This is a genomic window from Halalkalibacter alkalisediminis (genome assembly GCF_028610705.1).
Classification (GTDB): domain Bacteria; phylum Bacillota; class Bacilli; order Bacillales; family Bacillaceae_D; genus Halalkalibacter; species Halalkalibacter alkalisediminis.
Window position 1 is genome coordinate 1 of the sequence record NZ_JAQQWT010000002.1, and the last position, 57,671, is coordinate 57,671.

At 35.7% G+C, this 57,671-nt stretch carries 56 protein-coding genes, 1 other RNA gene and 4 pseudogenes (1 of these 61 running past the window's edge); 48 read left to right on the forward strand and 13 right to left on the reverse strand.

What is annotated here, in order from left to right:
- The first annotated feature begins 149 nt into the window (after positions 1-149).
- Positions 150-920 carry a class I SAM-dependent methyltransferase gene (locus PQ474_RS02505; RefSeq protein WP_273840317.1) on the forward strand — a complete coding sequence of 257 codons (771 nt, stop codon included), beginning with the start codon at positions 150-152 and terminating at the stop codon, positions 918-920.
- A gap of 277 nt (positions 921-1,197) precedes the next feature.
- Here the strand turns inward: PQ474_RS02505 and PQ474_RS02510 are convergent, their stop codons facing one another.
- From PQ474_RS02510 to PQ474_RS02520, 3 genes and pseudogenes are all read right to left on the reverse strand, one after another.
- The gene (locus tag PQ474_RS02510) at positions 1,198-2,433 is read right to left on the reverse strand and encodes an IS110 family RNA-guided transposase (RefSeq protein ID WP_273840318.1); all 1,236 of its coding nucleotides are present in this window, start codon (positions 2,431-2,433) and stop codon (positions 1,198-1,200) included.
- 946 nt (positions 2,434-3,379) lie between these two features.
- Positions 3,380-3,796, reverse strand: a pseudogene (locus tag PQ474_RS02515) (DUF1284 domain-containing protein).
- 169 nt (positions 3,797-3,965) lie between these two features.
- Positions 3,966-4,148, reverse strand: a complete 183-nt coding sequence (locus tag PQ474_RS02520; RefSeq protein WP_273840319.1) for a hypothetical protein — start codon at positions 4,146-4,148, stop codon at positions 3,966-3,968.
- A 215-nt stretch (positions 4,149-4,363) separates the two neighbouring features.
- On the opposite strand from PQ474_RS02520, the gene PQ474_RS02525 reads away from it, so the two are divergent.
- The 4 genes from PQ474_RS02525 (at position 4,364) to PQ474_RS02540 (ending at position 11,108) form a co-directional block, all read left to right on the forward strand.
- Complete coding sequence (locus tag PQ474_RS02525; protein WP_273840322.1) at positions 4,364-5,062, forward strand: response regulator transcription factor; 699 nt, start codon at positions 4,364-4,366, stop codon at positions 5,060-5,062.
- Entirely contained in the window at positions 5,055-6,458 is a 1,404-nt protein-coding gene (locus PQ474_RS02530; RefSeq protein ID WP_273840323.1) for a sensor histidine kinase, read from the forward strand. Before PQ474_RS02525 ends, PQ474_RS02530 begins: the two co-directional genes overlap by 8 nt.
- Before the next feature lie 152 nt (positions 6,459-6,610).
- Positions 6,611-7,975, forward strand: coding sequence for an efflux RND transporter periplasmic adaptor subunit (locus PQ474_RS02535; RefSeq protein WP_273840324.1), 1,365 nt, complete (start codon positions 6,611-6,613; stop codon positions 7,973-7,975).
- Positions 7,976-8,000: 25 nt separating this feature from the next.
- Positions 8,001-11,108, forward strand: coding sequence for an efflux RND transporter permease subunit (locus PQ474_RS02540; RefSeq protein ID WP_273840326.1), 3,108 nt, complete (start codon positions 8,001-8,003; stop codon positions 11,106-11,108).
- A 249-nt stretch (positions 11,109-11,357) separates the two neighbouring features.
- Here PQ474_RS02540 and PQ474_RS02545 read toward each other — a convergent pair whose 3' ends face one another.
- Positions 11,358-12,434: an SDR family oxidoreductase gene (locus PQ474_RS02545; RefSeq protein ID WP_273840328.1), complete on the reverse strand. Its 1,077-nt coding sequence runs from the start codon at positions 12,432-12,434 to the stop codon at positions 11,358-11,360.
- Positions 12,435-12,449: 15 nt separating this feature from the next.
- Positions 12,450-13,247 (reverse strand): alpha/beta fold hydrolase, encoded by a 798-nt coding sequence (locus tag PQ474_RS02550; RefSeq protein WP_273840330.1) that lies wholly within the window; start codon positions 13,245-13,247, stop codon positions 12,450-12,452.
- 269 nt (positions 13,248-13,516) lie between these two features.
- Here PQ474_RS02550 and PQ474_RS02555 point away from each other — a divergent pair, with 269 nt between their 5' ends.
- The 3 genes from PQ474_RS02555 (at position 13,517) to map (ending at position 15,787) form a co-directional block, all read left to right on the forward strand.
- A complete protein-coding gene (locus PQ474_RS02555; protein WP_273840331.1) occupies positions 13,517-14,296 on the forward strand; it encodes an SDR family oxidoreductase in 780 nt (259 codons plus the stop codon).
- A 66-nt stretch (positions 14,297-14,362) separates the two neighbouring features.
- Positions 14,363-14,989, forward strand: coding sequence for a DNA-3-methyladenine glycosylase I (locus PQ474_RS02560; protein ID WP_337956305.1), 627 nt, complete (start codon positions 14,363-14,365; stop codon positions 14,987-14,989).
- Positions 14,990-15,040: 51 nt separating this feature from the next.
- A complete protein-coding gene (gene map / locus PQ474_RS02565; RefSeq protein WP_273840332.1) occupies positions 15,041-15,787 on the forward strand; it encodes a type I methionyl aminopeptidase in 747 nt (248 codons plus the stop codon).
- Between the two features lie 389 nt (positions 15,788-16,176).
- Here map and PQ474_RS02570 read toward each other — a convergent pair whose 3' ends face one another.
- The gene (locus PQ474_RS02570) at positions 16,177-16,926 is read right to left on the reverse strand and encodes an Mrp/NBP35 family ATP-binding protein (RefSeq protein WP_273840334.1); all 750 of its coding nucleotides are present in this window, start codon (positions 16,924-16,926) and stop codon (positions 16,177-16,179) included.
- Between the two features lie 167 nt (positions 16,927-17,093).
- Positions 17,094-17,810 carry a Crp/Fnr family transcriptional regulator gene (locus PQ474_RS02575; RefSeq protein ID WP_273840336.1) on the reverse strand — a complete coding sequence of 239 codons (717 nt, stop codon included), beginning with the start codon at positions 17,808-17,810 and terminating at the stop codon, positions 17,094-17,096.
- Positions 17,811-17,986: 176 nt separating this feature from the next.
- On the opposite strand from PQ474_RS02575, the gene mobA reads away from it, so the two are divergent.
- The 5 genes from mobA to PQ474_RS02600 all read left to right on the forward strand — a co-directional run bounded on the left by mobA (position 17,987) and on the right by PQ474_RS02600 (position 22,134).
- Positions 17,987-18,586: a molybdenum cofactor guanylyltransferase gene (gene mobA / locus PQ474_RS02580; protein ID WP_273840337.1), complete on the forward strand. Its 600-nt coding sequence runs from the start codon at positions 17,987-17,989 to the stop codon at positions 18,584-18,586.
- 396 nt (positions 18,587-18,982) lie between these two features.
- The gene (locus PQ474_RS02585) at positions 18,983-19,189 is read left to right on the forward strand and encodes a hypothetical protein (protein WP_273840339.1); all 207 of its coding nucleotides are present in this window, start codon (positions 18,983-18,985) and stop codon (positions 19,187-19,189) included.
- A gap of 124 nt (positions 19,190-19,313) precedes the next feature.
- Positions 19,314-20,024 (forward strand): Crp/Fnr family transcriptional regulator, encoded by a 711-nt coding sequence (locus PQ474_RS02590; protein ID WP_273840340.1) that lies wholly within the window; start codon positions 19,314-19,316, stop codon positions 20,022-20,024.
- Between the two features lie 475 nt (positions 20,025-20,499).
- A complete protein-coding gene (locus PQ474_RS02595; protein ID WP_273840341.1) occupies positions 20,500-21,690 on the forward strand; it encodes an MFS transporter in 1,191 nt (396 codons plus the stop codon).
- 150 nt (positions 21,691-21,840) lie between these two features.
- A complete protein-coding gene (locus PQ474_RS02600; protein WP_273840342.1) occupies positions 21,841-22,134 on the forward strand; it encodes a Dabb family protein in 294 nt (97 codons plus the stop codon).
- Positions 22,135-22,192: 58 nt separating this feature from the next.
- On the opposite strand, the pseudogene PQ474_RS02605 reads toward PQ474_RS02600, so the two are convergent.
- Positions 22,193-22,405, reverse strand: a pseudogene (locus PQ474_RS02605) (metallophosphoesterase family protein); the annotation flags it as partial.
- Positions 22,406-22,623: 218 nt separating this feature from the next.
- Between PQ474_RS02605 and PQ474_RS02610 the strand changes: the two are divergent.
- From PQ474_RS02610 to PQ474_RS02620, 3 genes are all read left to right on the forward strand, one after another.
- The gene (locus tag PQ474_RS02610; RefSeq protein WP_337956306.1) at positions 22,624-22,860 is read left to right on the forward strand and encodes a hypothetical protein; all 237 of its coding nucleotides are present in this window, start codon (positions 22,624-22,626) and stop codon (positions 22,858-22,860) included.
- 153 nt (positions 22,861-23,013) lie between these two features.
- Positions 23,014-23,598 (forward strand): histidine phosphatase family protein, encoded by a 585-nt coding sequence (locus tag PQ474_RS02615; protein WP_273840344.1) that lies wholly within the window; start codon positions 23,014-23,016, stop codon positions 23,596-23,598.
- Positions 23,599-24,217: 619 nt separating this feature from the next.
- Complete coding sequence (locus tag PQ474_RS02620; RefSeq protein WP_390186666.1) at positions 24,218-24,778, forward strand: GNAT family N-acetyltransferase; 561 nt, start codon at positions 24,218-24,220, stop codon at positions 24,776-24,778.
- Between the two features lie 176 nt (positions 24,779-24,954).
- On the opposite strand, the gene PQ474_RS02625 is transcribed toward PQ474_RS02620, so the two are convergent.
- Entirely contained in the window at positions 24,955-25,938 is a 984-nt protein-coding gene (locus PQ474_RS02625) for a DMT family transporter (RefSeq protein ID WP_273840348.1), read from the reverse strand.
- A gap of 113 nt (positions 25,939-26,051) precedes the next feature.
- On the opposite strand from PQ474_RS02625, the gene PQ474_RS02630 reads away from it, so the two are divergent.
- From PQ474_RS02630 to PQ474_RS02655, 6 genes and pseudogenes are all read left to right on the forward strand, one after another.
- Positions 26,052-26,633 carry a helix-turn-helix domain-containing protein gene (locus PQ474_RS02630; RefSeq protein WP_273840349.1) on the forward strand — a complete coding sequence of 194 codons (582 nt, stop codon included), beginning with the start codon at positions 26,052-26,054 and terminating at the stop codon, positions 26,631-26,633.
- 86 nt (positions 26,634-26,719) lie between these two features.
- Positions 26,720-26,983 carry a flavin reductase family protein gene (locus PQ474_RS02635; protein ID WP_273840351.1) on the forward strand — a complete coding sequence of 88 codons (264 nt, stop codon included), beginning with the start codon at positions 26,720-26,722 and terminating at the stop codon, positions 26,981-26,983.
- Positions 26,984-27,554: 571 nt separating this feature from the next.
- The gene (locus tag PQ474_RS02640) at positions 27,555-27,731 is read left to right on the forward strand and encodes a hypothetical protein (RefSeq protein ID WP_273840353.1); all 177 of its coding nucleotides are present in this window, start codon (positions 27,555-27,557) and stop codon (positions 27,729-27,731) included.
- A gap of 285 nt (positions 27,732-28,016) precedes the next feature.
- Positions 28,017-28,447, forward strand: a pseudogene (locus PQ474_RS02645) (VOC family protein).
- A gap of 208 nt (positions 28,448-28,655) precedes the next feature.
- Entirely contained in the window at positions 28,656-29,045 is a 390-nt protein-coding gene (locus tag PQ474_RS02650; protein WP_273840355.1) for a VOC family protein, read from the forward strand.
- Between the two features lie 59 nt (positions 29,046-29,104).
- The gene (locus PQ474_RS02655) at positions 29,105-29,587 is read left to right on the forward strand and encodes an SRPBCC family protein (protein ID WP_273840357.1); all 483 of its coding nucleotides are present in this window, start codon (positions 29,105-29,107) and stop codon (positions 29,585-29,587) included.
- Positions 29,588-29,792: 205 nt separating this feature from the next.
- On the opposite strand, the gene PQ474_RS02660 is transcribed toward PQ474_RS02655, so the two are convergent.
- Both PQ474_RS02660 and guaC read right to left on the reverse strand, forming a co-directional pair.
- On the reverse strand, positions 29,793-29,948 hold the full coding sequence (locus PQ474_RS02660; protein ID WP_273840359.1) for a hypothetical protein: 156 nt from the start codon (positions 29,946-29,948) through the stop codon (positions 29,793-29,795).
- A gap of 261 nt (positions 29,949-30,209) precedes the next feature.
- Positions 30,210-31,193: a GMP reductase gene (guaC, locus tag PQ474_RS02665; protein WP_273840361.1), complete on the reverse strand. Its 984-nt coding sequence runs from the start codon at positions 31,191-31,193 to the stop codon at positions 30,210-30,212.
- 760 nt (positions 31,194-31,953) lie between these two features.
- Between guaC and PQ474_RS02670 the strand changes: the two genes are divergently transcribed.
- The 8 genes from PQ474_RS02670 (at position 31,954) to PQ474_RS02700 (ending at position 39,146) form a co-directional block, all read left to right on the forward strand.
- Positions 31,954-33,447 (forward strand): flotillin family protein, encoded by a 1,494-nt coding sequence (locus PQ474_RS02670; protein WP_390186701.1) that lies wholly within the window; start codon positions 31,954-31,956, stop codon positions 33,445-33,447.
- 392 nt (positions 33,448-33,839) lie between these two features.
- The gene (locus PQ474_RS26515; protein ID WP_390186661.1) at positions 33,840-34,046 is read left to right on the forward strand and encodes a cysteine-rich CWC family protein; all 207 of its coding nucleotides are present in this window, start codon (positions 33,840-33,842) and stop codon (positions 34,044-34,046) included.
- A 412-nt stretch (positions 34,047-34,458) separates the two neighbouring features.
- Positions 34,459-34,797, forward strand: coding sequence for a hypothetical protein (locus PQ474_RS02675; protein ID WP_273840365.1), 339 nt, complete (start codon positions 34,459-34,461; stop codon positions 34,795-34,797).
- Positions 34,798-34,846: 49 nt separating this feature from the next.
- Positions 34,847-36,157, forward strand: coding sequence for a spore germination protein (locus PQ474_RS02680; protein WP_337956317.1), 1,311 nt, complete (start codon positions 34,847-34,849; stop codon positions 36,155-36,157).
- Positions 36,102-37,328: a Ger(x)C family spore germination protein gene (locus tag PQ474_RS02685; RefSeq protein ID WP_273840368.1), complete on the forward strand. Its 1,227-nt coding sequence runs from the start codon at positions 36,102-36,104 to the stop codon at positions 37,326-37,328. The genes PQ474_RS02680 and PQ474_RS02685 overlap by 56 nt, the downstream gene beginning before the upstream one ends.
- 17 nt (positions 37,329-37,345) lie before the next feature.
- Entirely contained in the window at positions 37,346-37,549 is a 204-nt protein-coding gene (locus tag PQ474_RS02690; protein WP_273840372.1) for a CLC_0170 family protein, read from the forward strand.
- 141 nt (positions 37,550-37,690) lie between these two features.
- A non-coding RNA gene (ssrS, locus tag PQ474_RS02695) (6S RNA) lies at positions 37,691-37,875 on the forward strand.
- Between the two features lie 125 nt (positions 37,876-38,000).
- Positions 38,001-39,146 (forward strand): LL-diaminopimelate aminotransferase, encoded by a 1,146-nt coding sequence (locus tag PQ474_RS02700; RefSeq protein WP_273840904.1) that lies wholly within the window; start codon positions 38,001-38,003, stop codon positions 39,144-39,146.
- Between the two features lie 56 nt (positions 39,147-39,202).
- Here the strand turns inward: PQ474_RS02700 and PQ474_RS02705 are convergent, their stop codons facing one another.
- The gene (locus PQ474_RS02705) at positions 39,203-40,294 is read right to left on the reverse strand and encodes a glycoside hydrolase family 15 protein (protein ID WP_273840374.1); all 1,092 of its coding nucleotides are present in this window, start codon (positions 40,292-40,294) and stop codon (positions 39,203-39,205) included.
- Positions 40,295-40,486: 192 nt separating this feature from the next.
- Here PQ474_RS02705 and PQ474_RS02710 point away from each other — a divergent pair, with 192 nt between their 5' ends.
- Positions 40,487-41,110, forward strand: a complete 624-nt coding sequence (locus tag PQ474_RS02710; protein ID WP_273840376.1) for an NUDIX hydrolase — start codon at positions 40,487-40,489, stop codon at positions 41,108-41,110.
- A gap of 107 nt (positions 41,111-41,217) precedes the next feature.
- Here the strand turns inward: PQ474_RS02710 and PQ474_RS02715 are convergent, their stop codons facing one another.
- The gene (locus tag PQ474_RS02715; RefSeq protein ID WP_273840377.1) at positions 41,218-42,234 is read right to left on the reverse strand and encodes a DUF3231 family protein; all 1,017 of its coding nucleotides are present in this window, start codon (positions 42,232-42,234) and stop codon (positions 41,218-41,220) included.
- Positions 42,235-42,418: 184 nt separating this feature from the next.
- On the opposite strand from PQ474_RS02715, the gene PQ474_RS02720 reads away from it, so the two are divergent.
- From PQ474_RS02720 to PQ474_RS02800, 17 genes and pseudogenes are all read left to right on the forward strand, one after another.
- Complete coding sequence (locus PQ474_RS02720; protein ID WP_273840379.1) at positions 42,419-42,619, forward strand: cold-shock protein; 201 nt, start codon at positions 42,419-42,421, stop codon at positions 42,617-42,619.
- Between the two features lie 141 nt (positions 42,620-42,760).
- On the forward strand, positions 42,761-43,408 hold the full coding sequence (locus PQ474_RS02725) for a pentapeptide repeat-containing protein (protein ID WP_273840380.1): 648 nt from the start codon (positions 42,761-42,763) through the stop codon (positions 43,406-43,408).
- Between the two features lie 206 nt (positions 43,409-43,614).
- Positions 43,615-44,145, forward strand: a complete 531-nt coding sequence (locus PQ474_RS02730; protein ID WP_273840382.1) for an autoinducer — start codon at positions 43,615-43,617, stop codon at positions 44,143-44,145.
- A gap of 247 nt (positions 44,146-44,392) precedes the next feature.
- A complete protein-coding gene (locus PQ474_RS02735) occupies positions 44,393-44,944 on the forward strand; it encodes a hypothetical protein (protein WP_273840384.1) in 552 nt (183 codons plus the stop codon).
- Between the two features lie 132 nt (positions 44,945-45,076).
- A pseudogene (locus tag PQ474_RS02740) lies at positions 45,077-45,404 on the forward strand (tryptophan 2,3-dioxygenase family protein); the annotation flags it as partial.
- A 132-nt stretch (positions 45,405-45,536) separates the two neighbouring features.
- Positions 45,537-46,115 (forward strand): hypothetical protein, encoded by a 579-nt coding sequence (locus tag PQ474_RS02745; protein WP_273840385.1) that lies wholly within the window; start codon positions 45,537-45,539, stop codon positions 46,113-46,115.
- A gap of 90 nt (positions 46,116-46,205) precedes the next feature.
- Positions 46,206-46,604, forward strand: coding sequence for a DUF2203 domain-containing protein (locus tag PQ474_RS02750; RefSeq protein WP_273840387.1), 399 nt, complete (start codon positions 46,206-46,208; stop codon positions 46,602-46,604).
- Positions 46,605-46,953: 349 nt separating this feature from the next.
- A complete protein-coding gene (locus tag PQ474_RS02755) occupies positions 46,954-47,160 on the forward strand; it encodes a KOW domain-containing RNA-binding protein (protein ID WP_273840388.1) in 207 nt (68 codons plus the stop codon).
- Between the two features lie 287 nt (positions 47,161-47,447).
- A complete protein-coding gene (locus PQ474_RS02760; RefSeq protein WP_273840390.1) occupies positions 47,448-49,283 on the forward strand; it encodes an assimilatory sulfite reductase (NADPH) flavoprotein subunit in 1,836 nt (611 codons plus the stop codon).
- 27 nt (positions 49,284-49,310) lie between these two features.
- Entirely contained in the window at positions 49,311-51,029 is a 1,719-nt protein-coding gene (cysI, locus tag PQ474_RS02765; RefSeq protein ID WP_273840392.1) for an assimilatory sulfite reductase (NADPH) hemoprotein subunit, read from the forward strand.
- A 187-nt stretch (positions 51,030-51,216) separates the two neighbouring features.
- A complete protein-coding gene (locus PQ474_RS02770) occupies positions 51,217-51,378 on the forward strand; it encodes a hypothetical protein (RefSeq protein ID WP_273840395.1) in 162 nt (53 codons plus the stop codon).
- Between the two features lie 266 nt (positions 51,379-51,644).
- The gene (locus tag PQ474_RS02775; protein ID WP_273840397.1) at positions 51,645-52,622 is read left to right on the forward strand and encodes a ring-cleaving dioxygenase; all 978 of its coding nucleotides are present in this window, start codon (positions 51,645-51,647) and stop codon (positions 52,620-52,622) included.
- Between the two features lie 253 nt (positions 52,623-52,875).
- On the forward strand, positions 52,876-53,610 hold the full coding sequence (locus tag PQ474_RS02780; RefSeq protein WP_273840399.1) for a sulfite exporter TauE/SafE family protein: 735 nt from the start codon (positions 52,876-52,878) through the stop codon (positions 53,608-53,610).
- A gap of 215 nt (positions 53,611-53,825) precedes the next feature.
- Positions 53,826-54,341, forward strand: coding sequence for a DUF2243 domain-containing protein (locus PQ474_RS02785; protein WP_273840401.1), 516 nt, complete (start codon positions 53,826-53,828; stop codon positions 54,339-54,341).
- Entirely contained in the window at positions 54,334-55,140 is an 807-nt protein-coding gene (locus PQ474_RS02790) for a cytochrome c oxidase assembly protein (protein ID WP_273840905.1), read from the forward strand. The genes PQ474_RS02785 and PQ474_RS02790 overlap by 8 nt, the downstream gene beginning before the upstream one ends.
- Before the next feature lie 1,944 nt (positions 55,141-57,084).
- Complete coding sequence (locus PQ474_RS02795) at positions 57,085-57,360, forward strand: hypothetical protein (protein WP_273840402.1); 276 nt, start codon at positions 57,085-57,087, stop codon at positions 57,358-57,360.
- A gap of 128 nt (positions 57,361-57,488) precedes the next feature.
- Positions 57,489-57,671 carry the start of a DUF3221 domain-containing protein gene (locus tag PQ474_RS02800; protein WP_273840404.1) on the forward strand. The gene runs 312 nt beyond the window's last position, so only the first 183 of its 495 coding nucleotides appear in the window; the start codon lies at positions 57,489-57,491; its stop codon lies beyond the right edge, outside the window.

The following is a 57,671-nucleotide window of genomic DNA, read 5'->3' on the forward strand; positions in this document are numbered from 1 at the left end:
AGGTATTTACTTTTTTGGCTCTAAACAGGAAGAACTTTAAAACTGAAAATTCAGTTAGTTTTTATGCAACACTAGTGATCTTAGTTGAATAAATTTTTATAGATTATTATGAAAATAACAATATTTCAAAATTAGGGGAGTGTTATTATATGAGTTCTGTGAATGTTTGGAATGCAGATTTGTACGATGATAAATTAAGCTTTGTATCTAGTTATGGCAAAGGAGTAGTTGAGCTACTTCAACCACAAAAGGGAGAAAAAATACTTGATTTGGGTTGTGGAACGGGAGATCTTACCTACGAAATTTTCAAGTCAGGTGCGATTGTGACAGGCAGTGATTTCTCAGGAGAAATGATTGAGAAGGCACGTAAAAAGTATCCTCAAATCCCATTCATTGTTGCAAATGGAGAAACATTTAGAACAAATGAAAAGTATGATGCTGTTTTTTCGAATGCAGCCCTTCATTGGATGAAACAAGCTACCAAAGTGGTCGAATCGGTTGAGCTAGCATTACATCCAGGGGGTCGCTTTGTAGCTGAATTTGGTGGCCAAGGAAATGTTCAAACTGTTATTCGGGGAATAACAGAGGTACTCTCTCAAGAATATGGAATGAATGTAGCAGAAAGAAACCCTTGGTATTTTCCAAGTATAGGGGAATATAGTACTATACTTGAACAGTACGGATTTAGAGTATCATATGCTCATCATTTTGATAGACCTACCCCATTAACTGATGGAGAAATGGGGTTGAATCATTGGTTAGATAGTTTTGCGGATGACTTTTTCCCAGAGTTCTCTAAGGAAGAAAAAATAGTTATTTACGAAAAAATAAAAAATAAGATACAATCAACTTTATATAAAGATGGTATATGGGAAGCTGATTATAAACGAATTAGAATTGTTGCGATTAAGAAAAGATAGTTACTGTTACAGTATGGTATATTTAACAGCCTTGGAATTATAAGATCTAAGGCTGTTTTAATTTTCACTAACGAATTTTATGTTAACTAAGCAAGAGTTAGATAAGTACGAGCCAGCTTTAACAGCCTTTGATCTTCAACAAAACCAGCTAATAGTTTGTCAACATTTTTCACTAAAAAACATAAATTACCCATGTTATACTAAAAATGCGCATGCCAAATAACCTTCCGTTAGACTGTTCATGGAAGATTTTTCTGCATTTGGTTAGATATAGTTTCTAAGCAACATCTTGGAAAGTGGTTTTATTTTTTAATATCGCATAGATCCAATGTAAGAGCTTATTAACACAAGCAATAACGGCGACTTTATACAATTTACCTTCACTGCGTTTCTTATCGTAAAATTCTCTTAATCTCTTATTTCTAGGGATTATCTCATCACTTGTTTTCTTTTTACGAGCCTCACGTATTCCAGCACGAACAGCCATATACAAGACATGCCGTAGTCTACTAGAACCACGTTTTGTAATTCGCACGAGGGTGGCTTTAAATTTACCAGATTCAAATACCTCTGGATCAACCCCAGCGAATGCGACAAGCTTTTTAGGGTGATTAAACCGGTCTATCTCACCAATCTCGGAAATAATCGTTGCCGCGATTTTTTCACCAATGCCAGGGATAGATTGGATAATCTTATATTCTTCAATTTCTTTAGCGAGAGTATCTATCTCTGCCTCTAACGTTGATAGATGCTCTTTGTATTGAAGAAGCATATGAATATACATTTTCATACTCAACAAATGACTTTGGTACAAGGTCTTTTGAAATGGGTTGCGAGCTGCCGCAATCTTAAGTTTTTGTACCTTTTCTTTTACCCATTTTTTTGATCCATGCTTATATAACTCTTTTATCCCATTAGCCAAATCATCCTCACTAGCAGCTAAGATATCATCTGATGTAGGATATTTTTGCAAAGTAAGCAAAGATACTACAGAGTATAACTCACCAAAAACTCCTTTATATTCAGGAAATACTTGATCTAACACTGCTTGAAATTGTAACTTGGTTTGTACATATATCTCGGTTATACTCATATGTTGCCTTGTGAGATTACGGAGGTTTAAAAGTCGTATTCCACGTTTTTTATAGGGTTCTAACTCCTCTTTATAGTAAAGCTCACAGAGGCGATAAGCATCAATGGCATCTGTTTTCACTTTTCGTAAACTTGAACTTTTGGCCCTATGAGAAATCAATGGATTGACGATTATTAATAAATAATTCCGTTCCTCCAAATACTGAACAACTGGAGTATGATAATGCCCTGTAGATTCCAATACAACCGGAGGTTGCTGACCGGTCCTATTCTTTATTTCCTTAAGAAACTCAAGTAATAATCCTAAACCTTCAAGATCATGCCGAATACTAAAGCTTTTACGATAAGGTTTTCCTTTATCTAAAAATGCTTGAACTTCACTTTCTCCTTTTGAAACATCCAGACCTACGACTGGATTCATTCTAAATTCCACCTCAAAATAATAGATTACCGGTTTCCCCTAGTTCTCTTGTAGTATCATAGCTTCGCTTGTTATGCGAGATCATAGTCCCAACCAGCCTCAAACATGTTTCTACAAGTAGGGGGCGAACTGTTTTGCGGACGGGGTCTAAGCCCCACGGGCGCGAACGTTCTACCCCGGATACCGTAATCATATATCGATATAAAAAAAGGTCAACCAGAAATAACTGGCTGACCTTATAATACGATCGGGCGCGATTGTTGAACAAGAAGTAAAAGGGTGATACATATTAGTCATGTATAATATGTATCACCCTTTGTTTTTTATGACTTTTTACGAAATAGGTCTTGATAAATTCTAAAGCAACACTAATAACCTTAGAGAGAGAAGTTTTTATAGTCGATCCTCTTGTTTCACCCTAAAAAAACCTATGCATCTCAGATTAAGTATTTTCGTTACAAGAAATAAGATATCAATTAGCCGCCCAAATCGTATAGTGATTTGGGTTTTACTATCCTTGTTAGATCAATGATTATTTATTTTTAACATGAGATCGCATTGCAATGTCATAATTACAAGTTAAAAGGAAGCCTATTTGATTTGTTAATACTATTAACTTCAAAAGGAATTGTAATATTATGTTCAGATACAAGATATTAGTTCCAAATCGAATGCCAAGGTATATATCATATAGAGTAAGTTACGATAAATAAGTGATAGAAACTGAACTTAAAATAGAATTTTTTAGCTGCTTATTAAACTAAGGGGGCCATTCAGAAGGGTATGATTTCTTTTATTGAAGTAACGACGCAAAAAAGTTTAAAACAAAGATCTTTTTTAAAAGGTTTTCCCCAAGACAATTAAAATGCAACATTTTTCAATCTGTCATTAAAGCAATTTTTTAATTGCCATTCAAAAAACAAAACCTTTACAAAAGCAGAAGGACTTAATTAATTTTCCTTAAGCCCTTCCCTTCAAGAATCTCTTGGATACCTTCTTCACAAACCCCATAAGAACGCCAGGAACAAGTCTCACAGACGATTTGAATATCGGAGGTGGTGACATGTTTTCGGATGCGGGATTCAATGTCCTCTCAATACAGAATTTGTCCGATCTTAAGCTCCAATATCTCTAAAATAGCAGCATCTTTTTCATAGATATTGTCGTTTTGGCAGTGGTAAATACCCGAGTTTGGGTATTTTTCACACAACTGATCAGGGCCTTTTACAATTTGAATCCACGTTTGGGGGTTGTCTCTCAAGTTTTGGTGCAAACGCGTCATATTTTCCACGTATTCTTGGGAATAGCCCATTCCCCGATAGCCCAGAAGGCAAAAAAGATGATGACCTCGTAGATTATACATAATTCGCCCCCAGTACGAAAGTTTCAATTGGACATATATGTCAACTAAATATAATGATTAGTTAACATGTATAAATTCATCATAACACATCACACCAATAGGTTTCTTTATTGGATAATGAATGATTCTCCCTCCTTTCTATCTTTACGGACGATAAGCCATCCAAGTTCTACACTGTTAATGTGTTTTCATTCTCTATATACGACTCTATTGAAAAAGCATATTCAGATATGTCATCCATAGCTTCAATGGATTGAGTTATAACTTCTTCAGCCGTTAGTTTAGTTTCTACACAGCCACTAAGAAAAACAATGAATCCTATACATGTAAATAGATATCTTAGTAAAGTCACTGAAACCTCCTGGAAAGTTTCGATTCGTCTTAATGTTAAAAGCTATTTCATATTGTTTCAATTAGTATTATTCAAGTAGGCCATATCATTAATTCTTGCAGAGGTGAAAATAGGTGGGGCCGACTGTCATATGTATTTAACTTGCAGATGATTATGTAAAGAGATACGATTTATGCAAAACGTTAATAGATTAAATGTACGGGAAGGAAGCGAACATGAATAAAAATTTAAAGGTATTAATCATTGAAGATGATCCTAATATAGCAGATCTTATTAAGCTATACACAGAGAAAGCTGGTTTTAAAGTCATTTTAACGAGTAACGGAGATGCTGGTTTATCTGAGTATTTTGATAAAAAACCAGATTTTGTTCTATTAGATATCATGTTACCTGAAACAGATGGATGGGAAGTTTGTCGGGAAATTAGAAAGGATAACCGTTTGATCCCTATAATTATGTTAACGGGAAAAGGGGAAAATTACGACAAAATTAAAGGACTCGATCTAGGGGCAGATGATTATATTGTAAAACCTTTCGATCCGAATGAGTTAATAGCACGTATGAAAGCTGTTATTCGAAGAGCTTACCCGACTCAAGTCTCCAAAGCGAATATTAAGTTGAATTTTTTAACCATCGATATCATACAGTACAAAATTTATCGAAATGATGTTGAGGTGATGATGCCGCCAAAAGAATTAGAGTTATTGTACTTTCTCGCTTTATATCCCAATCAAGTTTTTACAAGGCAGCAGCTACTAGAGAAAATCTGGGGAATGGACTACGAAGGTGATCCTAGAACCATTGATGTACACATCAAGAGAGTCCGCGAAAAAATTGGGGAGCAACCTCCCTTTTGGACATTAAAAACGATAAGAGGAGTCGGTTACAAGTTTGAGGTGAATGGGAGTGCTTAAGAGAAAAAGCATTTTTATTAAATTGTTTTTAACGACGTTATTAATTCTACTTTCGTCGCTAATCTTTTTCGGTGTCGTCTTTAATTATCTCGTTCACAATGTTTTCTTGAATTCTGCAAAAGAAAGTTTAAAACATCAACGCGAGCAGCTAGCTTATCATATTAACCTTGCTAATGAAGAGAACTGGGATGAAAAAATCGTCCAAGCCTCTCTAGAATTAACGTTAAATCAAGAAGATAAGGCTACATTTGTGTTTGATCATCAAGCCAATTTAACCTACCAATCGGAACAAACAGATATAGAAGATTTAATTATTGACAGAGCGCTTATTCAAAAAGCTTTGAATGGGGAAGAGGTTACAAAAAGGATACGTGCGAATAACCATTATATGTTTGTTGTGGCAGCACCTATGCAGATTGAGTCAGCTGATCAACATAATCATGTGATTGTCTCTATTTTACATGGATTCGACAGAGAGGCGAGTCAAATTAAAATCATTAACTTGGTCGCTTTGCTTATAACAGTTGTATTTACGGGAATGATCATTTTCTTCGTTTCAAGAAAAATCACATCACCACTTCGTGAATTGAACCATGCTGTTTTAAAATTTGCAAAAGGTGATTTTTCTAATAAAGTGAAAATCACGACAAATGATGAGATTGGCCAATTAGGAAACAGTGTTAATTACATGGCAAAAGAATTGTCGAGCATAGATCAGATGAGAAAAGATTTTGTTGCGAATGTTTCGCACGATTTACGATCTCCTCTCACTTCCATTAAAGGCTTTTTAGTTGCCCTGTTAGATGGTACAATCCCAGACCAAAGACGAAGTCATTATTTGACCATCATGAAAAGTGAAACAGAAAGACTGATTAAACTAGTCAATGATTTATTAGATATGACCAAACTAGAATCTAATGAATTACAAATACATCGTAAATCCTATAATATATCCGAGCAAGTACGGCAAGTGATTGCAAAAATGGAACCAGAACTTTCAAAACATCTAATAGAAGTAGAGATGCCAGATGAAAAAGATTATTATGTTTTTGCAGACACCGACAGAATTGAACAAGTATTGATTAATTTACTTCAAAATGCCATCCATTTTTCGAAACAACAGGAGATGATTTACGTGAGAATGAACCATAAAAATGAAGATGCGATCATTACCATTGAAGATCATGGAAAAGGAATTAGCGAAGATGAGTTAGAGAGGATATGGGAAAGGTTTTATAAAGTTGATAAATCACGTACAAACAACCTCGGCACGGGAATCGGGTTATCGATCGTCAAGCAAATCATTGATTTGCATGATTCTTCGATCCATGTAGAGAGTGAGGTGGGAATAGGAACGAAATTCACTTTCACACTTCCTTTATCGGGTAAAGAATGAATAAACGAAGTCTGGACTTTCAATATACAGGAAGTTCGGTCTTTTTTTAATGGAGGGGATTTACCTTACGTTATTCTTGTTTGTTCATATTCTGTTCATTTTAACATGTTAAAATGATGGATATTGTGATTTTAAATTTGGGGGTTAATGGAATGATTCGTAATAAAAACGTATGGGCTGCTTTTCTATTAGTATGTATGTTCGTATTAATAGGGTGTAATTCGCAAACTAGTGAAACCGTATCAGGAAATGAAGAAGAAGCAGAGGCGCCTACTCATCCTGTTGAAATAAGTGAAGTCACTCGAGGAGTATTATCAAATGAGCTGAAACTATCAGGAAATGTAATGGCAGGTAAGCATATGCCCGTACTTCCAATGCTCTCAGGTGAAGTGAAAAAGGTACTTGTGAAAAACGGTGACACGGTGAAACGTGGGGATGTTTTAATAGAAATAGATGCTACAGATGTGGATTTAAATATTGCTCAAGCTCGTGCTGGGTTAGAAGCTGCAAGAGCCAACTTAAATAGTTCTAAAAGTATAAGAGAACAAAGCATTAAGCAAGCGGAGTTACAGTTGAATCAAGCAAGAGAAGTTCATGATATGGTTGTAAATGCAGAGAGTAGTTCAGATGTTTTACTCGACGAAGTGCCAGAAGAATTACAAGCCGTTTTCGGTAGCTTGTTAGGCAGTAACATGCCAACACAACAAGATGTCAATCAAGCAAAATCAGCTGTGAAGCAAGCAGAAATGGGTCTAGAACAAGCGAAATCAACTGGGCAAATTGAAGCGGCAGAAGCTTCTGTTAAACAAGCGGAAATTTCTGTTCAAATGGCTGAGCAACAAAAGACACATGCTGTCGTGATGGCACCTATTTCAGGCCAAATTACCGGATTTAATACGGTAGTAGGAGAATTGGTTTCTCCGCAAGCCCCTCTTATGCAATTAGTACAAATGGACGAGCCGATCGTTCAGATTAATGTAACGGAATCGATGTTACCTAATATTAAAATGGATCAAAGTGTAGTCGTTTATATTAACTCTTTTAATCAAAGATATGAAGGGAAAATAAAATATATTAGTTTATTACCTGGTGAGCAAACGCGCTCTTATCCAGTTGAAATTGAGCTAACTGATCCAGAAGACAACCTTAGAGTAGGCATGCTTGCAGAAGTTATCATTGATACAGCTATTGCGAATGAGCAAGTACTCGTTTCAGTTGCAGCGGTATTGGAAGAGAATGATGAATCGTTTATATTTGTGACGAGTGATGGAGAAAAAGTTGAAAGACGTACGGTGGAAATATCGAGTGAAACAACAGAATGGTTTGCCATTGAAAGTGGTGTCAGTGAAGGAGAATTTATGGTTGTCAGAGGCATTCATCAACTATATGACGGAGCACTTATTAATATTCGCAACGATATAAATCCATCTTTTAATGAAGCTGAAGTAGATGAGACAATGCGTGATGAAATAGAAACAGAAGAACTTGAGGAAGAAAATGAAGATACGGATAAGTAACATCTTGATATCGGGGGTACTTTAGTTGAATTTAATCAATGAATCTGTCAAACGACCTGTTGGGGTGATCATACTTGCTCTTGTTATGATCATACTTGGAGGGGTTTCCTTATCTGGCTTGAAAGTAGATTTAATGCCAGATTTGAACCTTCCTATTGCAGTCGTAACAACACCTTATAATGGTGCAGCACCTCAAGAGGTTGAAAACTTAGTGACCCGTCCTTTAGAAGGGGCATTAAGTGCGACCGAAGGATTAGAAACGATGCAATCCATGTCTGCACAAAACCAATCACTTATTTTTATGATGTACGACTTTGATACAAATTTAGATGTTGTCATGCTAGACCTGAGGGAACGAGTCGATATGGTTCGTCAATCTTTACCTGAGGGAGCGGGGACACCAAGCGTGTTGCGTTTTGATCCAAATCAGATGCCTATTATGCAGCTCGGTATTTCGGGAGATATGGATCTAACTAGATTGACCTATATTGCAGAGGATACCTTAGTTCCAAGGTTGGAACGAATTCCTGGAGTCGCTCAAGTCAATTTAACAGGTGGACAAGAAAGAGAAATTATTGTTGAACCAAATTTAACGATCTTACAAGGGTACGGATTAACGATCTCTCAGCTTGCTCAAATTATTGGTGGAGAGAGTATGAGTGCTTCTGCTGGTGAAGTCGAACGGGGGGGACAAGATGTCCCTTTACGAATTATTGGCGATTTTCGCTCTGTTCGTGATATAGAAAAGATTAATATTCCACTAAGAACAGGTGAAACGATAAAACTAACTGAAGTTGCGGAAGTGAAGGATACGTTTAAAGAGATGTCCACGCTTGCCTATTTAAATGGTGAACCAACGTTAAGTTTGGATATTTTAAAGCAATCTGATTCAAATACTGTAGAAGTGTCAAAAGCTGTCAAAAAAGAAATGGAAGTCATTCAAGCAGAACTTACCCAAGGCGTAACGTTAACAACCGTTATGGACACTGCTTTATTTATTAACGATTCCATTAAAAGTGTAGTTTTGAATATGATACTCGGTGGATCAATGGCTGTTTTAGTTTTATTAGTATTTTTAAGAAGTTTCAGAAGTACGTTAATTATTGGTTTATCGATTCCAATTGCCTTAATCTCCGCTTTTACTTTGCTTTATTTTGCGGGAGAAACGCTAAACATTATTACTTTAGGTGGACTAGCTTTAGGGATTGGACTGCTTGTTGATAGTTCGATCGTCATCTTAGAAAATATTTATAAATATAGAGAAAGAGGCTATAGTCGAATTGAATCAGCAAAAAAAGGTGCCTCTGAAGTTTCATCAGCTGTTATTGCTTCTACGTTAACCAGTCTAGTCGTTTTTATTCCGATTGTGTTCACAGGAGGAATTGCGGCAGAGCTATTTATGCCATTAGCTTTAACTGTTGGATTCACGTTACTTGCGTCATTAGTAGTGGCTTTAACGTTTGTTCCGATGTTATCAGGAATTCTCCTTCCAGAACTGAAGGTTGATGAGGATCCTAAAGGTTTAAAGAAATTAAGTGCAAGTATTGGACGATTTTTTGATCTAGTAGACCAAGTGTATCGAAAAATTTTAGGGTGGGCACTTAAACGAAAAAAAACCATTGTTTTTGGAACCTTGCTCTTATTAATAGCTAGTCTTGGAGGAGTGAAATTAGTTGGTGTAGAACTCATGCCTGGATTTGATCAAGGAGAGATTTCTGCAAGCTTTGAAGTACCTCCGGGAACTCCAACTGAAGAAACAAGGAATATAGTAAGTGAATTAGAGCAATTTATATTTGATTCTGGTGTGACTGAAGTCGTTCAAACGTCGATTGGCGGTGGCGGTTTCATGGCTGGTGGCTCTAACGAAGGAGAATTATATATTCGTTTAGTACCTCCAAGTGAAAGAGAACGTACAACAAATGAATTAATAACCGATTTTAGTGCTTTTGCGGAAACTCTACCTGACATAGATGTAAATGTCCGTGCTTTGGAAAGTGAGGGCATGGGTGGTAACCCAATAGAAATTGAACTCCGGGGAGAGGACTTTGATACTCTTAAACTTATTGCCGATGACATTCAGGAAATCATTCGGGACATACCTGGTACAACAAATGTGACACATTCTATGGGTGAAACGAGAACCGAAACTCAAATTCATATTGACCGGGATATTGCTTCACAATATGGATTGAATTACGCTGAAATTATGCAGACCATTACATCAAGTGTAAATGGTCAAATTGCGACATTGATGCGGACGGAAGGACAGGAAATCAATGTCACAGTTGTATTACCTGAAGAACAAAGAAACCATTATAATAGTTTGAAACAACTTCCTTTATTAACACCTGCTGGTGACACGATTCCTCTTTCGGCAGTAGCTGATTTTGTGCAAGCAGATGGTCCGAACGTCATTAACCGACAGAATCAAACTCGTGGTGTCTCGATAACGGGAGATCTTATGGATCGTGACTTAGGAGCCGTCATTACTGATATTGAAAATGAATTAGATCAATATATTTTCCCTGAGGGCTATGATTATCAGACTGGTGGAGACTATGAAATGATGATGGATGCTTTCTTTGACCTTACGCTTGCCTTAGGTCTAGCTATCTTTCTTGTTTATGCTGTAATGGCATTCCAGTTTGAGAAAGTGATCTATCCATTTATTGTTATGTTTAGTTTGCCTGCCACTTTTATTGGAATTATGGCCGGTTTCATCCTAACGGGAAGACCATTAAGTGCTCCAGCGTTTATCGGTGTGATTATGCTAGCAGGTATTGTGGTGAACAATGCGATAGTTTTAGTCGATTATATTAATATTTTAAGAAAACGTGGGTTAACAACTGAAGAAGCGATTTTAGAAGCAGGCCCTACTAGACTACGCCCGATTCTAATGACGATGCTAACAACGGTACTAGCTATGGTTCCACTTGCCCTTGGAATTGGTGAAGGTGCGGAGTTACAGGCGCCGATGGCTACGGTTATTGTGTTTGGGTTATCGTTCTCTACGTTTATAACACTTGTACTCGTACCGGTAATGTACATTTACACAGACCGCTTTACAAATTGGTGGAAAGGCTTATTTTCTCGTCAAAAAAGAATGAATGATGATGAGGTAACCGTTGATTAGTAGCTTGTTTCCTTTGAAGTAGTAACTCATGTAAAATGACTAGCAAATCGTAAATGGATTTGTTAGTCATTTTTTTATAACTGATCTATATTTTGCAAGTGTTATTCATAGAATACAAGGTTACGTTAAAATAATTAAAAATGATGCATAAGCAAATATTGCAGTAAAAACTTTAAGGACATAAAAAAGAGCAACCCTCTACTTTTCTTTAGAGAGTTGCCCTTCATGCTTTCTCATTTAGTCTAATTATTATACCTTCTCTAATTGAGTTGAAAAATATGCATTCATAATCATTTGGATCATTTCTGGAGTTAGCTGTAAATGATTTACACTCGTGCCACTAAGTAATTTTTGAGTATGATCATCATCGAATTGAATCGCGCCTGAAAGATAAACTTGGAAAATGTCAACCATTCCGTTCAGTTTTTCTTCCTCTTTATTCAAATTCAGCTGTTCTGTGTCTTCAGTCACCGCTAGTTGATCAAATGCAAGCGCCTTTTTTAACATAGAAAGCAGTTCAATGTTTTTAGGAGGATTCGGATTCGTAATGTTGTAGATTTTATTTTTTTCAGCATTTAATGTGGCTATGCTTAACACGTCAGCTACATAATCAACAGGGACCAGGTTAGATGTACCGTTCTTATTGGCAACTAAGCGATATGTAGCATTTTTCATGTTGGGTCTCCTTGACACTTTTCTTTTGAAAAGATCGAGAGCCCTCATAAATCCGTATAAGGTGAATTCCGAGTCTGCTTCTCCTGTTTTGGAATCACCGACGATAATAGAAGGTCTAAAGATGGAAACATCCATCTCTTCTGCGTAGGAAAAGACTAAATGCTCGGACTTCACTTTACTCTCTTCATAAGGATTGTGGTAGTCGTCCGTTGGTGAATATAAAGCTTCCACACCTTTTTGTTTTTTACCAACAGTGTAGGCGGTACTCACATAAAGGAATTTGTTGACTTGAATTCTTTTTGCTAATTCCAGGGCATGATAGGTACCGTTATAATTTACCGAAAACAAGTCATCTCTTAAATCAAGGTCAAATTTAACTAACGCTGCTAGGTGATAGAAAACATCAACACTATAATGCAATTGGATCAATTCGACTTCCGTTATACCACAATAAGGAAGCGTGATATCTCCTTTGATAAAATGAATTCTCTGCTGTTCCTCAAGATCGAATTGATCTCTTAATTTCTCGGCTTTTTCAAGATTTCTGACTAGAATAAATAACTCATTATTTGTTCCACTAATTAAATTGTTTATTAATTTTCCACCTAAAAAGCCTGTAGAACCTGTTAAAAATATATTCAAAATAGACACTCCTGTTAGTTTGTCTTAGTTAGCTTGTTTCATTGGCTCTTGTTGTTCAAGTAAAAAAGTTAGAGATAGATCATTAAATTCTTTCGCTCTTTCTAGATTACAAACGTGCCCACATTTTTCAATCACGACTAAGGTTGCATTGGGATCGTTTTCAATATCTTCTTTTAAAGGCCCTATAAATAGATGGTCTTCACTTCCCGATACGTAGAGTTTAGGTATGCCGGATGCGATACGTTGAACATCTTTATAGCTTTCTTCAACCGAATAGCAGGTGTCATACCAACCTAGAAAATTACTTCTTTTCATTTTTATCGCTTCTTTTATAAAAATTATTCTTGATTGTTTATGGTTTGATTTCGGCATCATAATACGTGCGAATAGGCGATATATCCATATATATGGTGTGAAATCTTTGATCGCCTTACCTAACAAAAGTAAGCCTTTTGAAAAGGGGGTGAACCTCGTGACAGTCCCTGCTAATACGGCACTTTTCACACGTTCAGGTGCATCCTGTAAGAGGTAATGAATAATAATAGTGCCAAGGGAAACTCCAACAAAATGGGCTTGTTTTATTCCTAATGAGTTTAAGGTTGTTAAGACTTCCCTTGCTGCGACTTGGTAAGAAAACTCTTCCATATAGGTATGTAAATCTGGGGATTTTCCATGTCCAGGTAATTCAATCGTAATGACATTAAATTCTTTTTTGTAATGCTTGAACTGCTTGTAAAAGATACTAGAGTTGCCACCGAGGCCATGAATTAGAACTAAGTCCTCTTGGTCTTTTTCTCTATTATGAATCTTGTAATCTAACATGCATTCCCCACCTTGTTGTTATAGATCTTTTTATTATAGGCATAGGAAAAGAAGCCTGTCATTGCTTAAATGCTGACGTTTTTTGGAAGGGATTTCTTATAATCGTACCGACCCTTAGTATGAAGCCGTTAAGCGCCAATTAAATTAATGTGTCTAAATCTTGACATTAAAAAAATATCTGTACCAACGGTAAGGGGGCAAACAGAATAGAATATTTTTATCTTATTTGGGTAGATTATGAAAATATTTTTTGGTTAGGAGTGTGTTCAATGACGAAAACAAACAAGGTCGCTCTTTTAACTGGTGGTTCATCTGGCATTGGGAGGGCAAGCGCTATTAAACTTGCACAGAGTGGAGTAAAAGTAGCTCTTGTTGAACTTAAAGAAAAAAATGCTGAAAAAGTCAAACTGGAAATCGAAAAATTTGGTGGAGAAGCAATCGTAACAGATACAGATGTTTCTGATCCTTTAAGAATGGAAGAAAGTCTCCCGCAGGTAATGGAACACTTGGGGCAACTTGATATTGTGTTTGCGAATGCAGGAATCAATGGAAAAGTTGAACCGATTGAAGACTTAACAGCAAAAGAGTGGAATCAGACCATGAGCACAAACTTAAGAAGTACATTTCTATCGGTAAAATTGGCCATCCCTCATATGAAGGAAAATGGAGGCAGCATTATAATTACAAGCTCTATTAACGGAACAAGAACCTTTCGTCATTTGGGAATGTCTGCTTATAGTACTTCAAAAGCTGGACAAGTTGCATTTGGGAAAATGGCAGCTCTCGAGTTAGCTAGATATAAGATACGGGTTAATATGATTTGCCCAGGGGAAATAGAAACTAATATTGGAGAGAATACATTTCGAGGTGAGAATGCTCTAAAAAAAATCAACATTCCTATTGAATTTCCAGAAGGTTCACAACCGTTAGAGCATCAAGCAGGAAAACCAGAGCAAGTAGCGGATCTCGTCGCCTTTTTAGCATCTGAAGCGTCAAACCATATTACAGGAAGCCAAATTTTTATTAATGGTGCTGAATCCTTGTTATAATATAATTAAATTCAGGGTGAAATCTTTTTCTTCTTATCGTGTTTTTGATGGTTTAAACTAAATGGAGTGAATAAATATATCAAAACAGGAAATATAGTTAAAATCATTTCATGTAGGAAAGAGGCAGCCATGATAAAAAGGTGTAAGTGGGCTGAGGAACACGAATTATTAAAAAAGTACCATGATCAAGATTGGGGTGTACCTATTTATTGTGATCAAAAATTATTTGAATATCTGACACTTGAAGGGGCACAAGCTGGTTTAAGTTGGTTAACTGTATTAAAAAAAAGAGAGCATTATCAAAAGGCTTTTCACAACTTTTCTATAGAAAGAGTCGCAGCTTTCACAACAAAAGAATTAGAGGAATTGCTTAAAAATCAACATCTGATTCAGCATCAATTAAAGTTGAAATCTGTCATACATAATGCGAATTGTGTATTGAAAATTCAAGAAGAATTTGGTACTTTCTCTTATTTTCTTTGGTCCTTTGTTGATCATACGACTATTGTGAATCAATGGACATCACATTTAGATGTTCCTTCATACAATACTTTGTCAGAAACTTTAAGTAAGTCTTTAAAATCACATGGTTTTAAATTTATAGGTCCAACTATTTGCTATTCTTTCATGCAGGCTGCCGGTATGATACATGATCATACCGCAGAGTGCTTTAAGTTTGGAACATTAAAATAGGGTGTTTAAGAGTTTTTGAGTTTTAAGTGACGTTAAGTAGGAGTGATTGATATGGTGAACTTAAAAAGCGAAAGAGAAATAAAATTAATGCAGCAAGCGGGTAGTATTTTGGCAGATTGTCACAAAAAAATAGCCAAAATGATCAAGCCTGGGATCACAACGATGGAGATCGATCAATTTGTTGAGCAATTCTTACTAAGTAATGGAGCAACACCCGAGCAAAAGGGTTACAAAGGTTATAACTTTGCGACATGCGCGTCCATTAACGATGAGATTTGTCATGGTTTTCCGAGAACTCAGGCACTTGAGGCTGGAGATATTGTGACCATAGATATGGTCGTAAACTACAAAGGGGGATTAGCCGATTCAGCTTGGACTTATGCAGTTGGAGATATCTCAAAGGATGCTCAAAAGTTGATGGAGGTCACTGAGGAATCTCTTTACAAGGGAATTGAGCAGGCGGTTGCAGGCAATCGACTTGGTGATATTGGTCATGCGATCCAATCTTTTGTGGAGACTGAAGGCTTTTCTGTTGTGAGAGACTTTACAGGTCACGGTATTGGTCCGACTCTTCACGAAGCACCACAAATCCTGCATTTTGGATCTCCTGGCAGAGGGCTAAGGCTAAAAGAAGGTATGGTCATCACAATTGAACCGATGGTAAATCAAGGGACTTGGGGGAGTAAGCTAGATTCAAATGGGTGGACTGCACGGACGGTTGATGGTAAATTGTCTGCTCAATATGAACATACAATTGCTATCACCAACGCTGGTCCTGTTATATTAACACAGCAATAATTTTTAATGGAGAGAAGTGAGGGGACAAAGCGAACATTCCTTTAAATTTCTTAATCTAAAAATGATGATGAATGAAAAGTAATGCCAAATTACAGGTACCAAAATTAAAACTCGGACACCAGATCCGGTATTTTCAAGGAATCTTTATAATTACGTGTTCTCATGGACATAGGGTACGTTATGTAACTATGAAGAATGAATATGGGAGTTTTTAATAGAATAGCCGATCCTATGTCCGAACATTGACTAAAATAAAGCTAATGGAGCTACATAATGGAACCAGTGTCCCAGGTAGAGGAGCGGTTCTTTTCATACTAGATTTTTTATTCATGTAAAAAGAGAACATCTTAAAAAATAAGATGTTCTCAATCGATATATTGAAATTATATTTATTGAATTGTCTCTGGTGTAAGTTTGTTAATTAAATCTTTAGCCAATGATTGATAGATGTTTTTCAGTTCTGGTTCATCGGTTATTAAGACAGAAGGTTCTCCGTTTTCCTGTGGAGATGCTAGCGGGATAGAAGCAAGTACGTCAGTCCCTAGATTAGTAGCCAGTTTTTTTCCGCCACCCTGACCAAATATAAAATATTTTTCCATTCCATCAGGCGTGAAATACGACATGTTCTCAATGACACCTAATATCGTATGATTTGTTTGCTTTGCCATGATGCCGGTTCGCTCCGCTACGTGGACCGCATTTGGATGCGGAGTGGTCACAATGATTTCTTGGCACTGTGGTAATTTTTGATGGAGATCCAATGCCATATCACCAGTACCGGGCGGCAAATCAAGAATCACAAAGTCTTGTTTTCCCCAAATGACCTCATCAAAAAAGTGACCGACCATTTTCCCAATCATTGGACCACGCCAGACGACAGGCTCATTTCCTTTTAGTAGAAACCCCATTGACATAACGGTGATATTTTCGTGCCCAACTGGGATAATCTTATTATTCATTGTTTTTGGTTTAGATTCGATGTTTAAAATCTTTGGAATGCTATATCCATAAATATCTAGATCTATAAGGGCAACTTTCTTGCCAAGATCAGCTAATGATAAGGCTAAATTGACAGCAACGGTCGACTTTCCTACTCCACCTTTACCACTCGTAATTGCGATGATATTTCCATTTAACAAGTTGCTCACTCCTTTGTTCTTACATTATAAGATAAACCGGAAAAATACTGTGATGAACATCACTTTTTAAAGGTTAAGTTGATAATGAAGAGGAGATTTTTAAAAAAATACATGGTCCTATACAAAAAAAGGAGGACGATCTCGGAGTATCATCCTCAATTAATCTATTACATTCTACAAATTTCCAAAGGGCAATTTTCACAATGGCAGATCTCTTTTAATCGATTCAGATCATAGACAACAAGATGACCATTTTCTTGACCTATGATTTCTCTTGAACGTAAATCGGATAGCATGCGATTTACGCTTTCTCTTGTGGCACCAATGTATTCTCCTAGTTCACCGTTTTTAACCTTTTTAGTAATACGAATACCGCTATCCAATTCTTCTCCATAAGAATTAGCCATTCGGATAATAGTAGAACAAAGGGCCCCTAGTTTGCCGTGAAACGTTAAGTCACGTAATTTTGACTGTGTTATTTGATTCAATAAAGAAGTCCATTTTAAAAATTCGACTGCAATTTCTCCTTGTTGCCAAAGGACGATTTCCAAGTCTTTTTGCTGAATCACCCCAATCACACTATCCTTCATGACTTGTGCGTTATAGCTATATTTAATATCCATGAAACTACTTAATTCTCCGAATAAATCCCCATTACTAAACATATTAAGGATGTAATCTTTACCATCGGATGTTGATTTGGTCATTTTAACGTGACCTTCTTTTATATAAAACAATTTATCCGCTTGGTCACCTTCCCAAAATAAGTAAGTACCAGCCTTTACTGTTTGTTCGTACATAATATCTGTTAATGCCGTTAATGTTTTATCTGATAGATGGAATGTATTTTGTTGGATGTTACGCTCAAGTGTTAATTTTGTCATTGTAACTCCTCCTGACGTATGAATATCTTTATTATATAGGAGAGTTTTTTAAAAAAATGTGATAAAAATCACACCTTACTAAAATGGGCTTTTATTCAATTAGGTGAAAACTGTGACTAACTTAACAGATGTTTGGACGATTTGGATATAAAGTATAGCTAAGGAGGTGTGGCTAAATGAATTTAACTGGTGTAATAATTGATGGAGGATATACAACTGGTCTAGATTTTGTCCCAGGTTTACTAAAGATTGGAGAGGAAACAGTAATCGAAAGACAAGTTCGAGAAATGAAAAAAGTATGTCAGGAGATTATATTAGTAACGAATCAACCTCATTCGTACTTACCTATCCTTGGCGGGTCGATCCGGATGATTACTGATTATTATAAAGGGTCAGGAACATTGAGTGGGATGTATGCAGCATTATCACTAGCAAAAAATGATACACTTTGGGTTGTTACTCCAGATATGCCTTTTATCTCAATGGATGCGATGACTCAAATGTTGGCTGAAAAAGATCAATCCGATGTCCAATTAGTTGTACCAGAGTGGGAAGGGAATCTGCAATTATATCATGCTATCTATGATCGTTCTTGTTTAGAAGCGACTCAAAAATTAGTAGAGCAAGACCAATTAGGAATAATGAATTTACTAGAACATATTTCTTTCAAAGTAATCCGCTGTATGGATAATACTTCATTTACTCTACGTATAAAAAATGTAGAAGATTATCAAAGAGTATTAGATCACGATCAACACTTCAAAGTGACGCCTTAAAGGTTGAGTGGAAACGAATCATCATGGATGAGGAGTTTCTTTTTTTTGTTTTAATTCTTGCTTGTGACACAGAAAAAAGTAGTAGTGTGAGGAACGTCACAGTTTGTAATGGGCTTATATTTTTTACTATGAGCTTATTCGAAATATGATATTGCTCCAATGTGCGCATATGTTTGTCCTAGTGAAGCTATTCGCTTTAATGACTTTGAAAAAATGTAATCATTAAGAAGAAGACGCACACAGATGAATGTAATTGAAGGAAAAAAACAAGTGAGTAAGATAAATGGAAATACGTACTGGAATTCTTTGGTGTTTATTCAGATTAGAGAGGAGGATCAAACATGCCAGATGAACTGAAAAGGCAAGCGAAGTAAACAAAAAAGTAAAGATGATATGGTGAACTTATCAGACAAGCTAAATCATGATTTTAAATTCTTTGTAACATGGGCGTTTAACGTTGTAATGCTTCAATGGACGATTGAGGCCTATTTAGGATTAGAATTTCACCTTGTATATCGCTACACAGCAATCGCAATGGTATCGGTCGTTTTTGCATTAATCACGTTTTTTGTCTGGAGAAAAATAGAATATAGGAAAACGTAGTCTGCTCACTGAGCAGACTTTTTACTTTATTGCATATACTATATAGGACATACAACTTATTTTACTTCTATCTGGATAGATGTTAGGATGAATGAAAATTAAGAATTGGAAGGAGACTGTTTTATTGAAACAAAATGAAGGTAAAGTTAGTCGTTTCTTTGATCAACTCTCCGATATGAATAAGCAATTAATGTCATCAAAAGGGACAAATATAAGTGTTCAATCAGGTGCAGTACTCTTCTCTGAAGGTGATTCACCAAAGTACATTTATTTAATCTGTTCTGGTCTTGTCAGATTAAGTAAATTAACGGCCGATGGTAAAGAATTTGCTGTTAATCTCAATCAAAAAGGAGATCTTGTTGGTGAAACAGGTTTGTTTAATGGTTTATCGTATAGTGTGACGGCTACAGTGGTTGAGGATGCCGAGTTAATCCGATATGAAAGACACGTAATAGAACAATTGTTCCAAGAAAATGGAGAAATTGCAGTAGCGTTTATGAAGTGGTCGTCCATTCATAACCAGTCAACACAGTCAAAGTTTAGAGATCTGATTTTGTGTGGGAAAAAGGGTGGTCTATACTCGACTCTGATCCGTTTTAGTAACTCGTACGGGGAAGAGCACAAAGACGGGATTCTCATTAACATAGCTTTAACCAATAATGAGATTGCTAATTATATTGGCACTACTCGCGAAGGTGTTAATCGACTAATGAGTGAGCTAAAAAAAGATAAAATCATTGCCTATGAAAACAATAAGATTGTCATTCATGATTTGCAATACTTAAGAGAATATTTAAAATGTGGAGATTGCCCTGTGGAAATATGTACGATCTAGTAACAAGCTATTAAGGATCATCCTTAGTAGCTTGTTTTTTATTTTCAAGTTAGTTATTGGAAAAAGACCACGAATGTTAACACTAATAAAGATAGAATTCCTGGATTTTTAAGTTTACTATTTTTCATTTTTTCATTCCTCCTAGTGTTTTCTCTTCATTGACCTCATCATAGCATCCTCTAAAAAAACATGTCTATTTCTGAAAGATAATATGACAAACAAAAACACGTATGTAAAATACTTCTTTTAAGAGCAACAAATTTCTCCTTCTCTTGTAAACTTTTTTCTTGTTTCCTATTTTGAGCTGAAATTAATTCTATTGAATTTCCTTGTGAACAGATCTAACAAGGTGATAGATATAATAAGGTAGTTTCTTTACACTTTACCCTGTACTTCTTATAAAACATAAAATAAGGGACGGAAGCACTTGTATACAGTTCTTATTTTAAAACGATATCTATGAGGGGGAAAGGGAATGAAAAAGAAAGAACAAATATCAGCATTACTTTTATCAACATTAGCAATGATCATTTCTTTTGCTGTTTGGTCGGTGTTTTCTCCGATAGCATCAACCTTACAAGAGCAATTTCAACTAAGCGAGACACAAAAGAGCTTTATTATTGTCACACCTATTATTTTGGGTTCGATCATGCGTATTCCAATTGGGATCATTGCAGACAAATTCGGGGCACGAAAAGTATATACACTAACAATGCTTTTTACGATATTTCCTATGATTGCAGCTGGGTTTGCTAATTCTTTTAGTGTACTTTTATTCTGCGCTTTCTTAATTGGAATGGCTGGAACAACGTTTACAATTGCTGTGACTTATGTAACGAAGTGGTTTCCAACTCAAAAACAAGGTTTAGTACTTGGAATAATAGGTATTGGTAACCTCGGTACAGCTGTTGCTTCATTAAGTCTCCCTTCAATTGTGCAAAGTTTTGGATTACAATGGGCCTTTTGGAGTTTAGCTATTGCGATTAGTGTAATGGCTTTTCTTTTCTGGGTAGGAACAAAGGAATTGCCGAAGCCGAAAAAAGTAAACACGTTAAAAGATGCGTTGTCTGTTACAAGGGTTAAGGCTACTTGGGTGCTTTCCCTTTATTACTTTTTAACTTTTGGTGGATTTGTTGCTTTTGGCTTTTATTTACCTACTCTATTACAAGAGGAATTTCATTTAAATGCTGTTAATGCTGGATTTACAGTAGCTGGGTTTGTTATCATCGCTACTTTTATCAGACCACTAGGTGGGTATATTGCCGATAAGTTTGGTGCAAATCAAGTACTGATCCTTTTATTTAGCGGTATTACATTGTGTGCAACGTTCATGGCTTTATTGGTTACTGATTTCAACCTTTTTAGTATTTGTTGTGTTGTAATGGCGATGTTATTAGGAGCAGGGAATGGGGCGGTGTTTAAGCTTGTACCATCAGTGTCACCAACGAATACTGGAGCTATTACTGGTATTATTAGTGCAATAGGTGGGATTGGCGGTTTTTTTCCACCTCTAGTTATGGGTGTTTTAAAAAGCGTCACCGGTCATTATAGTGCGGGCTTTATTTTATTAGCATGTTTTGCTTTAGGTTGTCTTGTTGTTACTATTTCTTCGCTCTATGCAGAAAGTCGAGAAATTCGTGTTAATGATACGAAACAAACATACTGAAATTACTAGTAGATTCCATTTTAGCGTATTGAAGAAGAGAATCTAATGAAGCTATTAAATTATAAGATTGAATTCATTGCATCTAACTACATGGTTGAGATAAAATAAACGTTGCTAGAAAAGTCTTGGAAATAGAAAGAAGGTAATTATATGATACAACGTACCGTATTAGTGAAATTTGGAGAAACGACAACACAAGAGCAGTTAAATGATGTCGTAACACGATTTAAAGCACTTGAAAACCAGCTTAAAGGAATTGTAGATTTGCAAGCAGGACTTAACTTTGCGGAGAAGAGCAAGGAGTATCAAGTCATGTTAATGGTTCGTTTTCAAGATAAAGCGGCCTTAGACGCATATGTGGACAATGCAGAACATCAAGCTGTTGCTGCGTACATAAGAGAAGTTGGAAGAGTCGACAGCATTGGTGTCGATATTGAAATTTAATTATCAAAAAGAGAGTGAATCATCATTGATTCACTCTCTTTTTTCTATGATCGCATTCTTAAGTACAATACTCAATTATTAGTTTTTCAAGAAAACGTTCCTGTATGTTTGGACCATCGACATTTCCTATGACACCTTGAACCTCACCATAGCGAGCCAACTCGTGATAAACCTCTTCAGTTTGCCAATCTCCAGCATGAATAATGAGATCGGCTTGTTTTAAATCCTCTTTTAGTTGTTCAGGAAGTTTTTTAGCTCGGTTCGGCATGTGGGTATCAGAAAGTGATCGCTCCTTAAATAAGTACGATAGATCATAGTACTGGACTTACAACCTATAGTTTATTGATCTTTTCTTGTTGATTGAAAAATTCTGAAATCAACTGTTCGATCTTCTCTAATTGTTTTTTAGAAGATAAGCCTTCTTTTAGATATGAATAATACGTTAAAGCAGATATCTGGAGCGATTGGGACAGCGTTGTTAGTACAGTGATGTCTACTCGAACGGAAACAAGTGCAACTGCATTATCTAATGAGGTAGGATCAACACCTGAAATGCAGCAACAAATGATGATTCAAGCAATGTTAGAAGGCATTAATTTTTCTTTCTATATCTCCTCTTTCATAGCTGTCCTAGCACTTATTCTCGCCTTTTTCATTAAGAGAGCCAAACAAGAGGAAGACCCAATTGAGAAAGAGTCTTCTGAGGAAAATATGTACCTAAATTGATGGGAAATTAGTTTCTAAAAAATCGAAAGGTAGTTGATTTAACGGAATCAGCTAGCTTAATACTGTGGGCCAAACACCCTTTTTAGACGAATGACATATAGTATAATGGAGAAGACCACATGAATAGACATACAGGGGTAAGGAGAGATACTTTTGTTTAATCCGTTACCTTGGGGAATACCTCAGGCCTCAACTCAGCCATCGTTACTCGATTTACTTCAAGGCGGAGGATACATTCTTTACGCAAGACACGCGCAAGCAAACGTTGGAGTCGATCAACCGAATCTCAGCTACGACCATTGTTTGTGCCAAAGAAATCTTTCCCAATATGGCAGGAATCAAGCTGTCGCGTACGGTCAGACGATTCGTCGTTTACGGATACCAGTTATGTATCCTGTTATGTCGAGTCCGTTTTGCCGAGTGAGTGAAACGGCCGCATTGGCTTTTGGAGCAGATTATGTTCAAGTAGATCCATTTTGGGTTAATATTTATAACTTGAGCCGTAATGTAAGTGCAGCAGAACAAGCAAACATATTATACAATCTTCATTCCGTACTAGAAACTCAACCAGCACCGGGGAGTAACAAAGTTATTATTGCTCACAGTTTTCCGCCATGGATTGGTCTAGGTTCGATTCCAGACATGGGAACAGTCGTTGTGAGACCTCGTGGTCAAGGAAATGGATATGAAGTTGTTGCCTACCTTTCTTTAGAGGATTTGACTAGGGTAGGTGTATAGAAGGACAATAAAACTTAAAAAAGAAAAAAAGACTTTGACAGAGAAAAACTCCTTCAATCCTATTGCGTTCATGTAAAGAAGGAGTTTTTTTAAAACACTTTTGTTAAAACTCCCTAATTTTTATTTAACGTCTTGAACTGTTGTGGTAGCTCTTTGGTTATAGAATAAAAGAATGAGACATTCACTCATACCCATAGCTATATCCAAACCTAAAGGTAAAGGTTGAGATTTATTTGAAAAGTGGCAATGAAGAAATTGCTATATATTTCAAGAATCTAGTTACCGGGTTATACCTGCCCAAATAATTAAATAAGTTGGCGGATAGATTACCTTCAATGTGACTTGTTAAACTAAGAAGTCGCTGCTTTAATAAGTGAATAGCGACTTTCGTTATTGTCTTCTTTAGGGGAGAATACCTTGATTCGCAAATGGGAATTTATGATATATTTATTTAAAGGTTCACGAGTTTGCATTAAAGAAGTATGAGATCATTTAACACCTAGAGAAGTAGACGACATACATATGTTCTCCAAAGGTGGGAGTTTGTATTTAAGTAAGCTGTAAATTATACAACATTGTTAACCTTTTAATTGATGACGTTTACGAATACGTAGCGTCAATGGAGGTGGCTGTCTTGGTGACTGAAATAAAAATTGAACAATTATTTTCAATTGAGAACCATATTGATGAACTTTCGGAATTAATTATACAGATAGTAGAAGAAGGAGCTTCAATAGGATTTTTACCACCAATGAAGCAATTAGACGCAAATAAATACTGGGAATCAGTTTTAAACCCAGATGTAATTCTTCTCGTAGCCAAATCAAACAATCAAATAGTTGGAAGTGTGCAGTTGCATCTATCAGGGAAACAGAATGGAAGTCATAGAGCTGAGATAGGAAAGTTAATGACACATCCCAATTTTCGTCGTAACGGAATTGGCCGTTTACTTATGCAAGAAGCAGAAGTAAACGCAATTCAAGAGAATAAGTCATTATTAATTTTAGATACAAGAGAAGGTGACCCATCTAATAAACTATACACTTCATTAGGTTATATACAGGCTGGAAGAATCCCTACCTATGCGAAATCAGCGAATGGAGAATTAGCTGCAACTATCTTTTATTATAAAGAGCTTAATCAGAGTGATTATAATAACCAGAGGTTTCAGAATGAATGATAACTAAAGTATTCCTAATTTTATCGGATATAGGGTCAATAAAAGGTTATTGAAGGAGATTACAAGTTTTGATTTAACGAAGGCCATTTTCTTAGTGGGGAAGGTTGTTGGGTAATTATAGATAGCATAACCAATCGAGTATGCTAAGGGTTATGCTACCTTTATTATTATGAGAATTACAGGTTCTGTTCTTTCCTTAACCGTTCTATTTTTGGGTTTAATTTTATCTTCCTCGTATAGAAACTGTGAATGAGCATACCAAATGTAATAATAAATAGTCCACCTAAAGCTAAGCCATTTGGTAATGGGGTTGAAAGAAGCAATACCTCACCAATGATTACAAATAACACTTGCGTTGATTGTGTAGCTTCGACAGCAGCTAATTTTCCCTGGTGCTCTCTAACCCTGTCAGTAGCTATAAAAAATAAAGTTGTTGCAATCACTCCTGAGCAAATGGCAACAATAAAAGATTGGAGAAGTTGATCGGAAGAAGGTGCTCCGACTTTTATGAAACCGAAAGTACTAATGATTATCCAAAATGGAAGACTTGCCAATGTCATTCCAAACACTCTTTGAAACGTATCTAATCTTCCTCCACACAACTCCATCATTTTACGATTTCCTAGTGGATACGCAAACGCAGCAAGGACAACAGGTAAGACACCGACGATAATCATATGTACCGTTAGAACATTAGCTTGTTGCCATTGAATAAGTAAGACTCCAAACAAGATTAGTAGTGAAATGATTAAAGCCTTCATCGGTACGGTTTGTCTAACCTGGATTGGACCGTTTTTCGAATGAATCGTTTTGAAAAAAAATGGTCCTAATAACACACCTGCTACAATAGTAAGTTGCCAGGTTCCTGCAACTAACCAACCTGGTCCATATGCAGCCGCAAACGTTAAGGGAGCGTAAAATAAAACAAAACCAACAAAACTCCACCATAGCCAATGCAAGGGTTGTCTGACAATTTCATCAATAACTTGTTTTAAATTGCTTCTTGCCAGTACAATTAAGAATAAAAATGGGAGCATAAAAAGGAATCTTAAAGAAGAACTCCACATCCAACTTCCTCCTGCCAGTTCCATGGAGCGATTCAAAATAAATGTGACAGCAAAGAACATTGAGGCCAATATGCCAATGAACATTTCTTTCATAAGATACACACCCTTCATTAAATGGCCAATCGGTACAATATATTATACTTTAGATTAATTATACTATACTATGTAGGTGGTTAGGAGTATATATTACAAAAGGAGGGGTTTTTATGAATAGCAAAGATAATGGCAATCAAGTAGAAAAATTAGCTAAGCAAGTTGGAGAAACTCTTAGAAGAATAAGGCAAGAAAGAGGAATGAGCCTACAAGAACTAGCTACTATAACAGAGGTAAGCAAATTAACCTTAGGTAATATAGAGAGAGGAGAAGCAAACCCTTCCCTAAGTGTTATTTGGAAAATAGCAAACGGTTTAAGGTTCCCTATTTCAGCACTGCTAAATGAAAAGCAAGAAGTAGTAGTCTCTCGGAAAAACAGAGGGAATAAAGTAGTAAGTGCCAATGAATCTTGTACTTTAGAACCGATATTTGATTCTACTAATTATGGTTCTTTAGAAATACATAGAGCTTTTCTAAAACCTAACAGTGAATATTCGCCAGGTGCTCATCAGGCAGGAGTCATCGAATATGTTACTGTAATGAAGGGTGAGTTAAAAATAAAAATACAGGATGACTATTATCATCTATATGAGTACGACTCGATCAAATTTAATGGTGATAGAGTGCATGCTTACATGAACCCAACTGATTTTGAAACAGTATTACATTTTGTTATGACCTATTCGAATTCTTGAACTTTTCTATATCATTATTTGATGTATTTGTAGTTTCACACAACTTGAAAATTAAAAATTAATTAGGGAATAAGGGTATCCATTATATGGGCTTAAAGATTAGAATGGTCTTTGTCACACTTGAATCAAACATAGGAACATTCGCTATCAACTTCCTCGCATTTGAACAGGCCAATTTTATTCAACAAGCTGGAGTATTTCCGGGTTCAAACGTAAATAAGTTTAAACAAGGTAAAGTGGACTTTGATAAAAGCAGAACGACGAATGCACCTATATTACATGATGAGTACATAGCTTATGAATGTAAGGTCATGAATCGAATACTTATGGCGATTATAATTGGTTTATAGGTGATATTTTACAATTCTATCGTAACAAGAAATGTTTTTAGAAAATGGCTTGCCCAACTTTGAAAAGCTTACAATTCCTCCATATTTATGAAGATCTACGTACACTTGTGTTGATAAAAATAATAAACTCGTTACTCATCCTGTAACAGAATAGTTAATCACATGAATCAAGGTGTTAGATATTATTAGCTAAAGGTATCGAACGTTTCAGAGTTAAAGGCGTTCAACAAGATCAAGGAAGCGCTTGCTCTACATGAGAAATCGCTTCCTTGCGTTTATCCGTTGACACTTGTGTGAATATTTGGATATTTGTGATAAAATTAGATGGTTAGGAGAATAACATTAGAATATGGTATAGCGCTTATGAATACGAAAGAAATTCAAAATCGGAAGAACAAGATCAGATGAAAATTGAAGTTTTAGATAAAGATAAGAAAGTTTTGTGGGAAGTAGTTTTTGAGGCGAACTTAGGTTATTGATTGATTTTGAAGAACTGTTAGTTTAACTCAAGGGTCTATGCCTCAAGAGGTTTTGTTGGTATTATACTAGAAATTTAATAGGAGATGTTTAGATGAGCGATACAATCTTTTGGATTTCTACACTTGGTAGTTTAGTTACTTTAGGTTGCTTTGTTTGGCTATTCGCTTCAATTGGAAAGAGAATTTTAAAAGAGGAAAAAGAAGCTGGAAGAGATTTGACTTATGAAGCGAGCCCATTTACAGGGTCAGCAAAAACAAATAAAAAGTAGCTTCATTAGAGGTGCAGGTGCTTAAAGAGGTAACTTATTACCGAACAATTATTTCTTAAAGCATAATACAGTTAATCAACTTTGCCAATGAAAATAAGAAGGTTGTTTTAGTTGGACATGATTTTTTTTATGTTAATAGCTAAGGAATTGCAGTAGAATGGGTGGAATGGTAAACGAAAAACAAGTGCAAAACATTGGGATTGTATGACATATTTTTCAATTAATTCATAGATGATACCGTGAAAATTAAAAAAAGATTTCTAATTCAAAGAGGGAGGTGTAAGGATGAATAGAATAAATCTTATTACTCTAGGTGTAAAAAACATTAGTCATTCTTTGGAATTTTATAGAGACGGTTTAGGTTTTAAAACAACAGTTAGCGAAGACCAACCAGCTATTGTTTTTTTAACAATGGTGGAACTAAATTAGCGTTATATCCTTTAGAGGAACTGGCGAAGGATATAAATGAACAGGACCCTCCTATCGGTAAAGGCTTCTCTGGAATTACACTTGCATTTAACGCCAAATCAGTGGAAGAAGTCGATCACATGATTAAAAGAGCGGAACGAGCAGGTGGGAAAATTGTAAAAAAACCTCAACGTGTTTTTTGGGGAGGGTATAGTGGTTACTTTACAGACCCTGATGGCTTTTATTGGGAGGTAGCTTATGGCGAAAATTGGGAGTTTGATGATAACGAAATGTTAATCATTAAATAAAAAATTAGTAGGATTGTCTTTTTAACAAATGCTGGTTGTACGGAATTTTATGAAGTTTTTTCAATGGTAGTTAAGCTGAATCGCAATTGGCTACTAGCTAAAAAAATTCCATTCATAATCATGCTAATGATCTAAAATGATAAGTTGGAATAATACCTTAGAAAATTGTGGAGTAAATATGAACATACAAAAATAGGAGGTATGTTTTATGGATCTACCGATTAATAAATCGCCAATTAAAAATCGTATTGGTGGAGTTTTTATTCCAGTACGTGACATCGAGAAAGCCAAAAAATGGTATAGTAAAATACTTGGATTAGAAGGCGGAGAAATTTATTTTGGACATTTATATACTGCATCTATGGAAGGTACGTCAGAATTGATTTTAGATACGATGCCAAAGTGGAAAGACGAGAATGGTAACATTGCAAACTACCAGGTACCGTCTATTCAATTTGTAACAGATGATATTCACGACTCTTATCAATTTATGAAAGAAAATCATGTGGAATTATTGACAGAGATTGAAGATGATTCTTATTTTGTGTTTAAAGACCTAGATGGTAACGTATTAATGATTTGTAAGGATATATCGTAACGAGTATTAAGTAAAATGAAGGAGCTAACGTTTATGTTGGCTTTTTTTGATGTTTTACAATGAAAAAATGGACAAAAGAGATAGAAATAAACGCTCCAATTGAACAGGTTTGGAAGTTACTTGATGGTTCATTAGATGATATGCAAAAAATCATGCCACAAGTAGTGGAACACAGGCCTATTAAATTAATGGAAGAAGGAGTCGGAAGTATATTTCGGCAAAGATATAAGGAGGGAAAACGAATAGAAGAGTATGATGTAGAAACATTAGTATATCTGAATACACCTGATGAAAAAAAGTTAAAAGTAGTTTTTACACTTGCTAACATGTTTGAGATTACAGCTCTTTATGAGTTAAATAAAATGAATCCTAATACTACTACATTTAAATATACCGTAACCAATCGTCCTTTAAAATGGTTTGTGAAATTATTTCTAATCTTTGCAACTGATAAAGTGGTTGTAGATTTTTTGGAACGTGTGAAAGATGCAGCTGAAATTCAAAGCAACGAAGCAGAGAAGGTAATCCTTGGTCCAAAATAGATAGAATATAGAAACGTTCATTTTAGGGAGTACATACATGTTAGGTTATAGTAAACTTTCTTCAGAAGTTTAAGCTTCTAAAGAAAGTTTGACATGAAGATATTGTCATTTCAGCTCAGCAGTTATCAATGGTCACTACCCTTCGAGAGTCGATCATATGATTACATTCGAAGCTGCCAATAAAAAATAACCTCAAAAACTGAGGTTATTTTTTATTGGATTGACGGCCACTTTTCTTTTGGCTTTGTGAACTTGTGTTTCCAATTCGAAATTCATTTCCTAATTCAACATCATTTCTTTTATCTTGTTTTTCGATTTGCTCTCTCGTTTGATCCTTTTTTTGCATTCCTTGTTTAGACATAACGAATCCACCTCACTTTCACATGTCATCATTGTTAATATGTGCAAGTTAGAGGAATTTACTATAATTTTTTTAATTTTTTTTGATAATGACTCAAAGGTTTTTAATAGAGGTATAATGGTTAGTACAAGCAATAGATAAAGGGATTGAGTAGAGAATTAATGTAATACAGTTGGTAAAAGAAATGAGCAAGTACGAAAGTAACTTGCTCATTTAACTATGAAATGAAACATTTTGTTTAAGGAATCAAATCCTAAATTCTTAGTAAACTTTATCTCCGTTAAAAATGGAATTTTTACAAACAACATAGTCTACATGACGGATAGCATCTAACTTATTTCCTCCAGCATAAGAGATAGATGATTGAAGGTCTTGTTCCATTTCTTTTAAAGTATCTTCTAAGGACCCTTTGTGTTCCACGTACATTTTCTTACCTTCTACATTTTTCTTTTCACCTTTTTGAAATTCAGACGCTGAACCGAAGTATTCTTTACAAAGCTTTCCATCTTTCTCTGTTGTTTTTCCTGGGGATTCTTCATGACCTGCAAACAATGAACCGATCATGACCATTGATGCCCCAAATCTAATGGATTTTGCGATATCACCATGTGTACGAATGCCACCGTCCGCAATAATTGGCTTACTTGCCGCTTTTGCACACCAGCGTAGTGCAGCTAATTGCCAGCCACCTGTTCCAAATCCAGTTTTAATCTTAGTAATACATACTTTACCTGGTCCAATGCCCACTTTAGTCGCGTCCGCACCGGCGTGTTCTAATTCTCTTACCGCTTCTGGAGTTCCGACATTTCCTGCAATAACGAAACTATTGGGTATGTATTTCTTAATATGCTGAATCATTTTTATGACAGCATTGGAATGACCGTGTGCAATGTCAATCGTAATGTATTCTGGCGAAAGCTGTTCGTCAGCTAATTGCTCAATAAATCGATATTCTTCCTCTTTTACACCAACACTTATAGATGCAATCAATCCAAGGGAGTTCATCTCTTTAATAAAAGATATTCGCTTCTCTGGTTGAAATCGATGCATTACATAAAAGTAACCATTTTCTGCTAAGTAACGGGCTATTTTCTCATCTATAATGGTTTGCATATTTGCAGGAACGACAGGAAGCTTAAATGTATGTTGGCCTAATGTAACAGATGTATCACACTCAGATCGGCTGCCTACGACACTTTTGGCAGGAATTAATTGAATATCTTCATAATCAAACACATTTTCCATACTTACACCCCTAAGTAAAATGATCAAACGTAAGTTAACATCCTTAGATTATTGGGTATTTTTATCACTAACAATCATTTATAGGATAGTAGACAGTACAAAGGTAGGTTGACCAATAATCGTAGGTTTTATGTGTAAGTTTGATCGAAAAAGTAAAAGCTAACCATTATTTTTTGCTCAAGTGCAAGGGAAGCCAGGTGCTTTTCGCTAGAGATTCCTGTCAATGGTTTTAGATTGAAAGAATCCAACGCTTGATTCACAAGATCAATATTATATATTTTTCTCTCTTAAAAAATTGAATCACCAAATCGTAGGTGTCGCTGTCAGATAACGAGTAACCTGCAGAATTTAAAAGCTCATCGGTCTCACCAGTGTTCAATTCAAGTGCTAAAGAGAGAGCAATCGTCGCATGTTTCCCTGGTCGATAGCTTGGGTTGGATCGAATTTTAGAAAAATGTCTGCGGTCTATGCTAGCCTTTTTGTAAACCTCTGTGTCCTTTGCCCCTTTTTGATCAATAAAATTAAACAATACCTCATTAATCGTTCCATCAATGAAGAAACGGAAATGTCATAGGGGTTTATAATAAATGGAAATATCTCAATCCTACTGAAAAGTTGTCTCTAGGAATCACAAAATCCATGTAATAAATCAATGTATCCTTCTATATAATGGTATAAAAAGGAAGAAACAATCTGTTTCTTCCTTTTTTAATGCAATATTAAGATATTTAGTAATATTAAAAGGGGTGCTGCTTTTATGATGAGTATAATTTGGCTCATATTAACAGGAATTCTTGTCTTTATTCTTTTGATTGGTTCAGCTATAAGTTTCTTTATTTTTAAAAGAAGATATAAGACCGCCAGCTCAAATCAAGCGTTAATCATTACAGGACCCAAACTAGGAGACCCTAATGATGACACGCGTATCTTTTTTGATGAAAATGGCAGAAGTTTAAAAATTATCCGCGGGGGCGGCGTCCGCTTAAAATTCTTCCAGACGTGTACTCCAGTTGATCTCAACTCTTTTCAAATCAAACTAACTACACCTAAGGTTTATACCTCACAAGGCGTTCCTGTTATTGCAGACGCAATAACCTCAGTAAAAATTGCCGACTCTTTAATTGGAATTGCGAACTACGCTGAACAATTTTTAGGAAAAAAACAAAATGAAATTGAAGAAGAAGTATCTAAAGTTCTCGGCACAAATCTTCGAGCGATTCTGTCAAAAATGACAGTTGAACAAATTAATAATGATCGAGAATCATTTAATCATCAAGTTCAAGACATTGCACAAAAAGAGCTAGATAATATGGGATTTAAAATTACATCATTTGGTTTAGATGATTTACGCGATGCTGATAAAGAGAACGGGTATTTGGATAATTTAGGTCGACCACGCATTGCTGAAATTCGCAAAAAAGCGGATATGGCGGAATCCGATGCTGAAAAAGAAACACGCATGTATAGAGCTAAAAACAATCAAGTTGCTCAAGACGAGGAAAACAAACGGCTAACGGCTATTGCTGAATCTCAAAAAGAAAAAGACATTAAAGAAGCTCAAATTAAAGAAGAAACGGAAAGAGCTAGAGCAAAATCTGAACAATCCTATGAATTAGAAAAAGCACGCCTTGCACAGCAAGTAAAAGAAGAAGAGATGAAAATTCAGTATATTGAACGACGAAGACAGGTTGAGTTAGAGCTAGAAGAACAAAAACGAAGAAAAGCACAAGCTGATGCAAATGCGTACGACATTAAGGCAAAAGCAGAAGCGGAAGCGGATAAATATCGTATCGATGGTGAAACAAAAGCAGCAGTTGAAAAGCAGAAAGGGCTTGCAGAGGCTGAAGTTATTCGCGAACGAGGAAGGGCTGAAGCTGAAGCGAAAGAGTTAATGGCAGCAGCGATGGAGAAATATGGAGAAGCTGCCGTTTTAGAAATGTTTATTGAAATGTTACCGAAATATGCTAGAGAAGTGGCACAACCTCTCTCAAAAATCGAAGAAATGAAAGTCATTGATATGGGAGGCTTTGATTCAAATGGAGGAGCTTCGAGAATTACGAGCAACGTAACTAAAACGATGCTAGGACTTCAAGAAAGTTTAAAGGCAAGTACTGGAATGGATTTAAAGGCTATGCTAGAGAGTTTTGTATCGAAAGAAAGAGTTTATCATATTCAGAAATCTAATCATGGAACAAATCCAGATCCTGAACAAGAGGAGAACGTTCCTGAAGAAGATAATCCAAAAGCAGATTGAATAAGAAGAACCTCTAGTTGTAAACCTATTTTTTATAAATTAAAAACTACTACCATATATATAAGGAGAAACTAGGAAACCTTAAATAGAGCGATCCGGTTTCTTTTTCTTTGTTAACAAATGATAAAAACAGACAATATTTCATTATGGTATATATATTTCACATACCGTATTTAGTGAATAACTTAATTTATCTATTAAGTAATAGGCGTAAGCTTTAGTAAACTAAAACCTATTTTACATTATGATTTTTACAAATGTCACTTAGCTATAAATAATCATTTACTATGTACCTTCATATAACGTTTAGGTTTATAATTAAGGGAGAAATTATTTTGGTATGCATGCACGCAATGACCATTTTATTATTGATGACAGATTGGGGCTAGAGTGTGAACACGGAAGGAGCAAAAACAAACGAATGTCCACTTTGTGGAAAGAACAACAAGTGCAACAAAAGTCATTTGTGTTGGTGTTTCGAAGAAAGGTTTCCAAATGAACTGTTTCAACAAATACCGATGGATCAATCGGGGAAATCGTGCGTATGTAAAAGGTGTCTTGAAACAATTAAGGCAGAACAGAGATCTAGTAAAAAGTAACTTAGGTGATAGAATGGATTTGTTGAACGTTAGAATTCTTACGTTTACACAAATCTGTCTATTATTCTATTTCTTCCATTAATCAATTTGGATCTCTATTATAAATAATCTCATGATTGAGATATTCAATGGAAAATGAACTTTTTTATTTCTCATTTTATTTAAGAACAAAAGTCACATATAAAAAGCTTAAGGAATAAGACTATTCCTTAAGCTTTTTATGAATATAGAAAATGAAAATAGTAAACGAAATTGCTTGGTCGTCTTTAGCATCTAAGGAATATTATTCAATTGATGTGACAAAATAAAAAAATTATTCTGTTATGATTACGGTTTTAAAAGATTCAGGAAGTGTCTATGTCTTGTCTGAATGATTAACGTTTTTCGTTAGTTAAAAGGAGGTTCAGATAAATTGAGACTAATGCGTAAAAAGTTTAAAAAGGTACGGAAAATGAGTAATAATCAAGTCAAAAAAGCACCAGATCAAATCATAAATGAATACAAAAATTTAAGTATTAGTACGGATCTAACCCAATCAATTGACTTAATGGAACGGCTTCTTGGTGTGAACGATGATTTTATTATTAGAAGGTTTCTTGTTTTTGGTAAGTTCAAAGCAGTCATGGCTTATTTCGATTTTTATAATAACAAAGATGATGTCCAAGATACGTTAAAGTCTTTTATGTACGTACCTAGACATCTAGAGGACAAAAGAATAGATCAAGTAAACTTGAAGGATATTCTAAATTAATGAAGTTCTTTTCCGACCGGATATTAAGTTAGAAGATCAGATTGCAGATATTTTACAGGCTCTTATGGAAGGGAATACCATTGTTTTAATCGAGGGATTAAGCGAGAGCTTTCTTTTCGGGAATCGGAATGTCGAGAAACGATCTATCGATAATCCGGACACAGAACGAGTTATTCGTGGTCCACGTGAGGGGTTTATTGAATCTCTTCAATCTAACCTTGCGCTCTTACGTTATCGCTTACAGACTACAGACTTTCGGATTAAATCGATGAAGGTAGGTCGATTAACGAAAACAAATGTAGCATTGTGTTACATAGAAGGGATTGCGGATCCTAGACTCGTTGAAGAAGTAAAGGATCGAGTAGAGGCGATTGATATCGATAGTATTGCCGATTCTGGCTATATCGAGCAATTTATCGAAGACAATCACATGTCTCCTTTTCCGCAAATCCAAAATACGGAACGTCCAGATAAAGCGGTATCGGCGATGTTAGAGGGAAAGGTTGTACTCCTTTCTGATGGCTCTCCGTTTGCGCTCATAGCTCCTGCTGTTTTTGCTCAATTTTTTCAAACGGTTGAGGATTATACAGAACGTTTCATAATGGGGAGTTTACTTAGATTGCTTCGCATTTTATCATTAACCTTTGCTTTATTTTTTCCATCCTTTTATGTCGCCATTATTGCGTTTAATCCTGAATTAATTCCGACAGATTTTGCAATGGCCATAGCGAGTGGAAGAGCCGGAGTACCCATTCCAACCGTTATGGAAGTGTTATTTATGGAGGTAGCAATGGAAGTACTTAGAGAAGCGACAGTTCGACTACCACAACAGGTTGGAGGGGCTCTTTCAATTGTTGGTGTTCTTGTTATTGGACAAGCTGCCGTGGAAGCTGGGTTTGTTAACCCGATTACGGTGGTCGTCATTGCATTAACGACAATTGGTTCCTTTGCTACACCTGCTTATAACGCAGCCATCGCGTTAAGAATGCTTCGTTTTCCAGTGGTTATTCTCTCTGGCATGTTCGGATTAATTGGCCTGATGTTTGGGTTCATATTAATCATGAATCATATACTTTCGTTAAAGTCTTTTGGTGTTCCTTATTTAACACCAGTCGTCCCAGGAGACTTTCAAGGGATGAAAGATACAGTAATAAGAATGCCACTTTGGAAGATGCCAAAGAGACCTGGACAGTTTCATCCTAAAAACCAAGACCGTTTAGGAGAGGATGTCATTGCTGAATTTAATCAAGAACCAAGCAATCCACTAGATTTACAAGCCGGTTATAAAAGGTGGGATAAGACAAATGGAGTTTCCCAAAAAGATAACAACGATCCAAACAGCGATTATAACCGCAAGTAGCATTATTGGCACAGCATTAATGACTGTTGCAAGAGAAATAGTTGAAGAAGTAAACACAATGGCGCCACTTATCATAATAGGTGGGGTTTTGGTAGCTTTGTTTGCGGTTTGGATCATTTGTCAACTTGGAAAAAGTTACTCAGGAAAGTCTATCTTTCAATATAGTGAATTAATTATCGGTAAACCAGGCAGTATTCCTTTAGGCACAGGTGGAGATCCAAGTCAAAAAGAAAGCGATACGGTTAAAATAGTAGAAGTTGTGGGCCGAACCATTGATGATGCCTGGGAAAACCTCGAACAGCAAATTTCTCTTCCTTTATTTATGGGGCACTTACGAGTTTTGGTTGTTAGTGAGGAGTTTGCGAATGCTGGTTTAGGTACCTTTGGTGATTTTTTAAAAAGGAGTCCTCAAATCAGAAGAACGGCTTGGATGCTTGTTGCAGAAGGAACAGCCGATCAATACATGGAGTTAGATCCCGAATTACAGAGGATTCCTGCATTATATCTAGTAACCGCAATTGATGAAGCAATTAGAATAGGAAAATTTCCTGAAGAGTATTTAGGAATAGCTTGGAGTAAAAATGCAAGTTTAGGACGGGAACCTATACTACCTTATGTTTCAATTAAAGCAAATGGTAACCTCGAAATTTCAGGTCTTGCATATTTTAATCAGGAAAAACTCGTGGGTACAACGAAAGCGATAGAGGTCGGGCGTTATATGGCAATCATGGGAATCCACCCTGCGGGCTATTCGGTGCTACTTCCCTATCCCGAGCAAGATGTGACGATCATGTTTAATTCCGTTAAGAGAAAGTCAAAAATAAAAATCGAAATGAATAATGGCCTCCCACATTTAAAAGTTCGCGTTCATGTAGATGGAGAAATAGAAGAAGTGATAAGTGAAGATTTTAAGGTAAATACGGAAACCATTCCAGATATAGAAAAACAGCTAGCTAAGAACGCAAAAGAAAGCTTTATCACCTTGATCAAAAAAACACAAACCGATCAGTCAGACATTTTCGGATTTGGTGAGCATGTGCGTGCAAAAGAGCGGAGTTATTGGAATAAAAACATTCGCACAAAAGAGAAGTGGCTTGAACTGTATAAAGATTTGCCAGTGGATGTAGAAGTGACAGCTAGTATAAAGAGGGTGGGTATGAAAAACGAATAAAGAGAGGATATGAAGTCATGCACCAAGACGGAATTTTTCACATTACGATCGTCTTATTTTTATTGTCTGGTGTAATTGCTCTAGTTCTAGATGTCGAGATATTGAGGCGGGATAATTTAGAAAAAGAAAAGAAACTGGCTCGGCTGTTTGGTTGGTTGAATGTAATTCTAGGTTTACTTATCTTTGTAGGGAGTTGGGTTTATAATACTTTTGTTTTTTAAGTCTCTAAAGAGAAAATTAACTAAATGACAGGTATTAGGAATAGATCTCTACCAATTGAAGTTATCTACAAATGTTCAAAAGACAGATTTGTTCCCTATTCTTACCATTGAACCATGATAAATTTTCATGTACTATATGTGTATCAGCTGCATTGTTCGTGTTTAATTTATGTTTCAACCTTTATACTTATTTAGGGAGTTTTACATCGAAACATGAAAGTCAAGCCTTCAATGTGTAGAGGAAGACGGAAATGTTTTTGCAGACACCCACTTCGAGGAGTGGTGGTTTGGAACTCTATTAATGAAACGGCAATTGTGGCTATACATATCGTAGGAAAAAGTTAGTTCTAACGAGGACTGGCTTTTTTTGTTCACTAATCGAAATGTTTCTTGTTATAATTGAAAAAAATGAGCAGCGAGGTATGTGGATGACTATTACGTTTTAAATAAAATGAAAGATTTCGAAACGAGTATTTTTAATGAACTAGCTATTTATAAAAAACAAAAAATGGATGCAGGAGAAGAGATGATTGATTTAAGTATTGGAAGTCCAGATTTGTCGCCTCCTAAGTCTGTCATGGAAGAACTTTCTACCTATGTTAAAGATCCCACTCTTTTTAAGTATTCTTTAGAGGGTACGGATGAATTACTTGATACTATTTCAAGCTATTATAAGTTGCGATATAATGTGGAGCTTGAAGCAGATAATGAAGTGCTCATGGTCATGGGCTCTCAGGATGGCCTTGTTCATTTACCTGTTGTCTTAGCTAACCCAGGAGATATTATTTTAGTACCTGATCCAGGGTACACAGCATATGCTGCGGGTATCTCGATGGCGGGGGCTACACCTTACCCTATGCCGCTTCTCCAGGAGAATAATTATTTGCCTGATTTAACATTGATCCCTGAAGACGTTCGTTTAAAAGCAAAAATGATGATCTTGAATTATCCTGGAAATCCGATTCCAGCGGTTGCAACAAAAGAGTTCTTTGAAGAAGTTGTACACTTTGCTCGTCAAAATGACATTGTTGTCCTTCATGATTTTGCTTACTCTGAATTGTACTTCGATAGAAAGCCGATTAGTTTTTTATCTGTTCCTGGTGCGAAGGAAGTCGGGATTGAATTTAACTCTTTGTCAAAAAGTTTTAATATGGCAGGCTGTCGTATTGGGTATGTTACTGGGAACTCAGAAGTAATCGAGGGGTTAAACCGTCTAAAATCAAATTTAGATTATGGAGTGTTCCTGCCAATCCAAAAAGCTGCCATTGCTGCCCTTAATGATTCTTCAAGTTTTAGTGATGACTTAAGAGCAACGTATAAAAAAAGACGCGACATCCTTGTAGAAGGTTTACAATCTTTAGGTTGGAAAATAGATGTTCCACAAGCATCCATGTTTATTTGGGCCAAGGTTCCTTCTCCGTATACATCGACAGAGTTTGCCTATCAATTAATGGACCAAACAGGCATTGTTACAACCCCGGGAATTGCTTTTGGAAAATATGGAGAAGGGTATTTACGGATCTCTCTTGTTCAACAAGAAGCTGTACTACAAAAGGCCATGTTAAAATTAAAAGAAAGTGGAATTTTTCAACGGTAATTTCTATATGGCAAGCAGATAACCGCAATCGATTTAGTCGATTGCGGTTTCTTAGTTTAGATTGCTCTCTTCGTTTGACTATAATCAATATAATCTAAAGAACTAAAACCTCGTTGTTCTTCTGCTAAAATATACATCGCACTGGACCATCCAAGCGGCGTATTAGGGTTAGGTATATCGGTATGTGCAAAAAAGGCTTCTGGTAATACACCATTTTCTAACATCACTTCTTTCGTTCGATTCAAGTAATAGGATGAGTGATTTTGGTCATCTAGAGTTTGATAACATAAGGAAAGCCATGGAAGACCAAATGTCCATTCTGCTTCTGTTCCATAATAAAAGGATGAATCATGGAATCGTCCAAAATCCTTCTCTAGAGTTGAGTAGTAACTATCCCCTTCATAACGAATGACTCCTTTTGAACGCAATAAAGACTTTTCAACTCTATCAATCAGAAGCTTGGCTTTTTCGCCGGTAAACAGTTTATAAGGGTAAATGAGACTAAGTTGGGCTAAATCTGTCTCCTTCGTCGAACTTTCTCTTGGGAACATAGATTCGAGCTTTGCCCTCCCCTTATCGATCGCTTCTTGTGGGACAAATACAATCGGTTGAACCGCCTTTAAGCCAGCTACACATGCCCCTATACTACTTAAATGGACTTCGCGAGATTCTTCCCACATTCCGTTGTCTTTATCTTCCCAGTAGTTGCAACAGCTAAGATAAGAAACAAGCTTCTGCACGATCTCATGATCCTTTTCGTCACGAAACAAATTCTTATTGTAGTCTTGCATGCTTGTACCAACTACATATAAAAATGCCCCAATCATGTCATGCTGTGCATGTCCCCATTCTTGATCATGAATTTCAAAACCATCCGGAGAGTATCTAGCATGAATATATTCGTACATGGCTTGTGGCCGTTGTTTCGTATGAATAGAGATTTTCCATTCATAACGGCGAAACACATCTAAAATGGCCTGGATGGTTGTTTTGAATGTATCGCAAGGTTTGTCCATATAAGGGAGAGACATATAAACAGCATCTCTTATCCAAAAATAATGATACTCCTTTGATAGACTCGCTAAATACAAGTGATTCGGTTGTCTCAATTTCGATAACAGCTTGTAGCTTTGCTCTAAATGATTCATATACTTGGCCTCCCATTTTGTCGATCCATTGATTAAGGTAAACATTCAGTTATCCTTCTTTTTAACCTAGAATGATTGCTCTTATACATGATTCGCTTGTATGTATTCGTAAAAAATGGTGAAATGAATAAAAGGACTTATATACACTCCTACCCCCGAACCTGAGTTCAATAACAAATTAGGCGGTTTCTTATGGAAAATGAACGGATCAAAATCTTTGACGAGCACCATCAACCAATTGGTGTTGCAAGTCGTTCGGATGTACATAGATTGGGACATTGGCATGAAACATTTCATTGTTGGTTTATTGCGAGGGAAGAAAATTCGGACTTCATTTATTTTCAATTAAGGAGTACAGAAAAGAAGGATTATCCTAACTTATTAGACACAACAGCTGCAGGACATTTGCTTGTTAATGAATCTGTAGTCGATGGAATAAGAGAGGTTAAAGAGGAATTAGGAATTGAACTTACAGTGAAGGATCTTTTCTCACTAGGAATCATAAAGTATAGCGTAGAAAGAAGGGGGTTTATTGATAGAGATATCATGAACATTTTTCTTTATAGAAACATTCATTCTTTTCATGAATTTAAGCTACAAAAAGAGGTAGTCTCGGGCTTATTTCGTGCTAATCTAGATCATTTTTTAGACTTATGGTTAGAAAAAATTGATGAGATAGATATTGAAGGTTTTGAGGTGAATGCTTTAGGGAAATCAATATTTCAATCTAAAAGAGTGAATAGAGAAGCTTTTGTCCCGCACGGTAGTTCATTTTACGAACAGATCATAAAGAGAATTAAACGGACGTTAGTATAAAAAAATGAGCTGCGATAAATTGAGGCCACTGAAAAGGTACGATTTTCACCTTTTTCAGTGGCCTTGATGAACTGCAGCTCATTTTTTTTGTATTATTTTAAGAGGACTTATTTGCTGTGGATGAGTTCTTTGCGATCCGGAGCTTGTGGAGGTTCTTCTAGCCACCCATGCTTTAACATAATATCTAACCCATCTTTAGCGTATAAGGCAATCTCAGCGGATAATCTTTGGTAATCAGCTACAAGGTCGTACCTCATACTAGCAGTGGATGCTGTAGAATAGTTCCCTTGCCCCGTTGCGCTTAAGACACTTTTTAAGAACATCATCAGTTTGTCAGAAAATACTCTAGTAGTAGAATCAGTTACACCGATATCAGGTGAGATAGCAGCAGTTAATCCTGTTTCAGAAAGTTTTTCTGAGAAAATTTTCACATGTTTATTGGAGATGTTTTTACCATCAATGAAAAATTTTTTAACCTCTTTATTTTCTGTCGTTTGAGCGAACCCTGTGCAAAGTAAAGTGCCAATTGCATTGGTTTTTAAATTCTCGGAAAGGTGCATAATTTCAACGCTATTTAATGTTCGCTTATTAAACGGATTCAACCCACTTGAAAAATATTTTTTTCCAGTGATGTATTCAACCTGTCCTGGTTTTGTTATGGAAGGAGGTCTAACGTAGATTCCTTTCGTTAATCCCATATCTATTGCTTCATTAAGTAGCGAAGAATATTCCATCAAAATTTTCGAAAAAAAAGCACGGATATCAGTTCTAGAGGAAACTCCTTGGGATAGAGAATAAGCAGTTGAACTTGCTTTGCCCATGGTTTCGATAAACCATAATATAAAAGGATCTGTATAAAGGCGAGGTGCCTTTAGGTTAACATCGGATTCAGAAAACGCATCTGGAGTAGGTATGTTTTCTACTTGAAAGAATTGTTCTATTTCGCTATTTACTTTGCCTGTTAACTGGAGTGTTTGTTCTACAATTAAACGAATATCTGTGTCTTCAACAATTTCATTGAAGTATTTCACTATTTGTAGAGACATGCTATTTTGAAGATATTGTGTCCAGAGTATCCCAATTTCGGATGCCGTCATATTCGGAGTGTTCATTATCCACCTCATTATTTTCCTTATTTCTCATTTGTAGAATGTCCAACAAAATCATATTGTATGAAGGACTAGACGAATTTCAGTTATGTCAGCCAAATAAATAATTCTAAAAAGAATAAGCTATTTTTGTTTAAATTTTCATATGAAGGATATAATAAAAAAGCAAGATTAAGCTACATGCTAGGAGGAAATAACAATGGAACATGGTAAAGTAAAATGGTTTAATGGTGAAAAAGGATTTGGATTCATCGAGCGTGAAGGTGGAGAAGATGTATTCGTACATTTCTCAGCAATTCAAGGTGAAGGATACAAATCACTAGATGAAGGTCAAGAAGTTACCTTTGACATAGAAGAAGGACAACGCGGACCACAAGCAACCAATGTACAAAAAGTATAAGTGAAACAGGAAAACAGATCTCAAAACGAGATCTGTTTTTTCTTATGTATCTTTAATAAACTCAAAAGGTATATCTTATTTAGTTATAACAGGATAGAGTACCCTATATGGCCCTATATGAGAGAAAGAGGTGCTTAATGTTTGAGTAACAAACGGTTAAAAATTGAAGTTCCTAAGAACCCCACGGATGTTCCAATTATTGATTTAACGTTCGAATTAAATAATGAACGTTTTTTTAGTGCTTGCAAAGTAGAAGAGTGCGAAGTGAAAAATAAGAGTGAAGACAGATTAATCTTCGATAAAATGATTTTCAGTCAAGTGACCTTTGAAAAGGTGTCGTTTAGAAATGTTGAATTTACCGATGTACTGTTTGAAAAGTGTGACTTATCTAATGTGGATTTCAGTGATGCGATTATGCATAGAGTAATGATGAACGATTCTAAGATGGTAGGAGCAAACTTTTCTGGAGCAACTCTTAGGAATGTAGTTTTCGAGTCATGTTTAGCCATTTATGCGGCCTTTGGTTTTTCCAACTGTAAACAAGTAGGATTTCGAAACAGTTTTTTGATAAATACGGATTTTTATGAATCCACACTAAAAGAATTCGAATTTGATTTATGTAATTTAGAACAAGCTAATTTAGCTAGGACTAAACTTAAAGGAATCGATTTTAGTACCTGTACTTTTGAAAGATTAACCATCTCTTTTGAACAATTAACAGGTTGTACCGTCTCTTTTGAACAAGCGATTGGATTTGCAAAAGCACTTGGTTTAATTGTTAAAGATTAATACCGGCAAAATCTTGCAAAATTTGATAGTGAATTATAAGGTAACCAAGCTCTTTTTATATGTCTATCATGACAGTTAATGGTCCATAAGAAACGAAAGATGCCGTGACCAAGTCAGACTATCATAGGAATAATAATACGTGTAAATAAACATAATACCTTTAATTGGTTGTATGAGGGAATTTAAACAACGGAGGTAATTACATAATGAACGTAAAACTTATTACCTACATGGCTTTGGCCATTTGTCTTAGTTTTGGTGCATTCAGTAGTTTAGTGGTGGTAGCTAATTATAATGATGAAAAGGAAGTTGAAGAATTCGTTAAAGGAAATAACTACTTGCCTGTAAAAGAAGCGATTGCCATATTTGAAAAAAAGGTAAATAAAAAGGTAAGTCTTCCAAGTGTGCTGCCTTTTGAACCTACTCATCGTTTTGGGAAAGTAACTGATAATGGAGACTTACAAATTCATTATATGAAGCTGAATCATGATCATCATGAAGATTTTATTTTTTATATTATGTATCCTGACTCTGAAATGGATCAACATCTAACACAGGAAGATAAGATCATTACGTTAGAAGATGGAAACAAAGCGTACTATAGGGTCAACAGTACTCATCTCCGTACGTTGGCTTTTAAGAAAAATGGGTGGGGATACTTAATTGGAGGGAACCCTAAACAAAATTCCAAATACAATGTGCAAGGTCTAATTGAGATCGCTAATTCCATTAAATAGGTAGTTGAAAGAAGGTGAAGAACATTCATCTTCTTTTTTTAAACATTATCAATTTGATGATCACATAATACTAAACGAATACACCAATACTACTGAAGAATCCCTCATTCCCTTATATAGATTCAGTCATAATGTATATCGGCGCTTACTATATTAAAAGTAAACGCTTTTTTATTTTTTATGTTCATTCAAACTGATACATTATTTGAGCTCATTAAACAGAATAAATTAAAAATGAGGTGAGTAGATGAGATTCTTTGCTCGATTTTCAAATATTTATTTAGAAGTTAATTTATCGATGATTTATACGTTTTTAAAACAGATTAAAGAAACGTACTCCTACAAGTGGGTAAGGAAAACGGATTATAGAGTTTTGATCATTTTCGGGGATGAAAATTATGAACTTCCATTTCGTGAAAAAGACAGTAAAGTGTTTTTATCTATTCAGGAATTAACAACGAACGATAGAACGTTCGCCCTTACATTAAATCAACTCTTATTTAAAGCTCGAAAAAAACAACTAGAGATTCCTACTATTAAGGAAAAACGTAGCAGCAGAACAAAGAAAATAAACCATGATCAATTGACCAGAAACAAAAACCTAAATAAAAAAGATCAGAAAAAGCAAGTAACTTTATCTAACATTAATCAACCGACAGAGTATGCCATTCAGTCAGAAATTGACTATTTATTAATGGATTTATATGAAGCCATGCAGATTCAAGACGAAGAGAGGATGTCTTGGTGTAAAGAAAGGTTACAAGAAATGATAAGGTTAAAAGGCAACGAGATACACTAGTGGCTGACCGAACCATGTATTTTACATGGACACTTTTTAATGTAGGAGGTCAGGATGACACAAAATCCTAATGATACTGACAAAGAAAATGAATCAAGGGAAAATCATACAGATTTTAAAGACAAGACTAGAGTAAGTTATAAAACGAACCATAGTCTTAAAATCTATGAAAAGGAGCCAAACCTAAAAGCCAAACTTGAAAAGTCCTACTATGCGCCTAGTTTTAATGATGTATCTATTCATGCAAGTTAGCTCTAGAAACTCGTAGACATTGAAGATTGGCTACATCAATAGAAGTTCCGGTATAAAGACAGTCGAACGCATTATCGGATATAAGGTAGGAACAGGTGGTTCTTCAGGTGTAAATTATTTAAAAAAAGTCCTAGATCAACGTTTTTATCCAGAATTATGGGATTTTATGTACAGAAATATAAGATCGTTTAGAGAAGTTAATGAATAAAACATAAGTTTAAAAAATAAATGAGCATATGATTCTTTTCTGTTGCTTAACAAGGATTCATTCATTCTTTACCTCTCACTTGAATAGAATGAATAAAAGGACAGCTTTCCTTTTATAGTGAGGAGGTAGCCTGTGATCATTAAGGAATCATTGCATTTCATATATGAAAAAGAAGAGTATTTGTGGGAGCGCTTTAACATTTCAAAGAAACATGTGCACCATGGCCTAGAAGGAATATATGCAACAACAAAATGGTTGCAGACATCCATATTTAAAGAGGCTGTAGGTGATTTAACCTGTTGCGTTTCGGATGAACCCATTAATTTTCCGGGTGAGTTAGCGATTGATGACGGCGATACGTTTGAACCAGTCATTTATATGAATATCATGTCCATTACAGAAGATTTTCAAAATAAGGAATACCTTATTGATTTAAAGAAAAGTCGTACAACTTGTTTTGAATACGCTGCGTTTGTTTTATTACATGAAGTAGGCCATTATATTCATGCCCTCATTGGCGGAAGTGGAAAAAATAAGAAAGAACGATTGTTTGATTACTTTGATCGAGGAGAATATCATTATGATCGATTTGTTGAAACAATGAAACATGGAGATACACTTGGAGAGAAGAAGAGATACCGGAATATCCCTCATGAAAAAGCAGCCGATAATTTTGCTAGACAATATATCGATTGTATTAGTGATATATAACTGTTCTCAGTCAAACTAGTATTCTTTTTAAAGCCCATTACTTTTTATAGGGGCTTTTTTTTTGTTATACTAGATTTGGAGGTGTTGTAGATGTCTAAAAAATACTTCACACTTGCTGAAGCCAATGCACTATTACCTACTCTTGAAAAAGAACTTTGTGAACTACAACAATTAAAAAACGATCTGGGTTATAAAGAAAGCCAATTAAGAAAAATGAAAAATGCAGTTACACAAAAGCTCCAAACAGATACAGAGCTCATATTTATGAAAGAATCTGAATTAGAATTTATGGAATTGGAAGCTCAGCTCTATCTATCTAATATTCATTCTTTAGGTGTTCAATTGAAGAGCATTGATCTAGGACTTTTAGATTTTCCAGCATTGATAAATGGTGAAGACGTTCTGCTATGTTGGAAGCAAGGAGAAGCTGAGATTACGCATTATCATGGAGCAACTGATGGGTATAGTGGGAGAAAGAAACTAAAATAAATGGATTTAACAAAAGCTGTCGTAAAATGGACATAATTCAGTCACAATATTACTAGTAGAATAAAAGAATCAATTAGCTTATAATAGAATAGCTTAATTGGTTCTTTTAATTTACGTGAATTTTGCTTAAATATACATGTTAAATTTTAGGAACAAGTAAAAACCTTTTAATTTGCGAAAGAAATTGAATAGATTATTTTCATTAAAATTAAAGGCTTAAACATTCGATGTGTTGTACTACATTTAACTAATTTATACTTAATTTGAGGTGAATTAAAGTCTTGATTTGTTGGCACAGAATGTATGAAAAAACAAAATGACTCAAACATTAACTAAACGGGGGTGCATTATGACAAAAGATGCTGAAGAAAAAGGACATGACATTGAAATTGGAGATAAAATTAAGGTTTTAAATGGTGAATATGATGGAGAAGAAGGAAGTGTTATTAACGTCTACAATAACACTGTAGCCATCGAATTCAATAACGTATTTACTAAAGATAAAAGTAAATTTAGAACCGTTATTAAGCATGATAACTATCAGCGATTAAACTAAAAGAATTCCTTTAAACCTTGAGTATGCTCAAGGTTTCTTCTTATCCCTAAAATACCAATTTTAGTCATTTAAGGGTTAATATATAGATAGATCCATAAAAAAACATGGACCGTGCGTTGTTGGGAGTATCATAAGGAATTTAAATGATTAGAATCACAAAAACATATTTGACTGATAGGAGTAATAAACATACGATGGTATTAGTCATTTTACATAAGAATGGGCAAAGTAAAAAAATGATTCAAATGACAAACAATAAAAAAGATTCCTTTGTGAGGTGGATATAGTTGCAACTCCAGGTAATGAACAGTCCTTTTAATCAAGAGCAGGCAGAGCTATTAAACCGCCTACTGCCAACTCTAACAGAATCACAAAAAGTTTGGCTAACAGGCTATTTAGCCGCAAGCCAAGTAGCTGTGGTTTCGTCAACACCAGTGACATCGGCTACACATGTAGAAACAGAAGGAACAGTCCCAAATACCGTACAGTCTATTTCAAAAGAAGTGACTATTCTTTTTGGGTCACAAACAGGTAACTCGCAAAGACTTGCAGAAAGTACTTCAAAGAAACTTGGTGAACATGGATTCCAAGTTACTGTTTCTTCAATGAGTGACTTCAAACCAAATAACTTGAAAAAGGTCGAGAACCTTCTTATTGTCGTAAGTACGCATGGTGAAGGTGAGCCACCGGATAATGCGCTTTCGTTCCATGAATTTCTTCATGGTAAACGAGCTCCTAAACTGACTAACCTCCGTTTTTCTGTATTGTCACTTGGAGATAGCTCTTATGAATTTTTCTGTCAAACAGGGAAAGAGTTTGATCAACGTTTAGAGGAAATCGGTGGAACAAGAATTAACTCGCGTGTTGACTGTGATTTAGATTATGATGAGCCAGCAGCTGAGTGGGTCAATGGAGTTATTGAAGGATTAAGGGGAGCGCAGCAAGCAGGAGCTGAAACAACCCCTACTGTTCAGACTTCACAGACGAGTGAATCAACTTATTCTAGAACGAATCCGTTTAAAGCAGAGGTTCTTGAAAATTTAAATTTAAATGGCCGTGGATCAAATAAAGAAACACGTCACCTTGAATTATCACTAGAAGGCTCGGGAATCACATTTGAACCAGGTGACAGTCTTGGCATTTATCCTGAAAATGACCCGACTCTAGTGGAAATGATTATCAATGAATTGAATGTCGACCCTGAAACAAATGTAACAGTGAATAAGCAAGGAGACGTTCGTACATTAAAAGATGCACTTACTTCTTATTTTGAGATCACTGTATTAACGAAACCGTTAATAGAGCAAGCCAGTAAATTATCTTCGAATAAAGAATTACAAGAACTTTTATCTTCAGGTAATGAAGCAAAAGCAAGAGAATATTTAAATGGTCGCGATTTGCTTGATTTCATTCGTGATTTTGGACCAGTTGGGGATACGGCGCAAGATTTTATCTCTATTCTTCGCAAAATGCCTGCACGTCTCTATTCTATTGCGAGTAGCTATGCAGCAAACCCGGATGAAGTTCATTTAACAATTGGGGCTGTTCGCTACGAAGCGCATGAGCGTGAGCGTAATGGAGTGTGCTCGATTTTATGCGCAGAGCGCTTACAAGCTGGTGATACATTACCAATATATATTCAGCAAAATCCTAATTTCAAACTACCAGAAAACCCTGAAACGCCAATTATTATGGTTGGTCCTGGAACTGGTATTGCTCCGTTTCGTTCTTTTATGCAGGAACGTGAAGAAATAGGAGCCGAAGGGAAGTCATGGTTATTCTTCGGCGACCAGCATTTTGTTACCGATTTTCTTTATCAAACTGAATGGCAAAAAATGATTAAAGACGGTGTATTAACGAAAATGGATGTAGCCTTTTCACGTGATACCAATGAAAAAGTGTATGTACAGAACCGGATGCTTGAACATAGCAAAGAATTATTCGAGTGGCTTCAAGAAGGTGCAGTTTTGTATATATGCGGGGATGAGAAACACATGGCTCATGACGTTCATCAGACTCTTATCGACATCATCGAAAATGAAGGCGGCATGACAAGGGAAAAAGCAGAACAATATGTAGCAGATATGCAACAAAATAAACGTTATCAACGTGATGTATATTGATAATAGAACGAAAGGAGTTCAATTAATATGTCGAAACAACTATTAAGGGCCCCAGAAGGCGCACCAAGCGATGTTGAGCGCATAAAAGAAGAAAGTAACTACTTACGTGGGACATTGGCAGAAACCATGTTAGATCGACTCAGTTCCGGTATTTCTGATGATGACAATCGATTAATGAAATTCCACGGAAGTTATTTACAGGATGACCGAGACCTTCGGAATGAGCGTCAAAAGCAAAAGCTTGAACCGGCTTATCAATTCATGTTACGCGTTCGTACGCCAGGTGGTGTTTCAACACCAGAACAATGGTTAGTGATGGATGACCTTGCTCAAAAATACGGAAATGGTACGTTAAAGTTAACGACACGCCAAGCCTTTCAGATGCATGGCATTCTAAAATGGAATATGAAAAAAACAATCCAAGAAATTCATGCTTCTCTTTTAGATACAATTGCAGCCTGTGGGGACGTAAACCGAAACGTAATGGTTAATCCAAATCCAGATCAATCTGAGGTTCATGCTGAAGTTTTCAAATGGTCGAAACAATTAAGTGATGACTTATTGCCACGTACTAGAGCGTATCACGAACTGTGGCTAGATGAAGAGAAAGTGGCTAGCACACCAGAAATAGAAGAAATCGAACCTATGTACGGTCCGCTATATTTGCCAAGGAAATTTAAAATTGGTGTCGCGGTTCCTCCATCAAACGACATAGACATATACTCTCAGGACCTTGGGTTTATTGCCATTATTGAGGATGGTAAACTTACTGGGTTTAATGTCATGATAGGTGGAGGAATGGGGATGTCTCACGGGGATAAAGAGACCTATCCTCAACTAGCAAAAGTCATAGGTTTCTGTAAACCAGAACAAATCTATGATGTTGCAGAAAAAATCATTACGATTCAACGGGATTATGGAAATCGTTCTGAGCGTAAAAACGCACGTTTCAAGTACACAGTTGATCGACTTGGTCTTGAAACGGTTAAAGATGAGCTTGAAAGTAGACTTGGTTGGAAATTAAAAAAAGCAAAATCTTTTCACTTTGACCACAACGGAGATCGCTATGGTTGGGTAAAGGGCATGAAAGGGAAATGGCACTTTACACTATTCGTTCAAGGCGGTCGTATTACAGATCTAGACGATTATAAATTGATGACTGGTTTACGCGAGATCGCCAAAATTCATACGGGTGATTTCCGTCTGACAGCCAACCAAAATTTAGTTATTGCTGATGTATCGACACAAAAGAAGAAAAAAATCAATGAGCTAATTGAACAATATGGATTAACAGATGGGAAACACTACTCTGCCATCCGCCGTAGTTCTCTTGCTTGTGTAGCTCTTCCTACATGTGGCTTAGCGATGGCAGAAGCAGAGCGTTATTTACCTGTTCTAATAGACAAGATTGATGAGCTAGTAGACGCAAATGGATTACGCGATAAAGAAATTACGATTCGTATGACTGGTTGTCCAAACAGCTGTGCTCGTCCAACTCTTGGAGAGATTGGATTTATCGGAAAAGCTCCTGGTAAATACAATATGTATTTAGGGGCAGCATTTGATGGAAGTCGATTAAGCAAAATGTATCGTGAAAACATTGGTGAAAAAGAGATACTAAGCGAATTAAAAGTGCTTCTTTCTCGCTATGCAAAAGAACGGGAAGAGGGAGAACATTTTGGTAATTTTGTGATCCGAGCTGGAGTGATTCAAGCGGTAACAGATGGAACCAATTTTCACGCTTAAAAAAAAAATAAGAGGTAAAGGATTCACTTTAGGCAGATCCAAATCTCGTTCCAAACTAGAGACGGAAATCTATAAGATTTTCGTCTCTTCTTATTGCTTCTAGAGAGATAAATGATGTTGTTTATTGGAAACTAATTCCTACAAAGGTAGGGCTATGATAAAATGATTAGGAATAGGAGGAGTTTACATGGGTTCTGTTATTTACCAATTAATTGCTATATTAATCCCTATTTCTATTATTTTTTTAGTGATATGGTTAATTCGTTCATCTATGAAAAAGAGTAAACAGTTAAGTAAGATTGAACAAAAACTCAATGAACTAGAAAAAAGCAAAAATAATAATCACTAGCCTAGCGTTCCTGTATATATCAGGAACGCTAGTTGTCTAAAAAGGAGAATAATCTTCTTTTTTTAATATATATAATGGTGCTTATAGTTTATGTTGATTTATTTTAGTAATTGAAACTTTTCATATGCCGTGATTGACAAATGAAAAGTACATATGATATATTTATCTCGAATTAGAGATACTTTAATTAATAGTATTCATTTTTTTAATCAATTAGTCTTTAAGAGAAATAATGAAAAAATATACATTAAATCGGAGGAATAAATATGAATGAATTAAAGGGGATTCATCATGTAACAGCTATTACAAGTAGTGCTGAGAAAAATTATGAGTTTTTTACTTTTGTGCTTGGTATGAGATTAGTTAAAAAAACGGTTAACCAAGACGACATTCAAACGTATCACCTATTTTTTGCTGACGACAGAGGAAGCGCTGGAACGGATATGACTTTCTTTGATTTTCCAGGTATCCCCAAAGGGACTCACGGAACCAATGAAATTTCTAAAACATCTTTTCGTGTCCCGAATGATGCAGCATTGGATTACTGGATGAAACGCTTTGAGCGACTTCAGGTGAGTCATACAGGTATCAAAGAACTGTTTGGGAAAAAGACGCTCTCTTTCGTTGATTTCGATGACCAACACTATCAGTTGATCTCTGATGAATTTGATAATGGGATTGCTTCGGGTACTCCATGGCAAAAAGGACCTATTCCATTAGAATATGCCATTACAGGTTTGGGGCCGATTTTTATACGGGTGGCTCAATTTGACTATTTAAAAGAAGTGCTTGAGAAAGTATTATTATTTAAAGAAATTGATAAATCAGGTTCACTGCATTTATTTGAAATGGGGGAGGGCGGAAATGGAGCCCAAGTGATTGTTGAACATAACGTTCTCCTTCCTCAAGCCCGACAAGGATTCGGAACTGTGCATCATGTCGCTTTCCGCGTCGAAGATCGGGCTGTATTAAATGAATGGATTGAACGTTTGCCAAGTTTTGGTCTCCAAACGTCTGGATATGTAGATCGACACTTCTTTGAATCTTTGTATGCAAGAGTAGCACCGCAAATCCTTTTTGAATTTGCAACGGATGGACCAGGATTTATGGGTGATGAACCATATGAAACATTAGGAGAGAAATTATCTCTACCACCATTCTTGGAATCAAAACGTGAACAAATTGAAAAATTAGTTCGTCCGATTGATACAGTAAGAAGCACGAGAGAATTTGTTAAAGAATAAATCTCAATAGAACCTAATTTGATAGATAATAAAATTCAAAGGAGAAGTTTTGCTTATAGCAAATTTCTCCTTTGATACATTTAAAAGATTAATCATTTTTTGAAGCCCCGCTCTACTCTCTCTAAGTAGAGATATTGACTCGATAACAGATAAAGGAAAGAATTATATTAAATGCTTCCAGATTGCGTTATAATTACCTAGGTAGTTATTTATTACTTTTTTTCTTATCTAAGTTTAATGAGGATGTATGCGAATGCTTCTAGTGTTATTGTTTGTTTTTCTAATTGTATTACTAGGTGGTTTTATTCAAGGAGCAAGTGGCTTTGGTTTCGGTTTAGTGGCAATGGGTTTTTTACCAATTATACTGACGCTGAAGGAAAGCACACTAATTGTCATTGCATTATTATTAGTTGCTTCAATAAGCATCATCAAGAAAATTTATAAATATATTGAATTAAAAGGGTTATTGGTAATCATTAGTTCAGCTTTAGTAGGAAGGATTGTTTCGTTTTTCGTGTTAAGTACATATGGAGAAATGGAATTTCTTCAAAAATTATTAGGCTTCTTTCTTATTGGAATGGTTATATATCTATTTCTTAACAATAAGAAAACATCTTCTTCAAAAGCGATGAATCCAATTACCCCAGTGTCCCTGGGTTTTTTGGGTGGATTTATTGGAGGTGTCTTTGCTGTAGGTGGACCTTTCTTTGTCTTTTATTTCTTGATGCTATATGAGGAGAAGCATAAATATAATGCCAATCTCCAAGTGACGGTTGTTGTTACAAGTCTATTTACTTTACTTCTTCATGGAGTAAATGGAGATTTTAATTCCACCTTTTATTTGTATTTCTTAATAGGAGCTATAGGCGTTTTTATAGGAACTCAATTAGGTTTGAAATGGTTCGAGAAACTACCTAGTAAACAAATAAAAAAATTCGCTATGGTTATGGTGTTAGTTGCTGCGTTAAATTTAATTTTACTTAGTTAATCTTAAAAGTGATTTTGGACTTATACATTCTGTATGAGTCATTTTTTATGTATCTGTTAGATGAGACGAATGCGTGACAAAATAAATTCCATATAAAAAGGAGATCTTTCTACGATCAACTGTATTTAATTCTCATATTTTTATTTCATCTTTGATTACAGCCTAATCGATTGGGGGAAAATGGAGGGTAAATAGTCTTTAAATGGGAGGATTCTATGGATAGGGAAAGTGCTAGTGAAAATTGGACGAATGAAATGAATCGTCATCTGTATTCGACTCGTAACCTCTGGTCAGGTATTTTATTTGGACTCGGATTAATTGCTTTTTTTGATGAGATGGTCTTTCATCAGTTACTACGTTGGCATCATTTTTATGATAAATCTACAACCGATATTGGGTTGATTTCAGATGGTCTGTTCCATGCTTTTAGTTGGTTTGCAACCATTGCAGGTTTATTTTTGTTTGCTGACCTTAGGCGCCGTAATGCCTTATGGCTTACAAGATGGTGGGGAGGAGTTCTAGTTGGAGCAGGTGTCTTCCAGCTATATGATGGGATCGTTCAACATAAAATGATGAGGTTACACCAGATTAGATACGTAGAAAATGTGATTGTTTATGACTTAATTTGGAATATAGGCGCTCTTGTTATGATCATAGCAGGAATCATTCTTATAAATCGTACGCGACGTGAAAAACAAAAAGGAGGAAATGTCTCAAGTGAACATGCATGATCATTTTCATCATGGGAACCATGTAATAAGCACTTTATCACAGTTCCTCTTAGCTCTCCCTTTTTTATTAGGATTGATGGTTTACTTACTTGCAGTCGTCTTTTCAAATCGTAAATACAAGAAATGGCCAGTCTATCGGACGATCTGTTGGGTGGTTGGCATTACGTTGGTGCTGTTTACTGTTGCTGGCCCTTTAGCTGAGCAAGCACATACTGATTTTACCATACATATGCTTGGACATTTATTTCTTGGGATGCTTGGACCTCTTATAATGGTATTAGCTGCTCCTATGACTCTCTTTATGCGAATTCTTCCTGTGATAATAGCTAGAAGAGTTTCTCGATTACTTAAACATGCATTTTTTCGAGTGGTGACAGATCCTATTGTCGCTTCTTTGCTTAATGTAGGAGGATTATGGATTTTATATACAACCGACTTATATTCAGCGATGCATCATAGTTTCATTCTTCACGTTTTGGTACACATGCACGTTTTCTTGGCTGGATATCTGTTTACCATATCAATGATTAATGTAGACCTAATACCGCATCGTACTAGTTATGTTTATCGCTCTATTGTATTGGTGCTTGCTATAGCGGCTCACGGTATCTTGTCAAAGTTTATCTATGCAAACCCACCTACTGGAGTGTCTCCTTCGCAAGCTGAATTAGGAGGTATGCTCATGTACTACGGTGGCGATGTCATTGACATCATCATCATCTTTATTCTTTGCTCTCAATGGTATAGAGATAGTCGCCCCAAAATGGTAAGAGGTTACCATCATTACAGTCTTAGGTAAAGCAAGTAAAAGATAAAATTTGTTATAAATAATGAGACTATAATAAATCCATATCAGAACATGTATCTGATATGCTATCTAGATTAGATAATGGAATCAGTTATACTGTTCGATATTAAGGGAGACACTCCCTTATCGAATCTTGAATTTGTTTTGGCATGTATTCATACAGTTATAACTTCTAAAAATAGAAGTAATCAATAGCGGTCATCCAAATTAACAGAGGGCATTCATAATAGTTGCTTCTTGGTGATTAAAAATAAACTTACAAGTAATTGGATTGGTTTCATTTTTTCAGATACTCATCATGATAATAAGTCAACCGAAGTTTCGTATCTACTACTGCCACAATGGTGGGGAGACGGCTATGAAACTGAAGTACTTTAATGCATGATCCATTTTGCATTTTATGACTAAAGATAACAGAGATTGTTGCCGAGATCCGATCCGCCAAAAAAGCTTTCGGAAACTATTGGAAAATATAAGAATGAAAATTAAAGAAAATGTACAAAGGTTCGGTGCAGAACAAACCATTTTTCATATTCAAAGACCTTAGTAGTTTTTACTCTTCCTCTCAGGGTTTCGATTATGACTTCGCTGTAATAAGACGACTGCGATGGACATACCTTTAACTAAGGTGGTATTTGTTTCAAGGAAAAAAGGGCAACTATCTTAATTATCTTACCATTCATACGTCATTAGATGAAACTGATTCAAGCTCTAAAGAAATAGCCAATGATATTCAATAAAATGTTGAAAACGGTTTAAAATCTGAAGAGCTCCAGTTACAAACCGACATTGAATCATTTTTGTAGAAAAGAAAGACGCGGGGATATTAAATTAAGTAGCTTAGTGGCTTAGTATTTTAGTTAATTGACGAATCTATAGATAAGTGGCTTAGTGACACAGGACTACTTATCTATAAGGTCGTTCAATAGGACAAAGAAATTTGAATTAAAACCCTTTTCTTGATTTCTAAACGAAAATGAATTCGAATCAGAGTAATGGTTGTTACTTAACGCATATTGTGAGGGAAGAAACATGAATTTCATAAAGTGCTTAGGATGGGTGACATTTTTACTAATCTCAGGATGGTTGCTAGAAGTATCAAGAGACTGGCACGATCTTGCTCGTTTTTCAACTTCTAAGATTTTATATTCTGTATCCATTTTGATCCCTATTTTCGTCTTTACTTTTTTGGGGATGTTACTTAACATTAAACACTTGATTTATCAGTTCAGATCAGAAGGAAGATGGCACTTAAATGTAAACAAATTCATTTCTTTAGCCCTCTTACCAACACTGATCATCTTCTTATTAGAACTCGCTTTACGATCTTTAATTCCTCTTATAAAAATCGACTTATCTACTATGTCGGTAATAGCTCTAATTATATTAGGATATTATTTAGTGCAAAGTGTATACCGGAGTAGAACATAATAAGGATTGAGAAACTAATGAGGCAACTCCTGGTAAGTGAGAGTTCTCTTAAAGAGAACTCTTTAATTTAAGCTCATTAAATGAGTTATTAAGAGTTTCTCGAGAGAAAGTACAAATCCTCTCATTAGTTTTTTGGCAAGAAAATGAGCACTTAGATCCATTAATTGCTCTGATTAAAGAAAAAGGCTACTAGGTCAAAGATAAAACCGATTCATACGAATTTCAAAAGAATGTAAATTTGGAACTTGTAGTTATAAAAATTTAAAGAAGAGAGGTAGCGTTCTGCTGTCCTCTCTATTTGGTTTCAAATTAAATATAGTTTGGCCAATCTTCATTTAAAGTAAGACATAATAGTGAACCATATGATTAAACATTGGTAACTTAGATGATATTTTTCATGTCTTGGCTGACTCAACTGAAAAGAAATGGATGGTCTTCTTGCTACTCATCATTGTACAGTTTCATTTCAAATCATAAACAGAAGGAATTTCTGAATACTCTGTAATGATAACAGATAACGAAAGTATTCAAATACTTAGAAAGTCTTTTGAAAAAGTAAATGGGGAACCTGGTGTTCAAGCTGAAATGTCTAGAAAAGAGGACGTAGCCGTTACACTATTTTATCCTCTTGAAAAGAATATGCCTGAAAGACTTTATAAATATAGAGTGTGGTCAAATAGCGATGATTCAGCAACCCTCATCAGTGATAATGAGAAAGAGGGTTATGAAACTTTAGACAAAGAAGATGCAGAAAAGTTAAAAAGCACCTTCTTATTTTAAAGGGGCATGTAAAAAGACCAAAACATCTAATGATTAGAGAAAGAGCTACGAAGGAATAAGTTCAAATAACGTTATCTGTGTAACCATCTTATAAGTAACAGCGTTTCATATAATAAAGGGGTAGATAAATGAAAAAATTCATCGTTTTGTTCTTTTTCCTACTCATAGTTGGCTGTGCTGGTACTGCACCTCTTTCAGCTCCAGGGATTACGGGATTTGTCACAGACATTCAAGGAAATAGGATTTTAGTAGTTAGTTCGGACTCGAAAGATTTTAGCTCGACCGGTGGTATTGCTGAATTTTACAATGCG

Coding starts and splice junctions, on each gene's coding strand:
- PQ474_RS02505 (WP_273840317.1), top strand. CDS start 150: ATGAGTTCTGTGAATGTTTGGAATGCAGATTTGTACGATGATAAATTA.
- PQ474_RS02510 (WP_273840318.1), bottom strand. CDS start 2,433: ATGAATCCAGTCGTAGGTCTGGATGTTTCAAAAGGAGAAAGTGAAGTT.
- PQ474_RS02525 (WP_273840322.1), top strand. CDS start 4,364: ATGAATAAAAATTTAAAGGTATTAATCATTGAAGATGATCCTAATATA.
- PQ474_RS02535 (WP_273840324.1), top strand. CDS start 6,611: ATGATTCGTAATAAAAACGTATGGGCTGCTTTTCTATTAGTATGTATG.
- PQ474_RS02550 (WP_273840330.1), bottom strand. CDS start 13,247: ATGTTAGATTACAAGATTCATAATAGAGAAAAAGACCAAGAGGACTTA.
- PQ474_RS02555 (WP_273840331.1), top strand. CDS start 13,517: ATGACGAAAACAAACAAGGTCGCTCTTTTAACTGGTGGTTCATCTGGC.
- map (WP_273840332.1), top strand. CDS start 15,041: ATGGTGAACTTAAAAAGCGAAAGAGAAATAAAATTAATGCAGCAAGCG.
- PQ474_RS02575 (WP_273840336.1), bottom strand. CDS start 17,810: ATGACAAAATTAACACTTGAGCGTAACATCCAACAAAATACATTCCAT.
- mobA (WP_273840337.1), top strand. CDS start 17,987: ATGAATTTAACTGGTGTAATAATTGATGGAGGATATACAACTGGTCTA.
- PQ474_RS02595 (WP_273840341.1), top strand. CDS start 20,500: ATGAAAAAGAAAGAACAAATATCAGCATTACTTTTATCAACATTAGCA.
- PQ474_RS02600 (WP_273840342.1), top strand. CDS start 21,841: ATGATACAACGTACCGTATTAGTGAAATTTGGAGAAACGACAACACAA.
- PQ474_RS02610 (WP_337956306.1), top strand. CDS start 22,624: ATGTCTACTCGAACGGAAACAAGTGCAACTGCATTATCTAATGAGGTA.
- PQ474_RS02620 (WP_390186666.1), top strand. CDS start 24,218: ATGGAGGTGGCTGTCTTGGTGACTGAAATAAAAATTGAACAATTATTT.
- PQ474_RS02625 (WP_273840348.1), bottom strand. CDS start 25,938: ATGAAAGAAATGTTCATTGGCATATTGGCCTCAATGTTCTTTGCTGTC.
- PQ474_RS02630 (WP_273840349.1), top strand. CDS start 26,052: ATGAATAGCAAAGATAATGGCAATCAAGTAGAAAAATTAGCTAAGCAA.
- PQ474_RS02635 (WP_273840351.1), top strand. CDS start 26,720: ATGGGCTTAAAGATTAGAATGGTCTTTGTCACACTTGAATCAAACATA.
- PQ474_RS02640 (WP_273840353.1), top strand. CDS start 27,555: ATGAGCGATACAATCTTTTGGATTTCTACACTTGGTAGTTTAGTTACT.
- PQ474_RS02650 (WP_273840355.1), top strand. CDS start 28,656: ATGGATCTACCGATTAATAAATCGCCAATTAAAAATCGTATTGGTGGA.
- PQ474_RS02655 (WP_273840357.1), top strand. CDS start 29,105: ATGAAAAAATGGACAAAAGAGATAGAAATAAACGCTCCAATTGAACAG.
- PQ474_RS02660 (WP_273840359.1), bottom strand. CDS start 29,948: ATGTCTAAACAAGGAATGCAAAAAAAGGATCAAACGAGAGAGCAAATC.
- guaC (WP_273840361.1), bottom strand. CDS start 31,193: ATGGAAAATGTGTTTGATTATGAAGATATTCAATTAATTCCTGCCAAA.
- PQ474_RS02670 (WP_390186701.1), top strand. CDS start 31,954: ATGAGTATAATTTGGCTCATATTAACAGGAATTCTTGTCTTTATTCTT.
- PQ474_RS02685 (WP_273840368.1), top strand. CDS start 36,102: ATGGAGTTTCCCAAAAAGATAACAACGATCCAAACAGCGATTATAACC.
- PQ474_RS02690 (WP_273840372.1), top strand. CDS start 37,346: ATGCACCAAGACGGAATTTTTCACATTACGATCGTCTTATTTTTATTG.
- PQ474_RS02700 (WP_273840904.1), top strand. CDS start 38,001: ATGAAAGATTTCGAAACGAGTATTTTTAATGAACTAGCTATTTATAAA.
- PQ474_RS02705 (WP_273840374.1), bottom strand. CDS start 40,294: ATGAATCATTTAGAGCAAAGCTACAAGCTGTTATCGAAATTGAGACAA.
- PQ474_RS02710 (WP_273840376.1), top strand. CDS start 40,487: ATGGAAAATGAACGGATCAAAATCTTTGACGAGCACCATCAACCAATT.
- PQ474_RS02715 (WP_273840377.1), bottom strand. CDS start 42,234: ATGAGGTGGATAATGAACACTCCGAATATGACGGCATCCGAAATTGGG.
- PQ474_RS02720 (WP_273840379.1), top strand. CDS start 42,419: ATGGAACATGGTAAAGTAAAATGGTTTAATGGTGAAAAAGGATTTGGA.
- PQ474_RS02730 (WP_273840382.1), top strand. CDS start 43,615: ATGAACGTAAAACTTATTACCTACATGGCTTTGGCCATTTGTCTTAGT.
- PQ474_RS02735 (WP_273840384.1), top strand. CDS start 44,393: ATGAGATTCTTTGCTCGATTTTCAAATATTTATTTAGAAGTTAATTTA.
- PQ474_RS02750 (WP_273840387.1), top strand. CDS start 46,206: ATGTCTAAAAAATACTTCACACTTGCTGAAGCCAATGCACTATTACCT.
- PQ474_RS02755 (WP_273840388.1), top strand. CDS start 46,954: ATGACAAAAGATGCTGAAGAAAAAGGACATGACATTGAAATTGGAGAT.
- cysI (WP_273840392.1), top strand. CDS start 49,311: ATGTCGAAACAACTATTAAGGGCCCCAGAAGGCGCACCAAGCGATGTT.
- PQ474_RS02770 (WP_273840395.1), top strand. CDS start 51,217: ATGGGTTCTGTTATTTACCAATTAATTGCTATATTAATCCCTATTTCT.
- PQ474_RS02775 (WP_273840397.1), top strand. CDS start 51,645: ATGAATGAATTAAAGGGGATTCATCATGTAACAGCTATTACAAGTAGT.
- PQ474_RS02780 (WP_273840399.1), top strand. CDS start 52,876: ATGCTTCTAGTGTTATTGTTTGTTTTTCTAATTGTATTACTAGGTGGT.
- PQ474_RS02785 (WP_273840401.1), top strand. CDS start 53,826: ATGGATAGGGAAAGTGCTAGTGAAAATTGGACGAATGAAATGAATCGT.
- PQ474_RS02790 (WP_273840905.1), top strand. CDS start 54,334: ATGCATGATCATTTTCATCATGGGAACCATGTAATAAGCACTTTATCA.
- PQ474_RS02795 (WP_273840402.1), top strand. CDS start 57,085: ATGATAACAGATAACGAAAGTATTCAAATACTTAGAAAGTCTTTTGAA.